Source organism: Aquirufa sp. (assembly GCF_044342065.1).
Classification (GTDB): Bacteria; Bacteroidota; Bacteroidia; order Cytophagales; family Spirosomataceae; genus Aquirufa.
On record NZ_JBIIQN010000005.1, the window covers coordinates 1 to 57,671 of the forward strand.

A 57,671-nucleotide genomic window follows, 5' to 3' on the forward strand; every position below is an offset into this window, starting at 1 on the left:
CACAAATTTGTAATTCTTCACATAAGTTATTCTTTTTCTTCTCATCAACTTCTGCTAAAAACAAGGCATTTGCCGACTTCAATAAAGTTAATGACGAATCTTTTGTTACAATTGAAGGAGGGTTTTTTGTGAGCAATAAATAACGAACGTAAATGGATTCATATTTAATGCCAACAGAATTCTCATAGGTAGCTATTCTTTCAATTGCTTTTTCAAATGTCCCCTTTTCAATAAACGCTTTGGCATTTTTCAAATGCCGCTCCTGAGCAATGCCAGAAAATGTAACCGAAACAAATACGATAAAAAATAAAATACCACTCCTCATTAACTTAAACGTTTAGTTAGCGTATTTAAAAATATTTTTAGCTGAAAAATCCATTTTAAAACTAACTATAATCTAATTTTAATCATAATTTAGTACAATAATATAAATCTTATGAAAGCGCTAATTCAATCATTTACCCTTGTAATTTCACTTATTTTCATTGCGTCATGTGGCGGCAAAAAAGGAGAAGACGGCCCGAAAACCAGTACTGCAGATTCCATTGCGACAGAACAAAAAGTTAACATTCCTGATTTCAATAAATACTTTGAGGGTTCTATCAACAACAAGTATCAAATTACCATGTCGTTAACGAAAACAAACAATATATTGAGTGGTAATTATGCATATGCCTCCACAGGCACGCCCATAAAAGTGTCAGGTACAATCGACGACAAGGGCACAATTACCTTGAATGAATACACTGACGCAGGTATGTTAATTGGAACATTCCATGGTAGATACCAGGAGACGGGCATTGTGGGTGATTGGAGTAAAGCGAATAGCTCTTCCTCGATGCCGTTTTACCTAACTGAAAAAGAAAAAGCCATTAGTGATGCCTCAGCCTCCGTTGTTGAAACTGAATTCTCAAATGATGACGGAAGCGGAACGAAAAAAATCTGTCTATTTAATAGTTTCAAAACCATTAGCACAGGGTATAATAATGAGCGGAATGGGAAAATGTATTGGACCTATGAGCTTTACCAAAATAAAAATGGCAATTACGTTAAAGTACAAAATAATGTGCTGTTTAATTTAGAACAAAAACAATTGCTGAAACTGATTAATGATCGAATTAAACGCGATTTTAATGTTTATTCAACTGAACCCGATACGAGGGATTGTTTTATCGGCTTTGGTAAAGTTCCTACATATAAAATGAATGATCTAGGTATCGATTTTACGGAGGATGAAATCCAATTTCACATTGAATTTGGATTACCTGAAGCCTGTGATGCAGTAGGAGGTACTGTTGTAACATTCAAAATTTCAGATATTATAAAATACCTTAATTAATCACAACGGTTAAACTGCGAGCGCCATGCGCTCCGATAACAAGGGACTGCTCAATATCTGCAGTCTTTGACGGACCTGATAAAAACAAACCAAAACCTGAATTTACCTTACCCAGTTCCGCATACGCCGCGTGCATGTGCGGAACTATTTTTTTAACATTGATGACTAAGTGTTGGCAAATGAATGGCGCCACCCGATGCGGCAATGATTCCTCAGTCAACCAAATTGCTCCATTCTCTGCAACGCCAAATTCTCCATCAATCTCCAAAACCTCTATCTCCGCTAAACTTAACCCATCCAACGTTTTGTCAAAGCGCCTACGACCGGGGAATATTTCTTCTAACTCCGCAGGAGTAACGACACGCGCACCCACAACAGCCAATGAAGCGCGAAAATCAAAATCTGCTGAAGCATCTTGAAAAGCCCCAGGATGATTTACAACTTCCAGCGGTTTAATTTTCCCTAAAATTTGATCTCTTGCGCTCATCGTTTCTTATACCATTCTTGGAAACTTTCCTTAGGTGCAACAGGCATCTCACGTTGTTTGTACCAAGGATTTAAACTTGAATTTAGGAGGCCTGAAAATCTACGCATTAGCGAACCACCGATTCGATATACCGCCGGATTTGACAAAAAGAATGCCATTAGTTTCATACCGATTGACTTCCCAACAGGCGCTAATCCTGCCGACATTAAATCCTGGCGCCAAAACCACAACTGCTCATGGATATTGATCTTTACCGGACAAACGTTCGTGCAAGAGCCACAAAGCGTACTTGCAAAAGGCAAATCTACATTGGCCTTTTTATCAATATTCGGCGCTAAAATAGACCCAATGGGTCCCGCAACTGGCTGATGATAGCTGTGTCCCCCGCTTCTACGATACACCGGACAGGTATTAAAACAAGCCGCACAGCGGATACATTTTAAAGAATTCTTGTATTTTGGATCGGCGAGCTGACGCGTCCGGCCATTATCCAATAAAACGATATGCATCTCCTGCCCTTCGCGTGGCTTATGGAAATGAGATGAATAAGTGGTGATTAATTGCCCGGTAGCACTGCGCGCAAGTAATCTTAAAAACACTGCTAAATCTGCTCGCTTCGGGATAATCTTTTCGATACCTGTACAAGCAATATGAACTTTGGCCAAATGTGCGCCCATATCCGCATTCCCCTCGTTCGTGCAAACCACAAATTCTCCTGTCTCGGCTACCGCAAAATTCACTCCCGTAATCGCCACCTCGGACGCCAAAAAGTGCCCTCGGAGATGTTGGCGAGCCGCTTCCGTTAAAAACTGTGGATCTTTATTGCCTTTGGGCGTTCCTAAATGTTGGTGAAAGGTCTCCCCCACATCCTCCTTCTTCAAGTGAATGGCAGGTAAAACGATATGGCTAGGTGCCTCGTTCCGAAATTGAACGATGCGTTCGCCTAGATCGGTATCTACTACATCGATGCCTTTGGATGCCAAATAATCGTTGAGGTGACATTCCTCGGTCAACATGGATTTACTTTTGACAATTGTTTTTGATCCTTGCGCGGCGATGATGCTGTGCACAATCGCATTGTGTTCAGCAGCATCCGCTGCCCAATGGACATGAATGCCGTTAGCTATCGCTTTGGCTTCAAAGGCCTGTAAATATTCGCCTAAATTCGCTAGCGTATGATCTTTGATTTGTGAGGCATGTTCACGCATGGCCTCCCACTCAGGTAAAACTTTCGAAGCCTTATCACGCTTTGCACGGACAAACCACAAAGTTTCATCATGCCAGTCGGTCCGCTCTGCGTCCAAAATAAATTTCTCCGAAGCTTCCGCGTGACTAAGCATGATTTAATATTTCTACGATGTGTTTCACTTGAACCTTAGAGCCTTGTCGGCGCAAAATCCCTTCCATGTGCATCAAACATGAAGTATCTGCACCCGTGATATATTCTACTGCATTCGCATCATGTTCTTTGATGCGATCCTGACCCATCTTTACCGAAACGGCTTCTTCCGATACACAAAACGTACCTCCGAATCCACAACACTCATCTTCCCTTTCTGGCATGACAACTTCAACCCCACTGACCATGGAAAGTAAATCCTGTAATTTCGAAAACGGCTTTTCATTGCGCTCCGACATCGAACTAAGGCGCAATCCACGTTGCCCATGGCAACTTAGATGCAATCCGACGCGATGAGGGAATTTCGCATGTAAACTTTTTACATTCAACACATCCGTCAAAAACTCACAAATTTCATAAACCGAATTCCGAATTTTCTCAGATGGATGATGTTCTTTCAAGTGCAATACGCAGGATCCTGATGGTCCTACGATGTAATCAAATCCTTCAAAATTATTGGTAAAATTAGTATCACAACCCTCCGTCGCAGATGCAAAACCCGAGTTGGCCATCGGTTGGCCACAACAGGTTTGGTCTTTCGGAACGATGACCTCGCAGCCGAGTTTCTCCAACAATTCCAAACTCGCCACCGCGACTTGCGGATAGAATTGGTCAATGTAACACGGAACAAACAGGGCAACGCGCATGCTAATATCGTTTCAATTGAATTAAATTCTTGGGAGTTTCCCCCTCATAAACCATCAATGCAGCACCTAAAGCGCTTGCTTGGGCTACTTCGGCGGCATAAACCTCAAGTTCAGGAAAGGCTCGCGCTAATAAACGCATGTACCATTCATTTTTACTAAAACCGCCATCCACCAGCAATTGTTTGACTGGTGCATCTTGCAGCAACAGGTTCAAACTAAAGATTTGTTGGCCCACCAAATCTACCATGAATTGGTCATACGCCGAAGCCAAATCTGGAAAATCATTTAAATCCCTCGAAGCAAAGGCTGATTCAAAAATGGACGAGCTCGCGCCGGTTAATGAAAAAACGCGATCCGAAAAGGTTAAATCCTTAAACGACCCTCCAAAATGCTTCTCCATGCGAGCCACCTGCTCCTCATGAAAATGTCCTCCAAATAAGCGAGAGGCCTTCACCGGTTTCCCGTTTGGCTGTAAATAACACAAGACGTCATTCGCTAATTCATCCGCATGTAGAGGTGATTCATTGAACGGATGCATGGCAATACACCAGGTACCGGTCGATAAAAGCACAAAATCCTCTGAAATACATCGTAAATAAGGCACTAATGCGGCGGAAGAATCATGCAGACCAAGACCGTAATGAATCCCGTCAATTTCCAGACTAGACTCGGTAGAAATAGAAGCTAGCTTATCTTCTATCGCCGAAACCCAAGGGTGGTATTGCCCTAAATCAAAATCCCATAGTGCCGTATGGCAACCAATGGACGTGATCTCAGAAACAAGACGACCTGTAAACAAAGAAGCTAAATAGTTCGGGAAATGTAAGGCCTTAAATACCTCCGACCAAAAAGGTCTAAACGTAGATTCGTAAACCTGCAGGCCTGAATTTAAATTTCCTAAAATGGGCGATGCTGTCCTGCGCGCAAACTCGTTCTCTCCTCCAAAATCCATATATGGAAATGGAGTAGACACAGGCTTTAAATAATTATACAAAGGCGCCACTGGATCACCTGCCCCATTGACATAGACAAAAGAAGCGCCATAAGCGGAGAAATTTAAGCCAATAAGCTCAAATTCGGGCATTTGGCAGAGCTCCGAAAAGGTAGAAACAATCCACTGCTGGAGCGCGGCTAAATCCTCACAAGCAAAGCCAGCTTCATCAACGATTTCGTCAAACGTCTGCTGTTTTTCAAACACAATTTCGAAAGTAGTTGACCAGAGAAAGACCTTTTTATTGGTCTTCCCAATGTCAAATACCGCGATTACTGGTGTTCTCAAACGCATCTTATAAACCCGTCGCTACTGTTTTTGCCCCACGTGATTTAATTAACTGTTCGCGCATTTTTTCCTGACGGAACAAGGCAATCGGATCCAACGCACCGCCTAATTCAAATCGCGCTTGAGCCACCAATGCGCGTACATCCGTCCGAAAAACTGCTTGTAAAATCTCTTGGCAACGCACCACATCATTCGCTTCACGTGCTGCTTCTAACGCTTTACGATCTACCAATAAAGCCTGCGCATAAGCGATTTGAATCGCCTCCACAGATTGCAATAAATCTTCTAACGGATCTTTTACGTTGTGTGAGGCGTCGATCATCCAACCTAAATCTTTGGCATGATTCATCCCTTTTGCGTCCATTCCATCCACTAATTCATTGAAGATCAAGAATAATTGATATGGTTTGATTGAACCTGCGGTTAAATCATCATCGCCGTATTTCGAATCGTTGAAGTGGAAACCTCCTAATTTACCTTCCAGCAAGAGAATCGAAACGATTTGCTCAATGTTGGCATTCGGTAAATGATGACCCAAATCCACCAAGGTCTTCGCCTGTGGACCTAATTTATTCACCATTGAATACGAGGCACCCCAGTCCCCTACTGTCGTAGAATAGAAGTTCGGTTCGTAGGCTTTATACTCTAAATACAAGGCCCAATCCGAAGGAAGAGCCGCATAAATCTCCCGCAAACTATCCACCGTACGCTCATACGCATGGCGAAAATTCAGTTGGCCCGGAAAACAAGAACCATCTGATAACCAGACGGTTAACGCCTTTGAACCTAGCTCCACCCCATGCTTGATCACCTCAATATTATGATCAATCGCTTGTTTCCGAGTTGCCGCAGAAACGTGTTGCAAGGATCCAAACTTATAGGAATGCGCTTGATCCGCTTGATCTTGAAAAGTATTAGAATTCACTGCATCGAAGGCCAAATCGTGTTGGGCTGCAAGTGTACGAATCGCTGCTGGATCTGTAGGGATATCCCATGGAATGTGCAATGAAATCGCTCCAGATGATTGATTTAAAGCATGCAATAAACCAACATCCGCGATTTTTTCTTCCAGATTACGCGGTTCGCCTCCGCCGGAGAACCGACCGAAACGTGTACCTCCTGTGCCTAGGGCCCAAGAAGGAATCGCGATTTGAAAATCCTTTAACTTCTGTAAAATCCCAGCTGGCAAATTCACCTCGGATTTCAAGAAATCTAGGCGGCGCTGGTGGCCAGCCAATAAAGCATCGTTGTGGTTCGAAATATTCATCTTCTTATCTTAAAAATCCTGCGGCTACACCACCATCTACATTCAAGGCATTTCCAGTTGACTTATTCAATAAGCCACCCACGAATGCAAAACATGCATTGGCAATATCATCCGGCAAAATAGATTCATTTAAAAGGGTACGTTTCGCATAATAAGCGGGCAATTCAGCGACCGTGATTCCGTAAGCTTTGGCACGACCTTCGGCCCAGCCACCTGCCCAAATATTCGAATCAGCGATCACTGCATCTGGGTTCACCGTATTGACACGAATGTGATCAGGTCCTAATTCAGCCGCTAATAATCGTGTCATGTGCGCCTGAGCAGCTTTTGCAGAACCATAACCCACGTTATTCGGTCCAGCCACGAAGGCATTCTTCGACACGATGTTCACAATATCGCCGCCTAAACCTTGCTTGCGCATGACAGCAATCGCCGCTTGCGAAACCAAGTATTGGCCTTTCACTAATATGTCATATAATTTATCCCAATCGCCTTGCGTGTGCTCCAAGATTCCCTTCGAAATCGAGATACCTGCATTGTTGACAATTAAATCTACCCCACCAAAATCCAAACAAGCCTGCTTCATCGCCGCTTCAATGGATTCCTGATTCGTCACATCAGCAATGACTGTTGAAACGACATCTTTCCCGAATAAGCCAATAAACTCCGCTTTGGCCTCCGCCAATCGTTCCGCATTCACGTCATTTAAAATTACGCAGGCACCTTCCTGAGCCATCTTTTTGGCAATGGCTTTTCCGATGCCTCCTCCTGATCCGGTCACAAAGGCTACGCGACCAGATAAAGCTTTTGGCTTCGGCATGCGTTGGAGTTTCGCCTCTTCCAACAACCAATATTCGATATCAAAAGCCTCCTGACGAGGCAAAGAAGTATAGGATGAAATCGCCTCCGCGCCACGCATGACGTTGATGGCATTGGTATAAAATTCCGCGGCTACACGCGCGGTTTGCTTGTCTTTGGCAAATGTAAACATTCCCACACCCGGGTATAAAATCACAACCGGATTCGGATCTCGCATCGCTGGAGAATTCGCATGCTTGCACGAATCGTAATACGCTGCATACATCTGACGGTAATCTTCAAACAAAGGAGTCAAAGCCTCCACTGAAACATCCGATCCCAGCACCAATGGCGAAATTTTCGTCCGCAAGAAGTGATCGGGACAAGAGGTCCCCAAGGGAGCCAGGCGATCTAAATCAGTTGAATTGATGAATTGCAACACGCGCTCATCGTCGGAGAAGTGTCCCACCATTTGCACATGCGATGAACAGAAACCACGTAAAACGGGTGCTAATGCAGCAGCCTTAGCGACGCGCTCTTCTGGGGAAAAAGATGACATGCGCGCTCCACCAAAAACGGTTGAAGTTTTCGATTCAATATATTCTGCACACTTTTCAATGACCTCTAGGGTATTCACGTAACATGCGTAGGACGTATCGCCCCAGGTAAATAATCCGTGTGAGCCCAACATGATGCCGCGCAATTGCACACCGCGGGAAGCTGCTTCGTCTAAACATGCCTTTAATTGTAAGCCAAGGTCGAAACCTGGACGTTGCCAACCAACCCAACCGATTAATCCGCCGAAAAGATCTTTGGTAATTTGCTCTCCATCCTTCGAAGCTGCAATCGCAATCGCCGCATCGGGATGTAAATGGTCAATATGTTTGAAAGGTAAAAAACCGTGTAAAGGCGTATCGATTGATGGTGCTTTGGACGACAAATCAAAAATACAATGATTGAATAATTCCACCATCTCATCTTCATGTTCCAAGCCACGGTATACGTTGGTTAAGGAACGAAGACGATCCACGTACAAAGCTGCGCAACCTGATTTTTTCAAAGTACCAATATCCCCTCCGGAACCTTTGATCCACATCACTTCCGTTTCAGAGCCCGTCAAAGGATCTTTATCTTGTAATTTCACCGAGGTATTTCCCCCGCCGTAATTCGTGATGCGCAAATCCGCTCCCAAAATGTTCGAGCGGTAAATGAATAGGTCAACTTCATTCCCTGCGAGTGCTGCTGCTTTAGCGTCGTCCCAGAGATACGATACGTGTTTGTACATGGTCATTAATTTTTCTTAAAACTACAGAGGTAAAAGCGTCTAACCGTCCTATCCTACCTAGGGATAGTTAAATTATTTTTTCCGGCTTTTAACGCGTATTTCTTTCCTTGCCAAACAAAGCTTCCGCTCACCGTTCCCGGTAAGGTAATCGATGCGCTGCCTGGCTTGTAAACAACTTGTATTTCTCCTTGCGGATGCGGCACAACGCCCTCCACTTCTTTGAGCTCACCTAAATGCGGTTCAATTTTTACTTTGGCAAAAGCAGGTGCATCCGAATCTACCCCTAACACAATGCGGAAAAATTCAATATTCGGACTTGAACCCCACGCATGGCAATCGGATCGGGACGTGGAAACATCAGAAGTTTCTGCCCATGTCGTCAATCCCATATCGATGTTTTCTTTCCAAATAGACAGCCATTTCAGGTAGTCATTTCCTTTCCCTGCTTTGGCCAAAGCCAGATGCAAGTAATACTTAAAATAGATGGTCGTCTCCGCCATATTTTTATCGGCTATCAATTTATCCGCCACACCAGAAGCCGGCATCCCTGCTAAAATCGCCAAGGAATTAGCATGCTGCGAATATTTATCATGCACCTCAGTATCTGCATATAAGCCTCGCGAGGCATCCCAGTATAGCGCACGCAAAACAGGTTTTAATACCTTCACCTTTGCCTCATAACGAGCTGCCATTTCCGGATATCCAAAATAACGTTCTAATTCCGCCGCATTCTGTAAGACCCAGATATATTGAAAATCAAGGACAGCTGAACGACCCGTAGGCCCCACCGGTGCAATCCCCCGCGGCCACGCATTCACCCAATCCGAAAAAGTCCAGTATGGAATCTTTTGTAAGGTTCCATCCGTGCCTTCGAAACGCGCAAAATAATCGAGGATACCACGCATGCCGGCCAACTTGTTTTTCAAGAACGATGGATCTTTTCCATAACGTAAATAATCATGCAACATCCCGATATACCACAAGGAGAACGTAGGAATTTGTTGGTGCAAATCAGTCGGATATCGACTCAGCGTAATCCCTTCCGCAATCCGCGAATGGTCCATGTGATCCAAAGCTTGACGTACCAAACGCTCATCTCCCGCATAATACATACTCACAAGCGCCTGAATCCGCGCATCACCGATGTACTGCAATTGTTCATAATAGGGACAATCCATATAGGTTTCCATCGCACACAATCGCGCGGTACGGAATCCAACATCAAGTAATTGAGGAATCAATGGATTATCTGTTTTCAAAGACGCTTTCGCTTGAAACGGAAATCCTGTGAAGACACTTTTGAAATCTTGTAAGATTATGGCCTCCGCCTCCGTCTTCACCGTTAAGCGCACATAACGAAACGTGCGATAAGTCATCGTTTCATAAGTATGCGCATTGCCGTCGGCAATTAGGCTGTCCTTGCGTCCCAGCCAATATTTATTTTCGATATCATTTCGATTACCCTTATGATTACTATTTTTAGTGGTAGTACTCAAAGGCTTCCTTTCATAAAGTCCCTCAGCATAAGTCAATCCAATTTTGGCATCCTTTCCACCAGTAAAAGTTAACTGCGGATACGCATTGGTTAAAACCCCTTGATCGATCCAAAGATCCACTGAGCTATTAGCTGGAACTGTCATCGATTTTCCATGAATCAAATCGCCATCCCCTTTGCGCATAGCAGCAAATCTTTGTGCAGTTAATTCCATGGCCGGAATGGAAGAAGGAGTTAACATCCAGCCGCGGGCATCGATAGAAGCCCCTTTCGTCAATCCAGGACCTAAAGATTTTGCGGAAATGAATGTTGACCAACCTTTCGCATATTCCTGTAATTCGCCAGCACCAGCCACATAATAGCCTGGAACACGTACGGCGAGTGGACTCACGCCCATATTTTTTGCTACCTTCCAATCCATGCTGGTATTAAACACGGCTTGACTTGACTCGTCGGCTTGCAGTATAAATCCTGTCGCATAAGAAATTTGGGCTTCTGACTTCCCTTTACCTTCATTCCAAACTAAGGCTTCGATCATGTTTTCTCCCGCCTTCAAAAAAGGTGCAATGTCAAGTGTCTCAAAATTCCAGAAATACAAATCCCCTCGTGCCGGGCCTGCGGATACCCACGTGCCATTGATATATAATTTATACCGATTATCTCCGGAAACGTGAATGATACATTTCGCTGGTTTTTCAGTCAGGGAAACCAATTTTTGAAATTTAAATACACCGTAGTCTTTTAAGCCTTGCAGTGAATAGACACTATTCGGATTTTCTGCATAGGTAATCCAAGCGGCCTTCCAAGGCTTATTCCAAAGTTCGGGTTTGATTTGTTGCCCATAGGCCAAAGGGCATGCTAGCAGCAAGAATAGGAGAAGTTTTTTCATAGGTTTAAAGTACATACGCGATACCTCACGTTTAAATTTGTAATGACGCGATACTTCGCGTTTAAGTCTGTAGAGACGCGATACTTCGCGTTTAAATTTGTAATGACGCGATACTTCGCGTTTAAGTCTGTAGAGACGCGATACTTCGCGTTTAAGTCTGTAGAGACGCGATACTTCGCGTCTTATTTTTAAACAAGACGCAAGGTATTGCGTCTCTACAAATAAAGAACATATACCCCGTCTAAAAAAAAGAGACGCATGGTATTGCGTCTCTACATGACTTTATTTCTTTTTCTTCGGCTGAGCCATGTCCATGTAGTCCACAACCAAACTACTCAAGGCTTTCACCCCTACTTGGAAATGGCCTTCGTCCAATTGGAAATCAGGTGTATGATGACCAGCCACTTCATCCGCCTTTTTATTATCTGGACGTGCACCTAAAAAGAAGAAGATTCCTGGAACCTTTTGTTGGAAGAATGAGAAATCTTCCGCACCCGTATGCGCTGGAATAATACGTACCCGATCTTTGCCATTCACACCTTGCAGGGTAGGCAACATTTTTTCTACCAATTCAAGATTATTATAAGTCACTGGATATCCTGTTCCGATCGTCACATCAGCCTTTCCCCCACCACTTTCCGCAATGTTGGTGGCAATATCATTGATTCGTTGGTGCACCAACTTACGTTGCTCCACCCCAAACGTACGAATTGTACCTATCATGTGCGATGACTCGGGAATAATGTTTTGGCGAATACCACTGTGAATAGCTCCCACCGTTACGATCGCGGGATCCTCCGTAATGTTCACTGAGCGGGATACAATGGTTTGTAATCCCATAATTATTTGAGACGAGATGACAATCGGATCAATACCCGTCCAAGGATTCGCGCCATGAGCTTGCTTACCTTTTACCTTAATGTCCAATTGGTCTACTGCCGCCATGGTTGCTCCCGGCTTGTATTCGATAACTCCATTATCTGAACCGGCGGCAATATGCAATCCAAAAATGACATCTACTTTAGGATTCTCCAAAACGCCTTCCTTCACCATCAATTCTGCACCTGAAAGAACCATTTCTCCGTTATCGTTGTAAACGCCTTCTTCAGCCGGCTGGAAAATAAACTTGACCGTTCCTGCTAAGTTGGCCTTTTCAGATGCTAAAATTTCAGCCACCGCCATCAAAATTGCCACGTGAGAATCATGACCACAGGCATGCATGACACCTGTTTTTTGGCCATTGAACTCAGTTATAACTTTTGATTTGAAAGGCAAATCAACGCGTTCTGTAACTGGCAATCCATCCATATCGGCACGTAAAGCAACGACTGGACCAGGCTTACCGCCTTTCAAAATACCCACCACACCCGTGCGAGCAACTTTTTCTTGGACTTCAATTCCCAAAGAACGTAAATGTGCAGCCACAATACCTGCTGTACGAACTTCTTGATTACCCAATTCTGGATGTTCGTGAAAGTCCCGACGCCAAGCAATGACCTTGTCTTTCAAGGCATCTGCTTTTTGGATAATACTTGGTTTTAATGATGATTGTGCAGAGACAAAAAATGGTCCTGCCAGTAAGGCGATGAGTGCTAGTTTTTTCATTTTAAAAATGTAGAGACGCGATACCTCGCGTCTCATTTTTAATAGACGCAAGTTATTGCGTCTCTGCTTTTTTCTAGACGCGAGGTATCGCGTCTCTACGATATTAAACGCAAAGTATTGCGTCTCGAATATTTATTTATAGCCCCAACCACGCATGATGGCAATATTTTCCTTCATGCAATCCAATGGCTTTAATCCTTGGTATGACTCTTGCTCAATGATAAAGTGCTTCGTTCCTCCTTCTTTGTCGCCTAATTTCACTAAAGCTTGTACATCTATTTGGCCTGAACCTTTACCTAAGATTGTCGACTCGAATTTTTCATGGCCCGCTTTTGAAGGAACTTCATCTTTCACGTGCATCGAAACAAAACGACCTGGGAATTTTTTCATTACGTCAGCAGGTACGCCGCCACCATTGATCATATTACCTATGTCTAATTGTTGGGCCACTAATTTTGGATCCGTATTATTCAACATGATATCGTATAATAACTCTCCATCCAGTTTCTCAGAGAATTCAAAATCATGGTTGTGGTAGCCAAAACGCATACCTGATTTATTACACAATTCACCCGACTTATTGAAAATATCCATATATTTCAATAAAAGATTTTTGTCCTTACGAATACCCATATCGATCGACGGACTAATCACAAGCTCTTGTCCCATGACCGCCGCATCTTCAACCGTGTATTTCCACAAATCAGTGAAATCATTTTTTGCATCATCCCAATGTGCCTTACCCATAACGGTATGACCTGATGGCATTTTCATACCCAAATCATCGAGGCGCTTTTTGAATTCTTTGGCTTCCCAACCATAAAACTTACGGTTAATGTAATTCGCATGCTCTACGTATTTGTAGCCCATTTCTGCCAATGCGGTTAAGGTACCTTGTGGATCCTTACGCATATCATCGCGAATGGAATACAACTGAATACCAACTAGTTTCTTGTATTTAACAGCAGCTAAACTCTGCAAGGCAGGAGAAGCAAATGCCAATGCGCCAAGACCAAAGGCCGAATTGCGCAAAAAGGTACGACGTGATGAATTCATATTTATTAGGTTTATTTAGTTCTCCAAGCTACTAATTCTATTTCTATTTTACAAAATTCATGTAACTTCGAGACATGATGCAACCACTTGCTGAACGCATGCGCCCCCGTACTTTGGATGACTACATTGGCCAAGAAAAGGTCATTGGAGCGCAAGCGCCCTTACGCAAAGCCATTGAAGCTGGCCATCTTCCCTCTTGTATTCTGTGGGGTCCTCCGGGAGTAGGCAAAACCACCCTGGCAACCTTACTAGCCAGCGCACTAAAACGGACAATTTATACCCTTTCGGCCGTTTCATCCGGTGTCAAGGATGTCCGGGAAACATTGGAATTAGCGAAAAAGAACCGGATGTTCGAAGCGCAATCGCCCATTTTGTTCATTGATGAAATTCACCGTTTTTCGAAGTCCCAACAAGATTCTTTGTTGAACGCTGTCGAAAAAGGCATCGTCACTTTGGTGGGCGCCACCACGGAAAACCCATCCTTTGAGGTTATTTCAGCCCTTTTGTCCCGTTGCCAAGTGTATGTTTTGGAGGCATTGGATGCGAAACATTTGCGCCAACTCATCGACAAAGCGATTAGTACAGATAAATTGTTTGCCAATAAAACCATCACGCTAACGGAAACGGATGCCTTATTTCATTTTTCAGGCGGTGATGGGCGAAAATTGCTCAACTTATTTGAGCTTTTAATCACGACAGAAGGAGGAAATTCGCTCGATATTACGAACGCCCTCGTGACCGAACGCCTACAAAAGAATCTGGCACAATACGATAAAGACGGTGAGCAACATTACGATATCATTTCCGCGTTCATTAAATCGATTCGTGGTTCCGATCCAGATGCAGCCGTTTACTGGCTCGCTCGTATGTTAACAGGAGGAGAATCGTTGGAGTTTATCGGTCGGCGCTTATTGATCCTTGCCTCCGAGGACATCGGTTTAGCCAACCCGAACGCATTATTATTAGCCCAATCGTGCTTCGATTCCATCCGGGTGATTGGAAATCCGGAATCGCGCATCATTCTTTCGCAAACGGTGATTTATTTGGCAACTTCACCCAAAAGTAATTCAGCGTACAATGCCATCAATAAGGCGATGGCCTATGTGGAACAAACAGGAGATTTACCCGTTCCGTTACATTTGCGCAATGCGCCAACACGCATGATGAAAGATTTGAACTATGGTGCGGACTACAAATATCCGCATGATTTTCCGGGGAATTGGGTGGAGCAGAATTACTTTCCAGAGGTGCCTAACCGACCCATTTTTTATAGTCCGTCGGAGCAGGATAAAATTAATCGTGGCACTCCATCAAAATAAGCGCCCCGCTTTCATAGGAAATTTTTACGATACCATCTTCGTGAGCTTCATTACTAGAGCTCGTTTGACTACCCAGGCTTAACACGGGATGATCTAAATCATACACCAAACCCGTAGATTTTACTTGGCGAGCCTCCCCATAAGGCATCAAGGAAATTGGCGTTTTTGCTGGATACCACTTCTCAAAAGTTGGTGGCAATAAATAGGACGTTGAATAATCATCAAAGAATACAATCTTCAACTGCCGACCGTACCGAACCATGGAATGAAAATTATTCAAAGTGTGATCCATCCGTTTGCCTGATGCCCAAACGACGTTGACTGCAGGATAACCTTCGGCCAACAAATATTCAAATGCTTTCTCTAAATCCGTTAAATTTTGATCGGGTGTATGTATTTTTTTCAAGGGGTAATTACTGAAATCTTCACCGTTCGTGTGGTCAAAGTCTCCTAACCAAACATCTACTTTAATCCCCAAAGAAATCACATGCTCCAATGCACCATCTAATACAATAACCATGGGTGACCATTCAAGCAATTGATCCAAAATATCCATCGAACACGCCTCCCCATTCGCAATGATAAGCGCGGGTTCTTGTTTGTCTCGAATGATGTGATGTGAAGACATATTAGGCTTTGAAATCGGATTTACCGCCCGACTTGGAGATCAATTTGGTTTCTTTAATGACGATGCCTTTGGATACGGATTTGCACATATCGTAGACTGTTAAGGCGGCAACTGAGGCGCCAACGAGTGCTTCCATTTCGACGCCGGTTTTGGCTTCAAGCCGACAAATACATGTGATCACAATTTGATCAGCCTGTACTTCCGTTTCGAATTTACAAGAGTCTAATCCTAAAGGATGACATAAGGGTATTAGATCAGAGGTTTTTTTGGCAGCCATCGTTCCGGCTATAACGGCCGTTTGAAGGATGCTTCCTTTTTTGTTTTGCCATCCGGCCGCTTCGAAATGTTGGATAATGTCTGCACCCAAATACACGATGGATTGCGCTTTCGCTTCGCGAACCGTTTCATTTTTTGCACTAACATCTACCATACCTGGAGTACCATCAGCTTGTAGGTGAGAAAAATCGGTTGACATATTCATTTCAAATTTAGCACACGAAAATACGGGAGATTTGGCAATTTTTAGCGAAATTTATCAAATACGTAAACCAACAAACATGATCAGCCCCATTGAAGCGATTGCTCTTTTAAAAAACATCACCATCCCATTCCGAACAGAAAAACTACCCCTGGCAAAAACATTGGGCATGAATTTGGCTGAAAAAATTGTGGCAGACCGTGATTTTCCACCCTTTGACCGCGTAATGATGGACGGAATAGCCGTCAAAGATATCACAGCACCTACTTGGAAAATAGAGGGTATTTTATTTGCAGGTGAACCCGTAAAAGCGATTAAAAAAATAGATGGCGCCATGCAAATCATGACGGGTGCTACAGCTCCTAAAGGCACGGAAGCCATCATAAAAATAGAAGATCTCAGCATCGAGAAAAAAATAGCCACCTACATTGGCAAAACACCATTGACGAAAGGACAATTTATTCATACACAAGGTATGGATGCACAAGAAGGATCCATTGTAGTTAAAAAAAGAACCAAAATTGGGCCGATTGAAATTGCCATCGCCGCGTCCGTAGGCAAGGCTCACATCGAAGTAGAATCGAAACCACACGTACATATTTTCTCCACAGGAGATGAAATCGTAGGTCTCCATGAAACCCCTGCCGCCCACCAAATTCGCAGCTCGAACGTCATGATGATGAAGTCGGTTTTATTATCCAAAGGCTTCAAAGCAAATTCGAGCCATTTACCCGATTCGGTTGAAAAAATTAAGGCCAACCTTGAAAAAGCCTTAGAATCCAATGATATCATTTTACTATCAGGGGGTGTTTCCGCGGGCAAAAAAGACTTTATTCCCGCTGCATTAACAGAGGTCGGCTTCCAGACAATTATTCATAAAATTACCCAAAAACCAGGTAAACCCTTGTTGGTAGCCACCCGCCCAGACGGCAAAGTGGTCTTTGCATTTCCAGGAAATCCGATTTCGACATTAACGTGTTTTTGGGTCTATTTCCTTCCCTGGGTTTCTGGCGATTTTCCTGAATATGCTGAAAAAGAAATCAAATTCTTGCCAAAACCCTTGGCAGATTTAGATCATTGGATCCCGGTTGAAAATGGAGAAACGGTAGCGCACAATGGTTCAGGAGATTTAGTCAGTTGGTCTAAAGCAGACGGTTTGGTATGGCAAAAAGCGGGGCAAAAAGACACACGGCTGCCCTTTATTCCACTTAAATAAACGCGTATGGAACTGAAGCTTCATCAATTCGACTTGCCGCTTAAGCATACTTTTACAATCACGCATGAATCTCGTGACGTCCAGCCCACCCTCATTGTGGAGTTGACTTGGCATGGAAAAAGCGGTTACGGTGAAGCAACAGAAACACCCTATTACGGTGTCACCATGGAAAAAATGGTGGCGCAGGTGGAAAGTATCCGACATCAGTTACCGCATGACATTCTTCCGCACCCCACAGATTTCTGGAAGATGCTATCCAAAACCTTATTAGATGAGCATCCCTTCGCCCTGTGTGCGCTTGATGTCGCTTATTGGGATTTATGGGGCAAAACGCACAACAAACCACTGTATGAAATTTGGGGATTAGCGACTTCTAAAAATCCAATTACAGATTATACGATTGGGATTGATACCGTTGAAAAAATGGTTGCTAAAATGCGTGAAATGCCATTCCCGCTCTATAAAATCAAACTAGGCACCGACGATGATTTAGAGATTGTCGAAGCCCTACGAAAAGAAACGGATGCTATTTTTCGGGTTGATGCCAATACCGCTTGGTCTCCAGAACAAACGATTTACTTTTCGCCAGAGTTACAGAGATTGGGTGTTGAATTTATTGAACAACCCTTGAAAGCCGACAATTGGGACGGAATGAAGAAAGTTTTCAAGGAATCTGTTTTGCCCATAATTGCTGATGAGTCGTGTATTTTGGAAGAAGATGTGGCCAAATGTGCTGGCTATTTTCATGGGGTCAACATCAAACTAATGAAATGCGGTGGGCTAACCCCTGCCCTGCGCATGATTAAAGAAGCTAAAAGTCTAGGTTTAAAGGTGATGGTGGGTTGTATGACCGAATCAACGATCGGTTGTTCAGCCATTGCTCAATTACTACCCTTGTTGGACTATGTCGACATGGACGGGTGTTTACTTGTTGACGACCAAATCTCCCGCGGCATCACCATTGATTTTGGAATAGTACACTACGCGCAAACAGCCGGAACAGGTGCAGAATTAATTCGAAAATAATGTCCTACCAAATCCACCAAAACAGTATCCCAGAGCGAATCGTTTCTTTCGAGGGCAAAGAGTACCGTTGGCTGGGAGGCACCAACTACCTAAATATCGGCACCCATCCCCTATTTCAAGAAAAATTACAGGAGGGGATTCGAATTTTTAGTCAAAATTGGGGCAGTTCCCGATTGAATAATTTCCGCATGGATGTGTGGGAAAATTTGGAAGCAGATTTAGCGAAACGCTTTCGCGTCGAAGCTGCAGCGCTATGCAGTTCAGGATTATTAGCCGGTCAAACAGCTATGCAATCTATTGCGCAAAAATACCCGGAGGCCAAGATATCGTTGGCACCAAAGACGCATCCGGCTTTGTGGCGCCATCCTCACCTACCAACTCCTGGGGAATTTTCTGCTTGGGAAAAAGAGGCTCAAATACTTTGCATGGATGGCATAGGTTCACCGTGGGTGGAAGAATTTTTGACGGGATTTGAACAACAGTTGTCTCCAAATCAAACATTGATCGTTGACGAATCGCATCGATTAGGAATTGTTTCAACACAGATACAAACGCCAGCGAATTTGATACAAACAAGTTCATTATCAAAAGCTTTTGGGATTCCTGCTGGTATTATTTTAGGTTCAAAAGATACTATAGAGACTATTAAAAAAGACCCCTTTTGGATTGGGGCATCGCCTGCAAATCCCGCTTATGTATATGCTTGCTTGCATGCACAAGAAGCTTATGATGAGCGCGTTATCTTATCTGCTGAACTAGCGAAAGCATTTACCAAAAATGCTACCCATGTACATCTTGTGCCAAATTATCCCGCATTCAGTTCTGATAATACGGCAATTTTTGACCATTTAAAATCCCATGGATTTTTATGTAATCAGTTCGCGTATCCTCATCCTCAGTCGGCACCGCTATGTAGAGCCATTCTTCCTTCATGTTTGAATATGCAGGATATTGAAGAACTAACTCAAGCCCTCAGCACCTATGAAAACGCTTAAAGGAATACTGCTAATTTCACTTCTTTCTAGTACATACATTCAGGCACAAGACCAGGTTATCGAACAGTTATTGAAGGCAAATCCAACCTATTTCAAACAGTTAACAGATAATCCCGCTAAATACCGCTTACAGATTTTGTACACGCAAATCGACCGGGATGTAGATAATAAGCCTAAATTCACCACGCATGCGTATCGGGTAGATGCGAATGAATATTTTTATCCGGCGAGTACGGTGAAATTGGCTGCTAGTGTATTGGCTTTGGAAAAAATCAATCAACTGAAGATTGATAAAAATACAACTTTTCAAACCTTGAAAAATCGGCCTACACAGCTCGAAGTTTTACAAGATACGAGCGCAGCGAATGGGTTGCCGAGCATTGCGCATTATATCAAAAAGATCCTTTTAGTTTCTGATAATGAAGCATATAATCGCTTGTATGAATTTTTGGGGCAAAAGAATTTCAATAAAATAATGGCTAATAAAGGATTTGAGGGTGTTCGATTTACGCATCGACTTCAGACAAGCATTCCTTTATTAGAAAATCAGTACACGAATCCGGTGCAGTTTGTTAATGATCAGGGGAAGGTAATTTGGCGTCAAAAAGAACAGTTTAACAAAAAGCAAATTCAATCTCCGAATCCCCTGCAAACCATACTCGGAAAGGGTGTAATGAATGATTCTGGGCGAATTAGCATGAATCCGGTAACATTTGGGTTTAAAAATGCATTTCCTTTACAGGCCCAACATGATTTCTTGAAACGATTAATGTTCCCTGCATCTTTCGTATCCAAAGATCGATTTAAATTAACTGATGAAGATTATCGCTTTCTATATCGATATATGTCGGAATACCCTACCGAGTCTAAAAAGCCAAGTTATTCTGCCGACAGTACCATCGGACCTGCCTATTGCAAGTTTATTTTATATGGTGGAGAAAAACATGCCCAGCTTAATCCGGATGTGCGAATTTTCAATAAAGTAGGTGATGCCTATGGATTCTTATTGGACAATGCCTATTTCGTAGATTTCAAGCATCAGGTAGAATTTATGGTCACGGCGACCATTTACTGCAACGAAGATGAAATATTCAATGATGATAAATACGAGTATGATACCATTGGCTTCCCATTCTTCAAACACTTGGGTGAGGTGATTTACCAACACGAGTTAAGTCGGCCAAAGAAAATTCTTCCTAATTTAGACTACTTGAAATTTAGCTATGCGGATTAACATCATTCTTTTTATTTTTTTTGCTCAAGTAGCTTGGGCTCAAAAAACCATCGGAATAATCAACGTTTCAGTTGGAAACATCCGAACTGAACCAAAAGAAAGTGCAGAAATGAGCACGCAAGCCTTTTTGGGCACACCTGTACAGATTCTAGAAAAAGCCGAAACCAAGAATTGGTATCGTATACAATTACCGGATCATTACCAGGGATGGATTGAAGGAAGTGCAATCATTCGCATGGATAGTGCCGCCTATCAAATCTATAAAAAATCGGGGACCGAAATGATAGTTCGGGTACCCTTTAGCAAGGTGTATCAATATCCGAGCGGCAAATCAGAAATTATTAGCGAATTAGTTCAGCATAACCGGCTAATTTCCACCAAGAAGAAAATTGGATTTTGGGAAATTAAAATGGCCGATGGAGTTCCTGGCTATGTTTCCATGAAAGATGTAGAAAACTATGAGGCGTGGAAAAGGGCGAACCCTGCTCCTACAGAAAACCGGATTCTTCAAGCGGCGCATCAATTAATGGGAATACCTTATTTATGGGGAGGCACTTCAATCAAAGGCATGGATTGTAGTGGATTTACCAAACTGGTTTTTCAGGCTAATGGGTGGATAATTCCACGCGATGCTAGCCAGCAGGCACGCGAAGGAATCATGGTGGATAGCTTACGTCAATGGGAAAATTTAAAAGTTGGGGATTTGCTATTTTTCGGAAGTAAAAAAACCGACGGAACAAACAAAGTCGTACACGTAGGAATTTGGGAGGGTAATAGTGCTTATATTCATGCGGCTGATCGCACACGTCGTGCGAGCATGGATCCACAATCAAAGGATTTTGATGCTTACAATTTAAATCGCTATTTGTTCACGAAAAGAATCGAATCACTTGCAAAGGAAGTTCAAAAATTAGATTAGGCTTTTGATTTTCGATAGGAATAAACCAATACAATACAGCCAAACAAAACCGCAGGAATCGAAAGGATTTGCCCCATATTCAGTGTCAAATTATTCTCAAATGAACTTTGATTCTCCTTCAGAAACTCGTAGAAAAATCGAAGCGTGAAGAGCACAATCATAAACGCTCCCGTCATCAATCCCTCCTGGCTAGCTTGCTTCTTTTTAGACCAGAACCACATTAATAAGGCGAATATAACTAAACAAGAAAGTGCCTCATACAGTTGAGAGGGATGGCGTGCCAACACTAAATTGGGATCACCATAGGGATTAAACTCCGTATCACGAAGAAATTTAAAACCCCAAGGCAATTCGGTTGGCTTCCCAATAATCTCTGAATTCATCAAGTTACCCATGCGAATAAAGAAACCAGCCAAGGCAACGGCAGGAACTATCCGATCCGTAATATGCAAATATGACATACCCGAATTCTTTTTTGAGTATAAATAAAAGGCAATAAACAAACCAATCGAAGCACCATGAGAGGCTAAACCAGAAAAAGGTGGCGTAATCATTTGAATGAAAAAACGCAAAGGATCTGCTTGCAGCAAAGGGAATTCATAGAAAAAATAATGTCCAGCGCGCGCTCCCACAATAGTTGCAATCATCGTATATAACAACAACTGATCAGCCTGCTCGGTTGGCTTGCCCTCTTTTTTAAAAATATACGTCACAAGCTGAAATCCAGCAAGAAAAGCAAGAGCAAAGAAGAATCCATACCATCGGATTGGAAAACCAAAAAGATCAACTATTACTGGATTCGGATCCCAAGAAATGAAAGCTATAAACATAGGTTTAGTGAATTAAACCCAAAATTAAGAGAAAAATTAACAATTACCTTGTAACCTTTCTCACCAAAACGTGGATTGATTTTTTAATCACTTTAGCCGGATACAAACGCTGAGGTAGACCTAAAGCAAACGTGCTTTGAGCAGAAAACAACAGAACTAACAAGGATAAAATGATTTGTCGATGATTTTTCATATCGCAAATATAAATACATTTATAGTACTATGCAATACAAGGTACTATTTATTTTATCAAAGAAATTATCATGCATTAGATGCCAGAAGGAATCAAAAGGTTGCTCGCCTACTAAAAAATGAAGAAAAACGCATTAGCTAATGTGCTTTAATCATATTCTGATTTCAGAAAAGGTTTGTTTGGACGAGCCTTTTCTGTTTATTTTGAGGCTATATGCAAGAAATCGAGCCATCCTTTCAGTGGGAATCTATTTACAATGCGGCACATGATCGCAAATCCCCTTTTTATGGCCGAACTTATTCACAAACTGAATACGAAAATGACATCTATGGGTATTACATTCATCCACTTTGGGATGAAATAGACTCTGAAACGCTTTATTGTAAAATTCTCTTTACTGATTATTCAAGTCAATATACCATCATCGAATTATTTGGTGAATGGAATGACACCTTACACAATGACATCATGTTATTGAAAAGGCAGGTTATCGACCATTTATTGGCTGCTGATATTAAACATTTCATACTGATAGGTGAAAATGTCTTTAATTTTCATGGAAGTTATGAAGATGATTATTATTCAGAATGGTTTGAAGAAATAGAAGAAGGTTGGATTGTTGGCCTACATTTCGCAACATTTATTCAGCAAGAATGGGCAAAATACCATGTTGATTATTACATTAATTTTGGAGGCAACCTACAAATACCCAACTGGCGAACCCTAAAACCTGATATGATTTTTGCCTATTTAACGCATATCATGAGCAAACGCTTAGGTCCTGCATAATTATTTTTAAATTCAGGTTACAAATTTATGGAGGAAAGCTTACCTTCGAAATATTAACATAGACCCATCATTTAATATGAAAAACTTTACACTATTCCTTTTACTCAGCATTTCATTTTTGAGCTTTGGCAAGAAACCGGATACACGTTATTTTGAAATGCGCATTTATTATTGTCACCCAGGACGTTTAGACGCTTTGTTGCAACGATTCACGAATCACACAACCAAGATTTTTGAAAAACACGGTATGACGAATGTGGGGTATTGGATACCAAATACTAACACCGAAAATGCACTGTATTATATTTTAGCGTACCCATCTAAAGCTGCGCGTGATTCTTCTTGGAAACATTTTAGCGCAGATCCCGCGTGGAAAGAGGTTGCCAAAAAATCTGAAGAAAGTGGAAAAATCGTAGCAAAAGTAGTTAGCAAATTCATGAATGCTACTGATTTTAGCCCTAAAATTAAACCTTCGGGAGGCGCAGTAGATCAAACATTTGAATTGCGTACCTATACGCAATTACCCGGCAGAAATCCAGCCATTTTATCGCGCTTTAAAAACCATACATTGAAGCTTTTCAAGAAACATGGTATCAATAGCGTTGCCTATTTTACTACGATTGAAAAAGACCCGAATGTTCAAAGCCAATTGGTTTATTTGGTTTCTCATCCATCTGAATCAGCTGCAAAAACGGCTTGGGAAGCTTTTGTAAATGACCCCAAATGGAAACAGGTTTCAGAAGATTCACAAAAAGATGGTAAAATCATCGAGAAATTAGAATCTATCTTTATGAGCCCAACGAGTTTCTCAACAATTCGATAAATGGTCGTATCTTTGGACGTGGTTATTCAAATGCCACGTCCAAAAATATGCAGTGGATAAAAAAAGGCTTGTTGTTTTGCCCAGATGGTAAATCAACTTGGAATCAACGGGGATATGCACATGTGGTTTGTGCGGATACATCCTTTGAGGACAAAATAAGACTCTACTATTCTGCACGCGACAATCAAGGTCGCTGTCAAGCTTCTTTCTTTGACCTTGATTCCAACAATCTTTCAAAGGTAATTTACGTGCACCCTGAACCCATTTTGGATTTAGGTGTTCCTGGAACTTTTGACGATTGTGGCATCATGCCCACTTGGTTTATGCAAAATGGGGAAGAAAAATGGCTTTATTACATCGGTTGGACCGTCCGAAATACCATACCCTATCACAATGCCTTAGGACTTGCCACATCCTTAGATGGCGTTCATTTTACGAAGAAATTTACTGGACCAATCATCAGTACCTCAGCCACTGAACCATATTTTAATGGATCGGCCTGTTTTTTATTTGATCAAGGGAAATACAAAGTTTGGTACCTAAATTGTACGCATTGGGTAGAGGATGAAGGGCTCATGGAACCATGCTACCACATCAAATATGCAGAGTCCTTGGACGGAATTCAATGGGAGCGAAAGGGCCAGGTGGCCATTGACTACCGTGATTCGGTAGAGGGTGGTATTTCCCGTCCATCCGTTATTGTTGAAAATGGTATTTATAAAATGTGGTTTTCTGCACGCGCAATCACGGATTATCGAACAAATCGTGATCGTTCCTACCGCATCTACTATGCAGAATCTACCGATGGAATTAACTGGAATCGCTTCGATGAACAAGTGGGTATTGATGTGAGTGAAAATCCAACTGATTGGGATTATGGTATGATTGAATACCCATTAGTGATCAATCACCAGGGTAATAAAATCATGTTCTATAATGGAAATCATTTTGGACAAACTGGCGTAGGTTATGCCGTAATGGAATAATGCAAATGGATTTTTCTCGCTACGACAAACATATTTTCCCTGGGTCACATACCCCCGAAAAACCCAAAGTAAGTATTTGCTTCATCACCTACAAGCACGAAGCCTATATACGAAAAAGCTTAGATGCTATTCTGGAGCAAAAAACCAATTTTGATTTTGAAATTATTATTGGGGAAGATCATTCACCGGATGGTACAGCGGAAATAGTTCGTGAATATGCACTAAAATATCCACAAAAAATTAAGGCCTACATAAGACCTGAAAATCTGGGTTCAAAAATCAATTACGTCCATTGTTTTCTTGATTGCAAAGGAGAATACATCGTGCACATAGAAGGAGATGACTATTGGACAGATGCATTAAAATTACAACGCCAAGTTGATTTTCTTGACCAAAATCCTGAAGCATCTGCCTGCTTCCACAATGCAGAAATCATCTATGAAGATGGTAGCAATCGTGCGCCTGTTTTAATTAATCCGATTGACCAAAAAAAGTGGGTGGAATCGGCCGACTTCCTCGTTGAGAAAGAAACGTGGTTTATGGCTACCGCAGCGGTCATGATGCGACGAAAATTTGCTCATCCCCTACCTGAATGGTTTTTACATTCCAAAAGTGGCGATATTCCGCTTTACGTCATTTTAGCTGAGCAAGGTCCCATTGGGTATTTACCCGAAGTAATGTCCGTATACCGGAAAAACGAAGGAGGAATCAGCATGACCGACCATATTTACTCGGACGCGTTCATTAAAAATAGAATTTTCATGTATGCGCAAATCAATGCACATACTCATTTCAAATACCAACATCTCATTAAACCCATTCTTCAGGCATATTACCTGATGCGAATGGATTGCCACGAGAATAAATCAAACTGGGGTAAAAAATCCTACTATTTTAGTCGGGCCACATTACTTCATCCCCCTCGGACTTCTAAAGCGTGGAAAAGCTATTTGAAAACAAATCTGCTTAGCCCTAAAACCCTTTTGGCCTATCTCAATTTTCGTTCCAAATTGAACCAATTCATTAAGCGATAAATTTGCATTTTTTGTTGATTTAAATGACCTTTACTCCAAAGCGTTATCGCCCAACCTGTATATACTATGAAAAAAACTTTCCTTGGACGATTGTCCATTTTAGGCTCCATATGCCTTGTTGGCTATTTAGGCATTTCATCCTTCCAAAAGAATGAACATCAACGCTGGGGGCAAGCCCTACTCGATTCATTAACTGAATCGCAAAAGCACGAAGCAGTTCATGCTTTGGAGGGTTTACAAATTGATCCAGATTTACAAATTACGACCTTCGCGACAGAGCCAATGGTAAAAAATCCGACCAATATGGACATCGATTCAAAGGGGCGCGTATGGATTACGGAGGCATTTAATTACCGACCAGCCATTGCGGGAAATCCTACGAATCCTGCCGGGGATCGTATCATCATTTTAGAAGATAGCAATGGAGACGGGAAAGCGGATAAAGAAAAAGTTTTTTATCAGTCACCGGAATTAAATGCACCATTGGGTATAGCCGTTTTGGATAGCATGGTGATTGTCGCACAAAGTCCATACATCTGGAAATTGTATGATGATAACCACGATGATAAAGCAGACCGAAAAGAAATCATGTTTCAGGGTATTGGAGGAGAGCAACATGACCACGGTGCACACGCATTTACTTTTGGGCCCGATGGAAAACTATATTTCAACTTAGGAAATGAAGGAAAACAACTATTGGATGCTCAAGGCAAACCCGTTTTAGATCAAGATGGGGATATTATTGGACCCAACAAATACAAACAAGGCATGGTTTTCCGCTGTAATTTGGATGGATCCAATGTAGAATGCCTTGGTCAAAATTTCCGGAATAATTTTGAAGTTGCTGTAGACTCCTATGGCGCATTATGGCAATCCGATAATGATGACGATGGAAATAAAGGCGTTCGTATCAATGCCGTGTTTGAACATGGAAATTATGGCTACACGGATGAAATGACAGGTGAAAGCTGGTATGTAAAACGCACCAACATGGAAACCGAAATTCCACTTCAACACTGGCATTTAAATGACCCTGGAGTTGTTCCTAATTTACTACAAACAGGTTCAGGATCACCTACCGGAATTTTGGTTTATGAAGGGCAATTATTACCTGCTAAATTCCAAAATCATATTATCCATGCCGATGCAGGACCGAATGTAGTACGTGCATATCCCACAAAAACACAGGGCGCAGGATACTCAGCGAGCATCATTAACCTAGTAGAGGGCGTTAAGGATCAATGGTTCCGACCAGCAGATGTAACGGTCGCACCGGATGGATCCATTTTTATTGCCGACTGGTATGATCCAGGCGTAGGGGGACATCAAGCGGGAGATCAAAACAAAGGACGCATCTACCGAATAGCACCCAAAAACACGCCATATCTGATTAAAAAATTACATCTTGATTCGCCAATTGGAGCCATTACGGCATTATTCAACCCCAATTTGGCGACTCGGTATTTAGGCTATAAAGCCTTACAAGGCTTTGGAAAAAAAGCGCATAAAGACCTTGCTGACATTTATGAAAGTGAAAGTAATCCACGCTTGAAAGCCCGATTATTTTGGATACTAGCTCAAGGACCAGATGGATTAGCTTACATCGATAAGGCACTTAAACAGTCGTCCCCGGAATGGCGCATGATGGGCATTCGTGCAGCAAAAGTGCGCCCATTTGATTCATGGAAGTCATTAGCACATCGCACAGTAAATGATTCCGACTTTCAAGTGAAAAGAGAATTAGCTATTGCCTTGCATCACCTAAAAAATACCGAGGCAGATGATATTTGGGCTCAATTAGCAAGCCAGCATACCGGAACAGATCGCTGGTATTTAGAGGCCTTAGGTATTGGCGCTGATCGATTATGGGATTCCCGACTAAGTGCCTATCTAGCATTAAAACCGGCAGATTCCCCTGCTTTTCGTGACCTCATATTCCGTGCACGCACACCACTAGCAAATCAATATGTATTCCAATTTCTAAAAGAAGGCAAATCATTAGCAGAAAAATTACGCTATTTCAGGACGTTGGATTTTTTACCAGGTGAAGAAAAATCAGCCTTATTGGTACAATTAATCAATGACCAATTAAAAAGTGACGCAGAAGCATCACTCGTAGCCATCCGTCATATTTCACCAGACTATATTCAAAATAATGTCGTAGCCAGAAAAACGGTAATCAAATTATTGCCCAAAAATGATGTGGATGAATACACTAAACTCATTGAAAAGTACAGTCTAACGGAAATGAAACCTGACCTCATGAAAATTATTTTAAGTAATAAAGGAGGGCGCCAAGCAGCAAAAGCTATTTACTCGCTTGAGGGAGGAAGTGAATTTATCAAAAAAAGCTTTGCACAAGGAAATACCGCGACAAAACGTTCCATTATCGAAGCGATTCGCTGGGTAGGAAATAAGGAAACCGTCGCACTGTTAAATCAAACCTTACTAAATACCAAACTTGATTTAATTGTTCGTAAAGATGCAGCCAAAGGTATCGGAAACTCATATCCTGCGGGTGAAGACTTTGTGCTTCAAGCATTGAAGCAAAAACAAATTCCTGAAACACTCATCCCGTCCGTTGTAGAATCTGTTAGCAGAGCCTGGCGAAAAGGCGTTCGTTTAGAAGCAAATACGTATTTAACTGGTGTACAAAGTGCTAACAAAACAAAGCACCCGGCATTAAATGAGTTGGTCAATTTAAAAGGCGTCGCTCAAAATGGGATAAAGGTATTTGTAGAGCAATGTGCCATGTGCCATCAAATTAACAATGAAGGGATCGACTTTGGTCCAAAATTATCGGAAATCGGTTCAAAGTTGTCAAAAGAAGGCATGTACCTTTCCATTCTACATCCAAATGCAGGAATTGGGTTTGGTTATGAGACCTTTGAAATAACAACGAAAAAAGGGGATGTCTATCAGGGAGTTGTTACCTCAAAAAATGAAACGGATATCATCTTAAAATTGCCTGGCGGAAGCACACAAAATTTCAAAACGTCAGCTTTGAAGTCCGTTAAGCAACTTGATAATTCAATGATGCCAGATGGCTTAGCGGATGGCATGTCGACCACCGAATTAACCGATTTAGTGACCTATTTAAGCACTTTAAAAAAGAAATAACTATGAATCGTCGTTCATTTAGCCAATTAATGACTGCAGGAGTTTTAGGCAGCCAAGCAATCAAAGGCAATACAGTTGCTGACAATACGTTTAGTTTAAAATATGCCCCACACTTTGGGATGTTTGAACAACATGCCGGGAAAGATTACATCGACCAAGTAAAATTCATGCATGAAATGGGATTTCGAGCTTTGGAAGATAACGAAATGATGGACAAACCTGTTGCCGTACAAGAGAAGATTGGAGCAACTTTGGGCAATTTAGGAATGGAAATGGGGGTATTTGTCATTAAGTTTCCGGGATTTTTTGATAAATCACACATGACATCAGGAGACAAGAGCTGGTCAGATTTATTTTTGAAATCGTGCAAAGAAGCTGTAGAAACTGCCAAACGTGTCAATGCTAAATGGGCAACCGTCGTACCAGGAAATTTTACCCGTAATTTACCTCTCGGGATACAAACTGGGAACGTTATCGAGGTACTAAAAAGAGGTGCAGAGATATTAGAACCCCATAAATTAACGATGGTACTGGAGCCATTGAGTGATAATCCAGATTTATTCTTACGTTATTCAGATCAGACGTATATGATTTGTAAGGGAGTAGGCAGTCCATCTTGTAAGATTCTTTTTGATATGTACCACATGCAAAGAAACGAAGGGAATATGATTAAGAACATGGATTTATGTTGGTCTGAAATCGGCTATTTTCAAATTGGCGATAATCCAGGACGAAAAGAACCGGGGACGGGCGAAGTCAATTATGCCAATATTTTCGAACACCTACGCATCAAAAAATACGACGGTATTTTGGGTATGGAACATGGGAATTTCAAGCCAGGCAAAGCGGGCGAACAAGCATTAATTGCCGCATATCGAAAAGCTGACCAATTGTAAATTTGGATAATTAATTAAATATTTAGATATTAGCCTAATTATTTAAAAGATATGGAAGCAGCATTCAAAGCAATCAATGATGTTACACGAAGAGAGATCCTTCAGTTTCTGATTCAAGGACCGCAAAATGCCGGACAAATTGCCAAACAGTTTGACATGACCAAGCCAAGTATTTCGCATCATTTGGATTTGTTAAAACAGGCACAATTGATTGATGCGGTTAAAAAGGGTCAGTTTATTCATTATAGTTTAAATAAAAAGGGGTTTGAAAGTATCCACCAATGGTTTCAAGCGTTTGCCCAACATTTTGAATTTCCAAAACCTAAAATCCGATTGTAATTGTCGGTTTACTATTTTTAAAATAAATTCGTAAAAAAAATCAATTCGCATGAGCGCTAACTTGCCATCTTCGTATTCTTTCATTGCTAGTCAAACACCGCGTGATTTTATCGGTTTAGGTGTTATAACATTACCCAAGCGGAATTTATTCCAATCAATTTCCGACTTCTTTGCTGAGAAATCAGGCAAAAAGCGAATTTCATTTTTCTTATTAGGAGCCCACGAAATAAAAGTTGTCCATTACCAAGGTTCAGAGATTATTGGCTCTAGCGACATACCCAAAAATTTAATTGAATCCATCGAAATACATGCATCCAAAACACCGGATGCTTTGGTCCTTATTTCAAACATTAGCTTAGTTGAATGTATTTCTGTAAATGAGAAAGGAACAAAAAAATTAAAGAATCATCAATTCAATTTGATGCCCGCGCTTTTAGGTGAAAATACAAGCCCCGTGAACAACATAAACGATATCGTTTGGGCGCAAGAGAGTCGGCATACAATCGTAGAAACCTTAAAGGCTTGGAATACGGCTATACAGGAAAACAACTAGTCATTAGCGGCTTTTTCTACATCGAGCTCCAGCAAATCCTTGGATTTGAAGGCTACAACCGTGACCAGAAACAAGGTTAAACCTGCGCCAAATAAGACAGATGGGATTGTACCTAAAAATTTCGCTGCAACCCCTGATTCAAAGGCCCCCATTTCATTGGATGTACTTACGAAGACGCCATTGACGGAGGAAACCCGTCCTCGCATCTCATCTGGAGTAAATATTCGTAAAACTGTTTGGCGAATTATTACACTTACCGAGTCGAAGGCCCCAGTAAAAAATAGAGCCGTTACAGACAACCAAAAGTTTGTCGATAAGCCAAATACTAGAGTAGCCAATCCAAAACCTGCAATAGCCAGTAACAAATTCCGCCAAGCATTTTTCAAAGGGGGAAAATAAACGAGCATTAGCATTGTTACCACCGCACCTACGGATGGAGCAGCACGCAAAATTCCAAGTCCCTCCGCTCCTACCTTCAAAATATCTTCGGCAAAGATGGGTAAAATCGCAATGACACCGCCGAACAAAACCGAAAACAAATCCAATGAAATCGCGTAAAGAATAATTTTCGTCTTAAATACATATTCAATTCCCTCACGTAAGCTTTGCCATATCGACTCATGTACGACCGTTTTGGGAGGCACAGGCCTATTCTTAATCAAAAAAATACACACCATAACGGCCACCAACAAAGCAATGACAATCATTAATGACCCCGATAATCCTGCATAAGCATAAAGAAAACCGGCAACCCCAGGACCCAAAATAGACCCCAATTGCCAAAAGGAGCTATTCCACGTCGCTGCGTTTGCAAAGACCTCTTTAGGTACCAAAAAAGGATTCAAAGACGATGCCGCGGGACTAAAAAAACCTTTAGCAAGCCCTATTAAAAAAATCACAAAATAGATCAAATAAATATGAAAATCGGCTTGCCCTGAATTCAACTTCGTTGCTGCATACAACAATAAAACTGACCCCAAAATGATCAGCGTTAATGAGCCCTGCATAATTTTTTTCTTGTCTCGATTATCAGCAAAATGCCCCCCAAACAATACCAAAGAAATGTAGGGAACCGCTTCAGCTAAACCAATTAATCCCAAAGCCAATGGATTGTGCGTCAAATGATAGATCTCATAAGCCAGAATAACTTCCTGAATGAGCAAAGCCATTGTAAACAGGGTATTTCCCGTTACATAGGCCCTAAACTCAGGATAACGAAGCGCCTGATACGCGTCTTTGGTCTTCAATAATGACATAAAATATAAATCAGTGGACTCGCAAAAGCTAAATCGCCAAGGTAACGCATTTGCATTTGAGCCCTAAAGTAATAAATCCAAACATGAATCCCCCAAATAATAAACATGACGGATAAAATAAACAGGTTGGCACCCAACAATCCTAATACTGGTAATATGCCTAATATTACCCACATAAGTACAATCCAAAAATGCCATTTACCTCCATCCGCAAGCAAAGTAAACAACCAAAGATTTTGTAAAGCCAACAAAAAAACTACCAATCCCATGGTGATCAATTCGCTAGAAAATCCAAAACGCGCTGCAGTGGGCAGAAAAATACCCACACTGAAAATACTGGCCGTTAATGCTTCCTTTAAGCCCCATATACGATCTAAAACCCGCTGCACCCAGGCAAACCAATATCCCAACAAGACAATTACCATCCCTAATCCTGAAAAGATCAATGCATTATCCACCAAGGTTAATAGATATAAATTCAAAAGAAATAAGCCAATCATAACGAGTATAAGTGGTGAGGCGTATCGGGCATGAAAAGCATGCAATGCATCTCGACTAGCCGATGTTCGATTATCGATTTGTCGGTCGATGCCATAAATCAAATATACCGATATACCTAGTAGAGCGCTGATTTCCCAACTGGGCCAATGACGCATAAAAAAATGATAAAACATCATGTGCATCGAAATGACGCTTAATACCACATCCAAACTCAAGAAATGGAGCGTATTAAAAAAGCGCATCTTTATGACTTAAAATAATTAGCGCATCACCTACTTGAATTTTACCCAAAGAAATCGGGACAATTTGTTGGCCAAAATAAACCTTATTTTCTTTCTGCCTAAAACTAGCCAAGGCCTTTAAAACGCCACCTCTGTCCACTTCTCCACTGCTTGGCTCCACATTGACCAACTGGCAGCGAGCACAAGGCTTTGCACCAGAAAATCGCACAGATTCAATAGCAAACTCAGCCCAGGAATCTTCCTCGAAGGCATGACTGCCAGAAACAATGATATTTGCACGAAAACGTAAACGATCAAAACGTTGACCCAATACCTTTTCCACCTCCAAATAAGATGCCTCAGAAGCCAATAATATAGGAAGAGAATCAGCAAAAGAACTTTGATTGGAACCCTGTGTCTGGTATTTTTCACTAATTAACCGAGGTGCCTCCTCCACTTGCATCACTAAGCGGACAGACTCGGCAAGCAATTCCGAAAACCACTCAGACCACCCCTCGCCTACTTCCCGCACCTGTAAAGCATCTTCCCATAGTTCAACCTCAAGGAAATCAAGCAATTCAGGTGAACTGGCTAATACTTTTGATTTTGCCGTAATCCGATCAAAAACGTCAAAACCCAAGTCGTGAATTCTAATTTGAAACCGAGTCAAATCAGGCCGAGTGCGCTGGGTGATAAATTTTCCTTGATCATCGACCAACATAAAACGGCGATCTCCTTTAAATCCAGCGGATTCAACATCGACTTGATCAACCGAAATCGGTCCCAAAGATTTGATCGGAAATAGAAATAAGTGTTGGACTTGAACTCGAGTCATGCTGCAAATTAGCTAATTCAAGTTAAATTACCCTATATGGTCTTATCAGGGTTCCCTTTCATAATGTGCTCCAAAATCCCTATGTTTGTTTCTTATTATAAAAAACCTATTCAATATGAAATCATTTGGCCTAATTAGTTTATTCATACTAACTAGTCTTACAAGTAATGCGCAAGATTTGTTACGGTTGGAAGATGCCATCCAACAAGGTTTACAAAATCAATATTCGATACAAATTTTAAAGAAAAGAGAACTTCAAGCGGCAAATGATAACAGCTTAGGAAATGCGGGTTTTTTACCTACCTTGACTGGAACCGCCAATAAAAACTATACTGTATCAGGGCTAGATCAAGAATTTTTTGGGGGATTACGCCCACCACTTATTCAATCTGGTGTGCGCTCAAACAGTGCCAATGCGGGCATTGCGATGGCTTGGACCTTATATGATGGCCAGGGAATGTTTATTTTACGTGATCGCTTCAAGGAATTGCAAAAGTTAGGTGCACAACAAACCGAAACTTCCATAGAAAATTTAATCGCGCAAATCAGTATTCTGTATTACGACATCATTCGTCAAGATTTACGCGTTAATAACTTTCGCAAAGGATTAGAAATATCAAACGACCGACTGAAGTTAGCCAAAGATCGCTATGAAGTAGGTCAAGGATCCAAAGTTGACTATTACTCTGCTCAGGTAGATTATAATGAGGATAAGGCCTTGTTGCTTGCGCAAGAACAATCCTTTTTAAATACAAAAATCAGTTTAAATACCTTGCTCATCCGTCCACATTTAACCACTTTCCAAACATTACCTGTGATCGATTTATTGCCTAAATTGAATCTAAGTGAACTGAAAGACATGGCATTGAAACAGAATCCAACATTAATGTTAGCGTTGGTGTCAAAAAAAATCACGGATTTGGATACGAAGAGTTTAAAATCCCAACAAACCCCGCAGGTAGATTTATTAGCAGGATATTCGGTAACCAACGTGAATAATGGTGCAGGTTTTGGTGTTCAAAGGGGCTCGAGTGATGTTTTCAATTATGGGCTTCGCGCAACGATTAATATTTTCGATGGATACAATCAGAAACGTCGTATACAAAATGCAAAAATCGCCTCTGAAATTGCACAATTACAAATTGAGGATACAAAAAACCAATTAGTGGCCGCACTGGAGAGATCCTATACAGCTTATGAGAATGCGTTAAATTTGATTACTTTAGAATCAGAAAATTATACCATAGCGAAACAAAACATCGATATTGCTTTTGATCGTTTCAAAATTGGTATTGCAACCTCATATGAATTACGTGAAGTGCAACGGAATGCGGTGGCTGCAGAAACGCGTCTAATTGAAGCAAAATATGCTGCCAAGTCAGCGGAAATTGAATTAATTCGATTAAGCGGAAACCTCCTGTAAGCCTTGCTCTTCATTAAGTTGCTGCTGATAAAGGTCAAAGTAAAGTCCTTTTTTTCGCATTAATTGAGCGTGCTTACCTTGCTCCACTATTTCACCTGCTTGCAAGACAAATACCCGGTTGGCAAGTTTAGCTGACGAAACCCGATGTGAAATAATCAAACTCGTTTTATCCTGCATAATCTTTTTCAAATGGGTCAGGATTTTATGTTCTGTATGGGTATCTACAGCTGAAAGGCAATCATCTAAAATCAATAAACTCGGATTTTTAGCTAAGGCACGTGCCAAGGAAACCCGCTGTTTTTGACCTCCTGAGAGGGTTACCCCTCGTTCGCCCAAAAGGGTTTCAAATTGATTGGGGAAATCGATAATATTATCATAGACGTCGGCATATCGAGCTGCTTGATACATTTGCTCATCGGTTAAATCATCTTGACCAAATCGAATATTTTCGGCAATGGAGGTTGAGAATAAAAATACATCTTGCGGGACAAATCCTAAATGTTTCCGAACAAATTCAATATCCCAATCTCTTAATGGAATATCATCCAAAAGAATTTCACCAGAACTAGGATCGTAAAAACGTGCCATTAATTGAGAAATCGTACTCTTTCCTGAACCTGTTGTGCCTAAAAGGGCAACGGATTCACCTGCATTAATTTCCAAATTAATATTCTTTAATACTGCTCGGTCTGTCCCTGGATAAGCAAATGAAACTTGGTTAAAAGTCCATTTACCTAAAATCGCTTGTTTAATTTGCAAACCTGGCAACAACTCTGATTTGATTTCCAGAAACTCATTGATTCTTTTTTGAGAAGCCGCAGCACGTTGAATCTGAGAACTAGTCCATCCCAGTGCCGTTACTGGCCAGGTCAACATAAATACATACATAATGAACTCGGTTATATTTCCCAAAGTCATCCGGCCAGCCATAACCTCATTCGAACCAACATACACGACCAAAAGTGTACTAAATCCCACTAGCAAAGAAATCAATGGCGTAAACAAAGAGTCAATCTTAACTAAATCCAATGACTTTCTCCGGTAATTTGCAGAAGCCTCTGTAAATGCTTCCAAGGATTGATTCTCCCTAACAAAAGATTTTAAAACGCGAATACCCGAAAAGGCCTCTTGCACAAAAGTGGAAATGGTAGATAAACCCGCTTGTATTTCCTCCGACTTTTTAATAATCAACGAGTTGACATAATAAATACTAAATGACAAAATAGGCAGAGGAAGAAGTACATACCACATCAGCGTAGTACTTACCTGATGCATGTAATAGATAACGAGCGTGAACACCGTAATTAAGTTCAGTCCATACATCATGCTAGGTCCTACGTACATACGAACTTTACTCACATCTTCTGAAATACGAGCCATCAAATCACCGGTATTTTGTTTTCGATAAAAAGAAAGGGGCAAGGTTTGGTAGTGAGAATAAATCTCTTGCTTCATTTCATATTCAATGTGACGCGACATTACAATGAGCGTTTGGCGGACCAAAAACAAAAAAACACCCTTAATAAAAGCCATTAAGACAATCAGCGCGCCATAATAAAACAACGTACTAGCAAATACTTCGTAGAAAGCTGTCTGCAGTGAAAAACCCTTGAATAAAAAATAAATGTCGATGGTCTCAGTTACTAAATCAAGTGCAAAACGAACCAATTGAGCCGGAACAACCCCAAAAAAATTGGAACAAAATGTAAATACGATTCCCATGAAGAGAAGCCATTTATATTTCCAAAAATATTGATTGAGGTGACTTAGTGAGCCCATGTATTGAATAAGTTGGCACAAAGATAGGACCTTTCTAAATTAAAATTTGTAATTTTGTGTTTTACAAATCAAGAACGCTCTTTATTTTTCGGATGGTTAATAGAAGACTACTACGGGTCAAAGCATTTCAACAAATGTATGCCTTTTGGACGCAGGAACGCGCGCAGCATCAATTAGCCTTTGATGGCTTGCAAACTATTTTTCTACCCGATTTATCATTAATGGTTGCCAAAGAAGAGCAGGCACCTCGATTAGAGGGACTTAGGAAGTTGGCCGAAATACAATTAAACGAATTTTTTCAAGGTATTCCCACAGAGGAAAGTATTCCAGCAGAAGCGCTTGAGGCTGCTCAATCTGTGTATCGAGTTTATCAAAATAATGTAGCGAAAATTGCCCAAGACATGCGAAAAAACATGGTCGTAGAGGTTGAGTCGATTTACAAACAATATTTAAAATTACTATTCTACTTACAGAATCTTCCGAATATAGGTCAATGGGACGAGCAACGTCGTTTATTAGAAAGCCCTATTAAAACTTCACAAATAGCTCACAATAGAGTATTAGCTATTCTTCCCAAATGGAAAGATTTGCAAAATGCATTTGCAGAAAACAACATCGGCTGGAGTGAAGATGAAGAAAGCTTACTCAAGAAATTATTCATTGAGGGCATACTCCCAGACGAAAGCTTCGTGGCATATTTACCTATTGCTGGCAAAGATGTTGTGCAAGACCTTGAAATAGTAAAATACATCCTTAAAAATTATCTGTTAAAACATCCAATCATGACGGAATTTTTCGAGGAAAAAGATTTAAATTGGCATGTTAATAAGGATGTGGTAAAAAGCTTAAGTACAAAAACCTTCAAGGTTGAGTCTTTGGAAGAGTTAAGTTTACAAGCATTAGCATTACAGTGGGACGAGGACAAACAATTCTTTGAAGAATTATTTGACTATTGTGTAAAAGAAGATAAGCAGTTGACGGAATGGGTCAATGACCAAACGAAAAACTGGGATTCAGAACGTTTGGCAACATCGGATTTAATTATTTTAAAAATGGCAGTAGCCGAAATGATTAAATTCGCTAGCATCCCCGTAAAAGTTAGCATAAACGAATACATTGAAGTAGCTAAAAACTATTCTACACCTAAATCTGGACCATTTATTAATGGTATATTGGATGTGGTTTCGATGAAGCTAACGAGTGAAAAAATAATACAAAAATCAGGTCGAGGATTAATCGACATAGCCAGTAAATAATTATGAGTAGATCATCTAAATCATTTTGGGCATTTGTGGTCGGAGCGGCTACTGGAGCAGTTCTAGGAATTCTTTATGCCCCAGATAAGGGAGAAAATACCCGAAGTAAATTGTATTTTCAATTGAATAAGTACCGTGAACAATTGAAGCAATTAATCAATGACATCGTTGATGGAAAAGAAATTCCTGAAACGATGGCTAAATCAGAAGGCAAGAAAGTTGTCAATGACACAAAAGTTAAAGCGGAAAAATTGTTGGAGGACGTTGAAAAAATGATGAGCCAAATCAAAGCAAAATAAGCATGTTTCGGTTATTGATTTGTTTGGGGGTTATCTTGTTGTTTTTGGAATGTACCAACAAACAAAAAAAGACCATGAATGATGCTGAAAGTAGCATTCCTGTTGCTTTGCGCCCATCCATGGATAAACAACCAAAAATGGTTTTTGACCAGCCTTTGGTTTATTTGGGTCGAATTACAGAAGGGGATAGCGTTTCCTATACTTTTCATTTCCGCAACAAGGGAAATTTGCCCTTGCAAATAACCTCTGTTAATGCCTCGTGTGGTTGTACTACACCAAAATGGAGTAAAGAACTCGTCCAACCGGGCAAAAAAGGCTTTATCAAAGTAACCTTTGATTCCCATGGAAAAGAAGGAAAAGTGCAAAAAACGATTACCGCTTATGCGAATACACTACCAGCCGACAACATGGTTGCGTTTAAAATAGAAGTTTTACCTCAAAAAAAATAGTCTTATGTTATTATTAGAAGCTAATCCACAAATCATGCAAATCGTCCTTTTTGGAGGTATTTTTGTGGTGTTTTATTTTTTCATGATTCGTCCCCAACAAAAAAAGGCGAAGGAAGCACAAAAATTCATTAGTGAATTAAAAACAGGAGACAAGGTCGTGACCATCGGTGGTGCACATGGTTCGGTTGTTTCCATTCGTGAGAAAACCATTGTTGTTGAAGTTGATTCAAGCAAAGGAGTACGGATGGTGTTTGAAAAATCAGCAATCTCGAAAGATGCTTCTTCACGTTTAACGGAGGAATAAGATGATTGAAAATAGCCTGAAACCCTTTATCGGCATTACAGGCGGAATAGGATCCGGCAAATCAACGATTTGTCGGATTTTTTCCATCTTAGGAATTCCTGTTTTTGAAGCAGATATGCAAGCGAGGCAAATTTGCGATCAAGATCAAGAAGTAAAAGATGCTATTTTAGATGAATTTGGCTCAAAGGCTTACTTGCCAGATGGAACTTACAATCGCCCTTGGATGAAAGGCTTACTCCAAAAGTATCCGGGTGATATTCAAAAACTAAATGCGATCATTCACCCTGCTGTCCGTAAAGCGGCTATAACTTGGCTGGAGGCAGCTCCGGATGCTCCATTCTACCTGTATGAATCTGCACTCATTACGCCGCGGAATAAACCAGAATTACTCCAAAAGCTCATCGCGGTTGCTTGCCCGTTGGATGAAAGGCTTCAACACATTCAAAAAAGAAACCAATCTTCCTACATGCAAACCATGCAGATGATTGACCTACAACCTCAACCTGAACAGTACGTACGTGGGGCTGACTTTGTTGTTCAAAACAGCAAAAAAGACCGCTTATGGCCACAAATTGAAACGATTATGAAAACACTCAGCTGCATCCTTTTATGCTTGTTTTTGAGCTTCCAAAGCCAAGGACAAATTAAGGCAATGACATTCAACATCCGCCTAGATACCGAATCAGATGGACAGGATCAATGGAAATTCCGCGCAAAACATTGTGCAGAATTGATTCAATACCATCAAGCCGATATAATCGGAATGCAAGAAGCATTCATACACCAAATTACCGATTTTGCAAAGGCATTACCTGGTTATGCGTGGTTCGGCAAAGGCAGAGACGATGGAAAAGAAGAAGGTGAGTTCTCCCCGCTTTTTTATAATACAGCAAAATTTAAACTGATTCGGGAAAAGACCTTTTGGCTTTCTGATTCATGTGAAAAAGTAGGATTTGGCTGGGATGCAGCCTGCCGCCGCGTGGTGACTTGGGGTGAATTCAAAGAAATTAAATCCGGAAAAAAATTCTTTGTATTCAATACGCACTTTGACCATTTGGGAAAAATTGCTCGGCGGGAAAGTGCTAAATTGGTATTGGCTAAAGTAGCCGAAATTGCAGGTAAATCGTCAGCCATCATTACGGGCGATTTCAATGCAACCCCCGATGACGAACCCATTCAAATCATTTTAGACAAGACTAACCCGAATCGCCTTACAGATAGTGAAACCATCAGTACAGGAGGCCACTATGGGCCATATAGCTCATTCAATGGCTTTAAAAAAGAACAAGAAGGTAGACACATCGACTATATTTTTGTTAAAAATGGTGTAAAATGTAGTCAACATGCTACCCACTCGGAGACTTGGGCAGGGAGATTCCCAACAGATCATTTTCCGGTAAGTGCCATCTTGCATTTACCCAACTAGCTTATTGGAATTTGACCGTCTAAAACTTAACTTGCAGTATGGAAAATTTCATAGTTTCAGCACGAAAATACCGGCCTACCCAATTTGATTCGGTCGTGGGACAAAGTCACATTACCACTACGCTTAAGAATGCCATTAAGTCAAATCATTTGGCTCAGGCATTTTTATTCTGTGGCCCTCGTGGCGTGGGAAAAACTACCTGCGCGCGTATTTTAGCTAAGACTATCAACTGTGAAAGTATAGGCGCGGATGGTGAAGCCTGTGGCACTTGTCCATCATGTCAATCTTTCCAAGACAATACTTCCCTAACGATTCATGAATTAGATGCTGCGTCAAATAATTCAGTAGACGATATTCGTAACTTGATTGATCAAGTTCGGTATCCTCCTCAACGTGGTCGTTACAAAATCTACATCATTGACGAGGTTCATATGCTTTCAGCAGCTGCATTCAATGCCTTCTTAAAGACATTGGAGGAGCCTCCGTCCTATGCCATTTTTATTCTGGCAACAACGGAGAAGCATAAAATTCTACCTACCATACTTTCTCGTTGTCAAATATTCGATTTCAATCGAATTCAATGGAAAGATATGGCTAAGCATTTAGCCGGTATCGCAGAGAAAGAAAATATTCAGGCTGAACCTTCGGCATTGGAATTAATCGCGATTAAAGCTGATGGCGGTTTGCGTGACGCACTTTCCATGTTTGATTTGAATGTCACTTTCTCAACTGATAATGCCTTGCGCCATCAAGATGTATTGGAGAATCTGCACATATTGGATAGTGATTATTATGTGGCTTTAACCAATCACTTAATTCAACAGAACCATGTAGCAACCTTGGTGCTTCTGGATGAAATCATGCGCAAAGGATTTGATGGGCAGCAATTTATCAGTGGTTTTATGGAACACCTGAGAAATTTACTTTTTGCTAAAGATCCACAAACGTTGGCATTGATGGAGATTTCAGAAGAATCTCGTACCAAATTTAAGGAGCAAGCAGAACGAACAAGCACCTCTTTCTTGCTTTCAGCTATGAACATATGTTCTACATGCGAGAGTAATTACAAATTGGCAAAAAATGCCCGCCTACATTTGGAACTTTGTTTATTGAAGATAAATTATTTGCCATCGGTATACCAACTGGCCTTGGAGGGCGGTACCGGAAAAAAGTCTGAGCCCCAAGCGAAGAGCGAAGGGGCTAACAACCAAACTCTTGCAACTGCCCCAGCAAAGGAACCTACTAAATCTGACGTAAGTACAGAAGCCACCAACCCCGTTGAAGTGCTACCGGTAGTGGAAAGTCATGATATCCCCATAGCGGAGGAAATTGAACAGCCATTACCTACGACTAAACCCGTCGCACAAATGCCTGCTTTAGGTTTATCTGGCTTGCGTTCCAGCAAAAGTGTGATTAAAAACAAGGGGAAAGAAGACGAAGAAAAAGAGGAACAATCGGCCCCAGGAGGTTTGATTAATCAAGATTTTGACCTGACGAAATTCTTAGAGGTTTGGAATGAAATTGCGCAAAAATACAAGGATGGCAATTTGATCAACAAGTTTGTTATGATGGATCGCCCAATTGAATTAATTGAAACAGTTGCGCATGTGAAGGTCGAAAATGAAGTACAGGTTCAGCATTTCAATGAGCAATTGCGGATGGAGGTGTTAGGAATTTTACGTGAACGTCTAAGTAATTATACTGTAGACATCGTCTTAGACCTCACAGAACAAGAAAATGATGAAAAAAAGTTATTATATACGCAATCAGACAAATTCGATTTTTTGGTCCAAAAGCATCCACTACTGGGCGAACTAAAACAAAAATTGGGTTTGGATCACGAATTTTAACCTAGCGAATTTGACCATTACCCTGAATAACCCATTTTTCCGTTACCAATTTTTCTAAGGCAAAAGGCCCACGTGCATGTAATTTCTGTGTTGAGATTCCTATTTCAGCACCTAAATCAAAAACTCCGCCATCTGTAAATCGAGTAGAAGCATTCCAATAAACCGCGGCGGCATCAACGGCCTCTAAGAACAAGGAGGCCTCACTTGAATCCTCGGTTACAATGGCTTCCGAATGTCGGGAGGAAAATTGATCAATGTGATTTAATGCCTCAGCAAGATTATCTACAACCTTCATCGAACAGGCAAAATCGAGAAACTCCCGACCAAAATCAGCTTCAGCAGCACGCAACAAAAAAGGATAATCAATTTTTTCCAATGCCAAAAACGCATCTGAATCAGCAAAAATCTGAACTTGATATTTTTTAAAATCAGTGGCAATTTTTTGGACAAAATCAGGTAAATGACTGCGGTGAATAATCACGGTATCCAATGAATTACAAACTGAAGGTCTTGAAACTTTAGCATTCACGACAATTGGTACAGCCATGTTAAGGTTCGCACCAGCGGCCACGTAAGTATGACAAACACCTGCACCCGTTTCAATCGTAGGAACTAATGACTCTCGTCGGACGCGCTGAATCAATGCATCTGAACCTCTCGGAATGATAACATCAACGAATTTAGTTGCCTGCAATAAAGTGGTCACATGCGCACGATCGGTAGGCAATAAACGAACGAGCTCAGTTGATAAACCGTGTGCTTGCAATGCTTGGTGAATGAGCCCTACCAATACCTGATTAGTAAACCAAGCATCTGTCCCACCACGCAATACTGCTGCATTACCCGAACGAATGCAAAGGGCCGCGACATCGATAGTTACGTTAGGACGTGACTCATAAATTACACCCACTACACCCAAAGGCACCGCAATCTTTTGTAAATGCAACCCATTTGAAAGTACTTTGTCCAACAATATTTGACCAGAAGGATCAGGCAAAGCTGCTACATCATGTAAACTCGATGCTAAAGATCTTATGCGCTCTTCAGTCAACTGTAGTCGATCACGCATGGGATTTTGTAGATCCATTTGCGCTAAATCCTTCTCATTCTCGAGTAATATAGCGGCATAATTTTGAATTAATAGATCAGATAAGGTATTTAGGACCGCAATTTTTACAACAGATTTAGCCTGCGCTAAACTTGTACTAGCTTTGCGAGTGGCGGCTAAAAAAGGAAGGATATCGTCGACTTTTTGAGACATTTTACTAAGTTAGGAATTGTAGACCTTAGTCCAAACTTTTAATGAACGGGAAACGGCAAAGGGCATTTTGTCCATCCCCCACATATAGGACATAACGTCCTGAAACCAAGGTTGACACATCAAGCGTAAGTTTAGTTTGGCCTTTGAGATAGCGCCCCATGTTATTCTGCATCACAGAACGGCCCGACATGTCAAAAATCTGAACCCTCAAATTCGCATCCTGAAGCAAAGGAAAATCCAAATTTATAAGTTGATTTGCTGGATTGGGATACAGTCTTAAGGAAATCGGGGCCTCTACATTATCAAGAACCAGACTGGCATTTAAATTACCTATCGCAGCATCTAACCATGTAATTCGCGCAGTAATCCAATTTTTCATCCAATTAAGCTCATCGTTGGCATTCGCACCCACGTAATAATTAGGCCAAACTTTTTTATTGTATAATGGGAAACGACTAAAATTACGTTGCATGGGTTCCTTCAATGCAAGAGTGGTGGAATCCATGAATTTAAATAAGGTCTGAGGGCTTAAGCTTGTTTTCCGTAAACTGGTCCATCGACTTTTAACAGCGTTTACAAAAACAGAATCGCGCATCAATTTTCCCCACCAAAAAGGTGTCTGGAAATAATCAGGTGTTCCGTCCTGTAATTCCAATTTATTATACATCCAGCCTTGAGGCAAATAGCCATCATAATAATCGGCATTCCCAAATGACAAATTAAAGTCCCATGCGGGGCCCATGGTTAATTTCCCACCCTTGGAATCTTTATCCTTATAAAAATACGTACTCAAACGAAAGCCATCTACATTGCGAGACAATTCATTTAATATAAAAAAATTGACGAACGAGGGCATGTTCATCATGGATCGGTAGGTAGTGCTAGCCTTCAGTGGATTCTCTTCCTGCAGACTTTTCTCAAAAGCATTAACGTAATTTCTAATATATGTGAACTGCTGCGTCGTTATGTTTTCAATTTTAGGATATTCAATTTGGAATAAACCTTTATTATTCCCCCTGCCAGAAACATAGGCACTGTTCCAACTGCGTGATGGGGAACCGCTCGTCTTATCTATTTTTACTAAATATCCACCCGTTACCTCATCCCCTGCATTATCTGTCGGTGTTAAATCTGCTATATCCAATCGGCCTCTACTCTGTTTAATTTTCTCCATCAGGATATAAATCCCTTGATAAGCATCATTCAGGATGACCTCAACATAGCGTGTATTCGAATTCTTCAAACCTAAATCACCCGCTAGTTTCTGAGAAACAACATCTCGCAAAAAAGTTCGATCATTATAGGATGCATTTAATACCCAATCTGATTCAGCTGTCATCTCGCCTATGGGTAAATTCATAGCTTTCTTTGCCAATGAATCGGTCCAAATTTCAAATCCATAGGGCTTCTTAACTAAGCCCGGGAGGAAATACCAATCCCCCTGCGATGAACTACCGCGGAATTCAATTCCAGCCCAAAAGATAAATGCGGGCTTATCAGTCAATCGATTCATTTGACCTTTTCCTCGATCAAATAATGTAAACTTGGCCAGAATTTTAGGTTCATCCACAATTGTGGCACCCTTGGTATTGATTTGCAAAATAGGCAAATTTGATACCGTAAGACTTTGGGCGTAGGCTTGTACTTGAAAAAATAATAAAACAATCAGGGATCTAAAAGTCATGCCCAAGGGTTAAATAGGTTATAGGAGATCTGATTTCATCATTTTCAATTCCGTAGGCATAATCTAATTTGATGAAATACCCGATAAGATTAGCTCTTACTCCAACACCATAACCGAATAAAAATGGATTTCTAAAATCCGTTACTGTCGCTTGAAATGGATTTGTATTTCCACCGTAGACATTGGTATTAAATCCGTTCGTTCTTGAAAAAGGATTTGATCCGGTCCAAGCACTTCCCATGTCAAAGAACCCAACAATCTGAAATGTATTTAATAACTGCGATTTGGAATAACCGGAACCAACTAATGATTTCAATGGCACGCGAAGCTCCGTATTTAGCAATAAATGACTGTTACCCGAGAGCTTATTCATTCTAAATCCACGCATGGATGTCGCAAAATCACTCATAAATACATCTCGATTTGCAATGCCGGCTGTACCTAATGGATTCGCCTTGTTTCTTTCTTCCCGATCAATGAATAACCAATTATCCATTCCACCTAAAATGGTTTGAGTGGCTAACTCACCCATGGCATGTGATGCGGATAAGCGCGTGGCCAACAGAAAACTATTTGAAATTTTCAGGTAATGTCTTGCATCTAAATTAAAACGCGTAAAAGATTGTTGCAACGTATTTTGATGTTCCACACCCGCATACATGCGGAAACCTGTTTGTAAATTTTCAGCCCAAAATACCGTATTGTCGAATGTATAAGATAAACGACCTCCCAAATAAGCCGACACATCTTCAGGCGTGCTCAAGTTAAATTGATCAATGGACCGATTGGAGGTAAACATCCCAGAAAAACTAAGCTTACTTTGTAAATTAAGGGGATAAACCGATTTCAACTCAACTCGATTATAGCGTATTTTTTGGGAGAGAACTTCCGTTTGTTGATCTAAAATTTTCCGATCTACTCGCAGTGTCCAATCAATCTTATTAGCTAGGTATGCATATTCACCCCAGAGATCTACATTTTTAATATTTGCAGATAAATAGGCCCCTACCTTGAATAAATGATTTTCCATTAAATCATTCATTTTTAAATCCAAACTATAACCCAAGCCACGAATAGGGTCAATTTTAAAACTTCCTTCAGACCCATTGATGACAAAAGAATTATGATAATCCAATGGCCCCAGCAGTCGGTTAGCATCTTTGCGTAATCTTAGGGCCTGCTGACGATCAATCCTTGATTTTCGAATGTCAGCTGACCGCTTACTTTCGTCATTGGACACAACAGGCGCTAGGGCCTGAGATGTATCTGGCAACATAGGATACCATAAATAGGCAGGTAAGGCTGTTACTTGTTTTGCGGAATATATTTGCAACTGGTCTTGCAGAACCAAGCGATTTTTCACCACCATTACATCATTTTCCCACCGATAACTAGACCAATCCCCTGATTTAACAATTGTTTGATACAGTTTTTGATCAGAAGTATGGTAAGATACCAATTCATGACTGAATGGACTTTCGTTTAAGAAATAGATGAGCGAGTCGGAAATGGGCCGAACATGACGAATTTGGCCTTTATGCTGAAACAGCGCTTTGGGGTTCGAGGGATCCTCAGCACGCCAATGCATCATGGTCAACATTCCTTTTTCTTTGAGATAAGTACTATCAGCAATTCGATCCGTCAAATAAACAATATCACCATCCTTCCCCCACCAATGCGCCTCAGACTCTTGATTCGCATCCTGAGTGATGGAGGTTAAGCGATTTCTACGAAGATCATAAATTCCAACATCCACTTGACCTTGCTTAAATGATCTTACCAACATCTGTTGGCCGCTCGCACTCAATTCAAAATCCAAAAATCGTAGTTCACCTAAATTCTTTTTAGTTGACAAACGTAGATTTTGCTTGTTCAACTGGTACGTATTTAGGAAGTTTTTTCCTTCTTGATGATACAAGACATATAAATCCTGTTTTCTTGACCATTGAATGATTGGCCTGACACCTCCCGCAAGGCGTAACGGATCTTTCAATCCTGTTTTGAATAATTCCTTACTTACCTGAGTTTTCATGGACTTGACCAGCAGGCGGTAACGCCCAGCATCATCCATGATATAAGCCAACCAGTTTCCATCCGGACTTAACTGAAAATCGCGCAACTGTTCGCCTTTCGTTACATCGATAGAAAACAGCATTTTTTTAGCAACGTCTTGAACGTTCACTTCATATTGCTTGGCATCACTAACATAAAACTCAAACCACTCTTTCAAAAACTTTGAAATCGGTTTTCGAAGTGTACTGGATATACTTGATTGTTCATTTCGAATGATTCGCGTCAAATTAACAATATTACCTATTTGACTTGCACCATACGTTTTAGCAATATATGACCATATCGATTGCCCAATATACTCCGCTTCCAAGCCCCGGGCTAAAACGGGTTTTCGAACTTTATTTGCCACAACCACCTGGTACATATATTGACTCATTGCAGCGGTTTCGCCTGTAGCAATATAAGCTGCAAGACCAGATTCAAACCATTCTGGTACTGATAAAAGCAAAGAATTTTGCAAGACATCTTTTATGCTACCTCCATAAAGAATATCATGTATGTAAACATGCGCCAATTGTTTTAGCAGATTTTCTTTATACGATTGAAATTGAGTTTCAAATGCGATTTCGATTCTAAACTTGGCCCTATTTTCATCAGCGGCTTCCTGAGCATCTGCATAACTGATCCCGCTATTCGACTGCGCAAGCTCACTGCCTGAAGGATAAACAAATATTTGGGTTTTTTGATAAGGCGTGTAGGAAAGAAGACTGCTAACCCGTTGAAAATCGCTGTCCAAAATTTGAAGCGTAGTGCGTGCTAAAACTTCGTTCTTGCCAAAATAATAGACTTCAAAATTCTGATTAGCCAGGTATTTCCAAGCAAACTTTTGATATTGAATGCGTGTCTTCTCCCAAGATCGTTGGCTTGGAAAAAACTCCTGCGCTTGCACATGCGTCACAAACACCAGAGAATAAATACTTAAAAGAAGAAATCGAAAAAAACGCATCTAACACGATTTTACACAAAGTCAAATTTAAGGATTTATACCGAAAATAAATGCGAATATCGACGAATTGAAACTTCGAAATCAAGTTCTTTCTCTCCTCGTATTTCTTGAATAAAAGCTTTTGCAAAATACGGGCTAATGGAAACACTTTTTGAACCAAATCCATTAAAAATCCCTAGCGGTTTTTCTGGCAAAAAGCCAACGAAAGGTCTTCGGTCTTGTGTTGCAGGACGAATGCCCACAAAAGTATCTAAAAATTCAAATTTACTTACGCCCATACTGGTTAATTTCCCAATCAACTCCTCTCGCGATGAATCCGTTGGCGTTTGACTGAATTCATCCCATCGATAGGTTGCTCCGACTTTAAAGTGGCCATCCGCTAAAGGGAGGACAAATCCATTCTTATTAAGAATGTGTTCGCTTGATGGCTCATCCGATTTGAAACGAATTAATTCTCCTTTGGCTGGCAAAAAAGGAAGCTTCGCCCACAAGGGGTTATGTACAGCATGAAAACCCTCACAAAAAATTACTTTTTCAAAATTGACAAAATCTTGTTCCTGATAGGTTCTTAAAAAATAAATTCCATGACTTTCAAAATAACTTTTTGATCGACGCAGCAAAGTGGCTACATCAACCCAACCGGCTTGACTGACCCAAACACCTTGATCAGTCCAATCCAAAAATTCGTGATTTATTTGATCTTTCCTTTCTTCTAGCCAGCCTTTCATCTCATCGTTGGCATACGGACGAAAAAGGGGCATCGGGTGAAAAAAAGATGTATTCAAGTGCTTTTCAAGCCGAGTATAAAATTCAAATAAATAGGGGAATAAATCATCGGCCAACCAGGTTTTCTCAAGTTTTCTACCAGTAACCGGATTGAATATTCCGCCTGCCGCATACGATGAATTAAAATGCAATGGAGAATCCCAAATCTGAAAAGGGATTTGAGCCTCATGGAAATGATGTGCTAGTATGGTACCAGCAAGCCCTTGGCCAACAATTAAATAAGGCTTATTTATTTTCACGTTTTACGCGTTCAACTTGCGCTAAGACAAAATCTACCTGTTCATCCATACTACGAAAAGATGTATCTAAATCAATTGAATCATCAGCACGTTTCAAAGGTCCCTCTTCCCGATTAGAATCTATTTCATCTCGCATGCGAAGATTCTCAATTATATCTTCTAGCGGCAAATCTTCTCCTTTTTGAAGGAGTTCCAACTTTCTTCTTTGAGCCCGAATATGTGGCTGAGCTGTCATAAATATCTTCACTTCAGCATTTGGAAAAACGACAGTACCTATATCACGCCCATCCATTACCAAACCTTTCTTTTTTCCCATTTTTTGTTGCTGAGCCACCATAGCGCGTCGTACAATCGTAATCGCAGCCACTTGGCTAACCAATTCAGAAATGTACATCTTGCGAATTTCTACCTCCACGTTCTCACCATTCAGAATCGTATCAGACGCCTGCCTCTGTTGATTGAACTGAAAGGAAATATCGACATGCTCCAAGGCATCTGCCACAGCTTCTAAATTCGTAATATCGACCTGATTGCGATGAAAATACAAGGCAACTGCCCGATACATAGCACCCGTATCGACAAATGCATAATGCAAAATAGCCGCCACTCGTTTAGCCGTCGTACTTTTTCCACATGAAGAAAAGCCATCCAAGGCTACGATAATTTTAGACATGTATCTCGTTTAAAAATTGGTTTATAACCAAAAAGGTTTGCTCGGAAGCTTCATAACAACCTTGATGAGCTACGCCAGGCAAAATTACAAATTTATGTTGGTCTTTTCCTTCCAACAAGCCCACAATGCTTGAGGGGGGAATCAATGGATCTATTTCACCTAAAACAAACAGAAAAGGAATTGAAGTATACCGAATAAATTCTTGAAAATCTTGTCGATCTTTCATGGCACGTGTCGCAGCTACTAATCCCATAACATCTATGTTTTGATATCGAAAAATGAGCTGGTCAATCAAGTCACGCTTTATTTTTACAAAGTCAGGTGCAAAAAGATTAGCTACAAAGGACCGAATAAAGATTTCAGATCCATGTTCTTGCAGGAAATCAACAGTCTTAAGCCTTTGTGTTTTTTTTTCTAGCGAATCCGGTAATGGTGTCGAATGGAGCATAACAATCGCTTTCGTACGCTGCGGAAATTGTTGGGCTATTTCCAACGCGATATATCCCCCCATGGAATGTCCAATACAAATGAATGGGATGTTCGTAGGAATCTCTGAAACAATTTTACTTGCATAGGAAGCAATACTGTGGCAGTTTGACCAACAAGCAAAATTTGGCACATGGATTTCATAATCAGCAAATTTTTCAGGAAAAAAATCCTGCCATATGCGAGCGTCTTCACCAAAACCATGCAAAAAAACCAACAAGGGTCTCATGCTAATAGGTAACCAAAAGTCCAACAATTGTGAATAACAGCCCAATAAATGCTGCGAGTCCTCCTACAAAACCTAATCCAAAAACAGCAAGTACAACCCCAATGGCCAACAAACTCAAACCAATTTTCAATTGAGGTGCCCAATTTTGAGGTCCATGAACCTGAGCGTTTTTCTTATTAAATGAAGCCTTTATACTTTTCTGGATTTTCGGTGTCGAATCCATAATACGGTCGACGTGTTCTTGCGTTGATTCTTTGGGGTTCTTAGATGAAGCCAACACTTTTTTTATTGTAAATACTTCCTCCACGCTCTTTTGCTCGCCTTGAATGGGGGATGTTTGATTGGCTTGACGGGTTGGCATTAATTCAGTCACCACCATCTGTTTCTCTTCTTCCAACACCTTTTTAGTGACATCTGAAGTCGAGGGACTTGGCGCAAATGACGCAACTGTTTTCTTTACGCAGGAAAAAGCGAAAAATGAAATAAAACAAAATAAAAGGATCCGGTTCATAATTAAGCAACAACTTTCATTTGGTGAAATACGGTTCTTTCAAACTTCGATTTGGCATATGTCAAATCAATTGTAAATTCTGTTAACTCGGATTGTGATGGAATTTCAAACATGGCATCGGTCATGATGGCTTCCATGATGGAACGCAATCCGCGAGCACCCAATTTATACTGCATCGCCTGTTCAACAATATAACGCAAAGCATCAGCTGAAAAATGCAAAGCAACCCCTTCCATCGAGAACAATTTTTCATATTGTTTTACCAAGGCATTCTTGGGTTCTGTCAAAATTGACAACAAGGCTTTTGCATCCAGTGGATTCAAAAACGTAACTACCGGTAAACGTCCCAATAATTCAGGAATTAAACCGAATGATTTTAAGTCTTGTGCAGAAACGTATTTCATGATTTGGTCTTTCTCCAAAGATTCGTGAAACGAATCATCTCCTGAAAAACCAATCGGGCGCGCGTTTAAACGCTTTGAAATATGGCGATCAATGCCATCAAAAGCTCCTCCGCAGATAAACAAAATATTTTCTGTGTTCACCGCAATCATTTTCTGATCCGGATGTTTACGTCCACCTTGCGGCGGTACGTTAACAATTGAACCTTCTAATAATTTCAAAAGAGCTTGTTGGACCCCTTCACCTGACACATCCCGCGTTATAGATGGATTATCGGACTTACGAGCAATTTTATCAATCTCATCAATGAATACGATACCACATTCGGCTTTTTCTACATCGTAATTAGCTGCTTGAAGCAAACGCGTCAAAATCGTTTCCACATCCTCCCCCACATATCCTGCTTCCGTAATCACTGTCGCATCCGCGATACAAAATGGTACTTGCAATTTTTGAGCAAGGGTTTTGGCTAAATAGGTTTTTCCTGTTCCAGTCTCCCCTACCATTAATATGTTGGATTTTTCAATCTTCACATCATCCGCTAAAACCGGTTGCATCAGACGCTTATAATGATTGTAAACGGCCACTGAAAGATGGCGTTTGGCCTCTTCTTGACCAATCACATATTCGTCTAAATAGGCCTTTAAGTCTTTGGGCTTAACTAATTCAAATTGATGCTTCGAGGGAGATGAAACCGAAGGTGTAGTTAACTCCTCTTTGATTACTTCGTACCCTTGCTGAATGCAACTATTACAGATGTGACCTTCAATTCCAGAAAGCAACATCCCTTCATTGCTCTCAATCGTCGATTTAGTTCGTCCACAGAATGAACAACTTACTTTTTTATTACTTGCCATGAATTAGACAGTACGGGTTAAAATCTCATCAATCAGACCATACTCTTTCGCTTCGGCCGCTTTCATCCAATAATCCCGATCAGAATCACGCTCAATTTCTTCGAACGTTTTACCTGAATGCTTGGCTAAAATTTCATACAATTCTTGACGAATTTTTACGATTTCACGTGCTGTAATTTCGATATCACGTGATTGACCCTGAGCGCCACCTGAAGGCTGGTGAATCATTACACGTGCATGCTCCAATGCCGAACGCTTTCCAGCTGCACCACCTGCCAACAAGACAGCACCCATAGATGCCGCTAAAGACGTACATACCGTTGCTACTTCCGGACGGATGTAATTCATGGTATCATAAATCCCTAAACCAGCATAAACAGATCCGCCAGGGCTATTGATATACATGACAATGTCTTTTTTAGCATCTGTAGATTCCATGAACAATAACTGAGCAACGATAATATTGGCCATGTAATCATCTACAGGAACTCCCATAAAGATGATACGGTCCATGATTAATCGGGAGAATACATCAATTTGAGCAAAGCGCATCGGGCGCTCCTCAATGATGTATTGCGTCATATCTTCAATCTGGTGAAGAGGACGATCACCGATGTGATTCATGTATTGGTCAACAGCTAAGCCATTTAGTCCACGGTGATGAACGGCGTATTTACGAAACTCTTCACCTGATAATTCCTTTGGATACATATAATTCAATGTTTAAAAATCAAAATTAAAATATTTTGGCATTAAATACGCAAAACACAAATGTACGAACCTTAGTTCATAGAAAACCCCGCAATTAGCGGGGTTTTGCAAAATAATGTGACAGAGGGTAAATTAAAGCGCTGCAGCGATTGCTTTAAATTTCTCTACATCAATTTTTGTCGTTTTATTGGGGATGTTTTCTACAATGGCAGTCGCAACTTTATCAGAGAATGCTTGATTGTATAAATTCATAAAGTTATCTCCTTTCGACTTATCGCTTAAATAACCCATCGCAATTTTCTCAATCATCTCCTCAATACCCGGCTGGTCTGAAGATAAATAACCACCAAACTGTTGGCGTACCATATCTTTTGCCTTTTCAACAACCTCTGGATAATCAACCTTTACCTCGAATTTCTCCGCAATTTCATTTTTGATTAAGTTCCAACGAATATCACGTTTAACATTATCAAAATCTTGATCAATTTGCTCTGGCGTAAATTTACCTTCATTGATGCGGATCAACCATGTACGTAAAAATGCCTCAGGCAAATCAATTTTCACGGTTTCTAAAATTGCCTTTTCTGCATCGATACGCAATAAATACTTTGCTTCACGGGCATAATTCTCACTGACAATGATTTCAACTTCTGCACGGAAAGATTTCTCATCCGTTGCTTTTCCCGGTCCTAAAACCTTATCAAAAAATGCCACATTCATTTCAGCAGGCACTTGACGCGTGATATCTTCAACCACAAAAGAAACTTCACCTTTTAATTCAGCTACTTCCTCTTCTTTCTTACCTGTCGCTAATGCCAATGCTTTGGCGTCAACAAACACCTTGTCAATAGCAAATTTTAAGGTATCGTCTTTCTTAGCACCTATGAATACTTTCTTAGACTTATCTTGAATCGCATGCATGGGAATAGCTGATTTCTCAACCCAGTCACCTTGTGTGAATGTCCCAAAAATTAAATCGCGATCCTCAACTGATTCAGGATGCGTTTGCTCACCGAATTGCTTTTTCAGGTTTTCAATCGTTTCATCGATTTCTTTCTTGTCGGCCTTAATCTCATACGACTGAATCGCTTTCATTTTAGCTAAATCAACCGTGAAATCACCGTGAAAACCTAAATCATAATGAAAAGTAAATTCAGTATCTTTTTCCCAGTCGATCGCATCTGCCTCTTCTACAGCTGGCAAAGGCTCTCCTACTAAGTTCAATTTATTTTCTTTGATATAATCACTAACGGCATGACCTAATTCGTGATTAATTTCATCCACCAAGGCAGACTGACCATACAATTTCTTGATTAAAGTTGCCGGAACCATGCCTGGACGAAAACCTTTGATTGATGCCTTTTTGCGGTAGTCTTTCAATTTAGCTTCAACCTTCTCTTTGTAATCAGCCTCAGTTACAACTACGGTCAAACGACCTTGTAAATCACTTGCTTTATTGAGTGAAATGTTCATATGGAATTATTTGTTTATTCAATTAAAAAAAGCCCTCAAAAACCTAACGGTGTTGAGGGCTTGCCTTGGTACGGGTGGAGGGACTCGAACCCCCATGCCTCGCGGCGCCAGATCCTAAGTCTGGTATGTCTACCAATTCCACCACACCCGCGTAATTTGGACTGCAAAGGTAGGAAGCAAAATGTATTTTTCCAATAGGGTTTTCAAAATAATCAACGATTTATATGTAATTTCAAAGCGTAAACCACAGAAATGGAAACTGAATCACATCAACAAACTCCTAAATGGACGAATTGGTATATTTCGCTCGGAATATTCCTCATAGGTCTTATCATGTTCTTCATTGGTTTCAGTTACCTATATAAATAGCCGATGACACTTATTGATTGGATTGTATTAGTAAGTACCATTGGGGGAATCGTCATGTACGGTATTTACCGTGGAAAGCAGACCAAACATTCATTGCAAGGTTTCTTACTGGCCGACCGTGAATTACCTTGGTACCATGTATTGCTTTCAGTAATGGCTACCCAAGCATCAGCCATTACTTTTTTATCTGCACCGGGTCAGGCGTATACGGATGGAATGCGCTTTGTGCAATTCTATTTAGGTTTACCTATTGCCATGATTGTTTTGTCTGTAACCTTTATACCGAATTATTACCGTCTCAAAGTATATACAGCTTATCAGTTTTTAGAACAGCGCTTTGATTCCAAAACAAGAGTCTTAACCAGTTTATTATTCTTGATTCCTCGGGCATTATCCACCGGGGTAACGATAGCGGCACCATCCATCATTTTGTCAACTTTATTGGGGTGGAATTTATCTTGGACGAATGCGTTAACGGCAACACTGGTTACAACGTATTGTATGATGGGCGGATCGAAGGCCATTTCCTATACCCAAATGTTACAGATGTCCGTGGTTTTAGCCGGCATGTTTCTTGCGGCAGTACTAATTATCCACCAGTTACCTGAAGAAATCGGGGTGCATGAATCCTTGCTAATCGCAGGAAAAATGGACAAAATCAATTTGATTGATTGGAAATTTGACATCAACAATCGCTATAATATTTGGTCAGGAATTATTGGGGGTTTTTTCCTTCAGTTATCCTATTTCGGAACGGACCAAAGCCAAGTTGGCAGGTATCTTTCTGGGCAGTCTGCCACGGCAAGTAAGAAAGGGCTATTGCTCAATGGCTTCCTAAAAATTCCGATGCAATTTTTGATTCTACTCGTGGGGATATTTGTGTACATCTTTTATCAGTTCCAAGAGGCTCCTATATTTTTCAATAAAAATTCAGAGCGATTATGGAGTCAGCAAGCGAATTACAAACAGGTAAATGCGGAACATCGAAATGTATTTGAGGCAAAAAAACAACAAGAGGTTGCTTTGGTTCAGGCCATTAAAACCAATGACGTAGCTAGGACACAGCAATTACAATCTTCCATTCAAGACTTGCAGCTGAAGCAAAAAGAATTGCGTTCAAAAGCTGTTGACGAAATCAAAAAAACACATTCAGATTTTGAAGAACAAGATACCAATTATGTTTTCTTGCGATTTATCACAGATCATTTGCCCATTGGGATAGTAGGCTTTCTAATCGCTATGATATTGTTGGCTTCCATGGGATCGATGGCATCAGCTTTTGGGTCACTTACATCAACGAGTATGGTGGATATTTACCAGCGTTTTTTTCATACGGAGGGTTCCAATCAGCATTATTGGTGGGTATCTAAATTGATTACACTCGGCTGGGGAATTCTTTGTTTGATTGTCGCTCAATTTGCTGTTAACATGGGAAGTTTAATTGAGGTAGTTAACATACTGGGATCCTGGTTTTATGGAACGATTTTGGGTGTGTTTTTATGTGCCTTTTATTTACCTAGAACCTCTGGAAATCAGGTATTTTGGGCTGCACTTGTGGCTGAAGCCATTGTGATTTATGCCTGGTACATTGATTTGATGGCATTTTTATGGCTGAATGTCCTTGGATGCTTATTGGTCATGGCCTTTGCAGGGATTTCAAGCCTAATCAGTCCTTCAACAAAGACAAGTTAAACTTTACCGGAATAACGGGTTTTTCGTCAAATGAACGTTGTTTTTGTATGGAGTCGATGACCGCTAGACCTTTTGTTACTTTCCCAAAAACCACATACTGTTTGTAAAAACGCGCGGCTTGCTCGGTATTCGTGATGATGAAAAACTCGGTGGGTGACGATGATTTTTTAGGATTCCCTTCATCGTAGCGTGCCATCGCGATGGTTCCGCGTTCGGGTTTCAAATGATCTGGGTATTCCGCTGGAACGAGGTAAGCCAAGCGATCACGAAATTCTCCCCCACCCTGCATACCTATTTCATAGACATTGCGATAGAAATAGCGATCTTTGAAATAACCCATTTTAACAAGGCGAACAAAATTAAGGCGATGAAGGGGCGTTTCTTCGGCTAGGGTAATTTCAAAATTTCCGAGTCGGGTTTCGCCTTGAATTTTGGTTTCTGGATATTGCGCGGCTTGGGCACGCAGATCCTTTTCCACTTGGGATGGATCTACATGGTAATTGGGTTTACAGGCCATACAAAAAATGAACAAAAAAAGATACCGCATACGTTAGCTTTGGCAAACCTTGGAGGATTGCCAAAGCTAGGCGGAAATTAGGACAAAAAAAAGGGAGCCGAGGCTCCCTTTTGAAATTTACCAAGTAATTGATTAAGCGTGATTAGCTTTCTTTCCGAAGAAATAAAGGCCTGCAAAAGCTACGATTAAGATACCTGGGAAAAGCAACATATTAGATAGGGTTGCTTGGCCAGCTGCTA

At 40.9% G+C, this 57,671-nt stretch carries 53 protein-coding genes and 1 tRNA gene (1 of these 54 running past the window's edge); 23 read left to right on the top strand and 31 right to left on the bottom strand.

All coding sequences use genetic code 11. From position 1 onward, the window contains the following. A partial coding sequence (locus ACIQZ2_RS03180) for a hypothetical protein (RefSeq protein WP_395767394.1) occupies window positions 1-325 on the bottom strand: 325 nt, incomplete at its 3' end. Window positions 326-436: 111 nt separating this feature from the next. Here ACIQZ2_RS03180 and ACIQZ2_RS03185 point away from each other — a divergent pair. Continuing rightward, a complete protein-coding gene (locus ACIQZ2_RS03185) occupies window positions 437-1,339 on the top strand; it encodes a hypothetical protein (RefSeq protein ID WP_395767395.1) in 903 nt (300 codons plus the stop codon). On the opposite strand, the gene ACIQZ2_RS03190 is transcribed toward ACIQZ2_RS03185, so the two are convergent. From ACIQZ2_RS03190 to ACIQZ2_RS03230, 9 genes are all read right to left on the bottom strand, one after another. After that, window positions 1,332-1,826: a lactate utilization protein C gene (locus tag ACIQZ2_RS03190; protein ID WP_395767396.1), complete on the bottom strand. Its 495-nt coding sequence runs from the start codon at window positions 1,824-1,826 to the stop codon at window positions 1,332-1,334. The genes ACIQZ2_RS03185 and ACIQZ2_RS03190 overlap by 8 nt on opposite strands. After that, window positions 1,823-3,166 carry a lactate utilization protein B gene (locus tag ACIQZ2_RS03195; protein WP_395767397.1) on the bottom strand — a complete coding sequence of 448 codons (1,344 nt, stop codon included), beginning with the start codon at window positions 3,164-3,166 and terminating at the stop codon, window positions 1,823-1,825. The genes ACIQZ2_RS03190 and ACIQZ2_RS03195 overlap by 4 nt, the downstream gene beginning before the upstream one ends. Then, window positions 3,159-3,872: a (Fe-S)-binding protein gene (locus ACIQZ2_RS03200; protein WP_395767398.1), complete on the bottom strand. Its 714-nt coding sequence runs from the start codon at window positions 3,870-3,872 to the stop codon at window positions 3,159-3,161. The genes ACIQZ2_RS03195 and ACIQZ2_RS03200 overlap by 8 nt, the downstream gene beginning before the upstream one ends. Window position 3,873: 1 nt before the next feature. Then, entirely contained in the window at window positions 3,874-5,157 is a 1,284-nt protein-coding gene (locus tag ACIQZ2_RS03205; RefSeq protein WP_395767399.1) for an FGGY-family carbohydrate kinase, read from the bottom strand. A 1-nt stretch (window position 5,158) separates the two neighbouring features. Continuing rightward, window positions 5,159-6,418, bottom strand: coding sequence for a TIM barrel protein (locus ACIQZ2_RS03210; protein WP_395767400.1), 1,260 nt, complete (start codon window positions 6,416-6,418; stop codon window positions 5,159-5,161). 4 nt (window positions 6,419-6,422) lie between these two features. Continuing rightward, window positions 6,423-8,501, bottom strand: a complete 2,079-nt coding sequence (locus tag ACIQZ2_RS03215) for a bifunctional aldolase/short-chain dehydrogenase (protein WP_395767401.1) — start codon at window positions 8,499-8,501, stop codon at window positions 6,423-6,425. A gap of 53 nt (window positions 8,502-8,554) precedes the next feature. After that, window positions 8,555-10,885 (bottom strand): alpha-rhamnosidase, encoded by a 2,331-nt coding sequence (locus ACIQZ2_RS03220; RefSeq protein ID WP_395767402.1) that lies wholly within the window; start codon window positions 10,883-10,885, stop codon window positions 8,555-8,557. Window positions 10,886-11,167: 282 nt separating this feature from the next. Continuing rightward, window positions 11,168-12,490 (bottom strand): amidohydrolase, encoded by a 1,323-nt coding sequence (locus ACIQZ2_RS03225; RefSeq protein WP_395767403.1) that lies wholly within the window; start codon window positions 12,488-12,490, stop codon window positions 11,168-11,170. A 132-nt stretch (window positions 12,491-12,622) separates the two neighbouring features. Beyond that, on the bottom strand, window positions 12,623-13,546 hold the full coding sequence (locus ACIQZ2_RS03230; RefSeq protein ID WP_395767404.1) for a sugar phosphate isomerase/epimerase family protein: 924 nt from the start codon (window positions 13,544-13,546) through the stop codon (window positions 12,623-12,625). A gap of 74 nt (window positions 13,547-13,620) precedes the next feature. Between ACIQZ2_RS03230 and ACIQZ2_RS03235 the strand changes: the two genes are divergently transcribed. Beyond that, window positions 13,621-14,865: a replication-associated recombination protein A gene (locus ACIQZ2_RS03235; protein WP_395767405.1), complete on the top strand. Its 1,245-nt coding sequence runs from the start codon at window positions 13,621-13,623 to the stop codon at window positions 14,863-14,865. On the opposite strand, the gene ACIQZ2_RS03240 is transcribed toward ACIQZ2_RS03235, so the two are convergent. Together ACIQZ2_RS03240 and moaC are read right to left on the bottom strand one after the other, a co-directional pair. Beyond that, window positions 14,840-15,493 carry a thiamine diphosphokinase gene (locus ACIQZ2_RS03240; RefSeq protein ID WP_395767406.1) on the bottom strand — a complete coding sequence of 218 codons (654 nt, stop codon included), beginning with the start codon at window positions 15,491-15,493 and terminating at the stop codon, window positions 14,840-14,842. The two genes, ACIQZ2_RS03235 and ACIQZ2_RS03240, sit on opposite strands and share 26 nt — an antisense overlap. Before the next feature lies 1 nt (window position 15,494). Next, entirely contained in the window at window positions 15,495-15,968 is a 474-nt protein-coding gene (moaC, locus tag ACIQZ2_RS03245; RefSeq protein ID WP_395767407.1) for a cyclic pyranopterin monophosphate synthase MoaC, read from the bottom strand. 82 nt (window positions 15,969-16,050) lie between these two features. Between moaC and ACIQZ2_RS03250 the strand changes: the two genes are divergently transcribed. Genes ACIQZ2_RS03250 through ACIQZ2_RS03270 form a run of 5 tightly spaced genes read left to right on the top strand, consistent with a single transcriptional unit; the run spans window position 16,051 to window position 21,361 of the window. After that, on the top strand, window positions 16,051-17,187 hold the full coding sequence (locus tag ACIQZ2_RS03250) for a molybdopterin molybdotransferase MoeA (protein WP_395767408.1): 1,137 nt from the start codon (window positions 16,051-16,053) through the stop codon (window positions 17,185-17,187). 6 nt (window positions 17,188-17,193) lie between these two features. Beyond that, the gene (locus ACIQZ2_RS03255) at window positions 17,194-18,213 is read left to right on the top strand and encodes a dipeptide epimerase (RefSeq protein WP_395767409.1); all 1,020 of its coding nucleotides are present in this window, start codon (window positions 17,194-17,196) and stop codon (window positions 18,211-18,213) included. Further along, window positions 18,213-19,208, top strand: a complete 996-nt coding sequence (locus tag ACIQZ2_RS03260) for a hypothetical protein (protein WP_395767410.1) — start codon at window positions 18,213-18,215, stop codon at window positions 19,206-19,208. The genes ACIQZ2_RS03255 and ACIQZ2_RS03260 overlap by 1 nt, the downstream gene beginning before the upstream one ends. Then, window positions 19,195-20,442: a serine hydrolase gene (locus ACIQZ2_RS03265; RefSeq protein ID WP_395767411.1), complete on the top strand. Its 1,248-nt coding sequence runs from the start codon at window positions 19,195-19,197 to the stop codon at window positions 20,440-20,442. The genes ACIQZ2_RS03260 and ACIQZ2_RS03265 overlap by 14 nt, the downstream gene beginning before the upstream one ends. Continuing rightward, window positions 20,432-21,361: an NlpC/P60 family protein gene (locus ACIQZ2_RS03270; RefSeq protein ID WP_395767412.1), complete on the top strand. Its 930-nt coding sequence runs from the start codon at window positions 20,432-20,434 to the stop codon at window positions 21,359-21,361. The genes ACIQZ2_RS03265 and ACIQZ2_RS03270 overlap by 11 nt, the downstream gene beginning before the upstream one ends. Here ACIQZ2_RS03270 and lgt read toward each other — a convergent pair. Beyond that, entirely contained in the window at window positions 21,358-22,191 is an 834-nt protein-coding gene (gene lgt, locus ACIQZ2_RS03275) for a prolipoprotein diacylglyceryl transferase (RefSeq protein ID WP_395767413.1), read from the bottom strand. The genes ACIQZ2_RS03270 and lgt overlap by 4 nt on opposite strands. A 43-nt stretch (window positions 22,192-22,234) precedes the next feature. Then, entirely contained in the window at window positions 22,235-22,384 is a 150-nt protein-coding gene (locus ACIQZ2_RS03280; protein ID WP_395767414.1) for a hypothetical protein, read from the bottom strand. Between the two features lie 213 nt (window positions 22,385-22,597). Between ACIQZ2_RS03280 and ACIQZ2_RS03285 the strand changes: the two genes are divergently transcribed. The 8 genes from ACIQZ2_RS03285 (at window position 22,598) to ACIQZ2_RS03320 (ending at window position 30,924) form a co-directional block, all read left to right on the top strand. Beyond that, window positions 22,598-23,173 (top strand): hypothetical protein, encoded by a 576-nt coding sequence (locus ACIQZ2_RS03285; RefSeq protein ID WP_395767415.1) that lies wholly within the window; start codon window positions 22,598-22,600, stop codon window positions 23,171-23,173. A 76-nt stretch (window positions 23,174-23,249) separates the two neighbouring features. Continuing rightward, entirely contained in the window at window positions 23,250-23,996 is a 747-nt protein-coding gene (locus tag ACIQZ2_RS03290; protein ID WP_395767416.1) for an NIPSNAP family protein, read from the top strand. 47 nt (window positions 23,997-24,043) lie between these two features. Continuing rightward, window positions 24,044-24,982, top strand: a complete 939-nt coding sequence (locus tag ACIQZ2_RS03295) for a hypothetical protein (protein WP_395767417.1) — start codon at window positions 24,044-24,046, stop codon at window positions 24,980-24,982. 5 nt (window positions 24,983-24,987) lie between these two features. Further along, complete coding sequence (locus ACIQZ2_RS03300) at window positions 24,988-26,016, top strand: glycosyltransferase family 2 protein (protein ID WP_395767418.1); 1,029 nt, start codon at window positions 24,988-24,990, stop codon at window positions 26,014-26,016. A 66-nt stretch (window positions 26,017-26,082) separates the two neighbouring features. Continuing rightward, window positions 26,083-29,136, top strand: coding sequence for a PVC-type heme-binding CxxCH protein (locus ACIQZ2_RS03305; RefSeq protein ID WP_395767419.1), 3,054 nt, complete (start codon window positions 26,083-26,085; stop codon window positions 29,134-29,136). 2 nt (window positions 29,137-29,138) lie between these two features. Then, window positions 29,139-30,032 carry a hydroxypyruvate isomerase family protein gene (locus tag ACIQZ2_RS03310; protein ID WP_395767420.1) on the top strand — a complete coding sequence of 298 codons (894 nt, stop codon included), beginning with the start codon at window positions 29,139-29,141 and terminating at the stop codon, window positions 30,030-30,032. Between the two features lie 51 nt (window positions 30,033-30,083). Beyond that, complete coding sequence (locus ACIQZ2_RS03315) at window positions 30,084-30,371, top strand: autorepressor SdpR family transcription factor (protein ID WP_395767421.1); 288 nt, start codon at window positions 30,084-30,086, stop codon at window positions 30,369-30,371. Window positions 30,372-30,420: 49 nt separating this feature from the next. Further along, a complete protein-coding gene (locus ACIQZ2_RS03320) occupies window positions 30,421-30,924 on the top strand; it encodes a hypothetical protein (protein WP_395767422.1) in 504 nt (167 codons plus the stop codon). On the opposite strand, the gene ACIQZ2_RS03325 is transcribed toward ACIQZ2_RS03320, so the two are convergent. The 3 genes from ACIQZ2_RS03325 to ACIQZ2_RS03335 are packed head-to-tail and all read right to left on the bottom strand — an operon-like array spanning window position 30,921 to window position 33,737. Next, complete coding sequence (locus ACIQZ2_RS03325) at window positions 30,921-32,180, bottom strand: MFS transporter (protein ID WP_395767423.1); 1,260 nt, start codon at window positions 32,178-32,180, stop codon at window positions 30,921-30,923. The genes ACIQZ2_RS03320 and ACIQZ2_RS03325 overlap by 4 nt on opposite strands. Continuing rightward, window positions 32,168-32,923, bottom strand: a complete 756-nt coding sequence (locus ACIQZ2_RS03330) for a hypothetical protein (protein WP_395767424.1) — start codon at window positions 32,921-32,923, stop codon at window positions 32,168-32,170. Before ACIQZ2_RS03330 ends, ACIQZ2_RS03325 begins: the two co-directional genes overlap by 13 nt. Continuing rightward, window positions 32,910-33,737 carry an MOSC domain-containing protein gene (locus tag ACIQZ2_RS03335; RefSeq protein ID WP_395767425.1) on the bottom strand — a complete coding sequence of 276 codons (828 nt, stop codon included), beginning with the start codon at window positions 33,735-33,737 and terminating at the stop codon, window positions 32,910-32,912. Before ACIQZ2_RS03335 ends, ACIQZ2_RS03330 begins: the two co-directional genes overlap by 14 nt. A 115-nt stretch (window positions 33,738-33,852) precedes the next feature. Here ACIQZ2_RS03335 and ACIQZ2_RS03340 point away from each other — a divergent pair, with 115 nt between their 5' ends. Then, complete coding sequence (locus ACIQZ2_RS03340) at window positions 33,853-35,160, top strand: TolC family protein (RefSeq protein ID WP_395767426.1); 1,308 nt, start codon at window positions 33,853-33,855, stop codon at window positions 35,158-35,160. Here the strand turns inward: ACIQZ2_RS03340 and ACIQZ2_RS03345 are convergent. Next, the gene (locus ACIQZ2_RS03345; protein ID WP_395767427.1) at window positions 35,140-36,939 is read right to left on the bottom strand and encodes an ABC transporter ATP-binding protein; all 1,800 of its coding nucleotides are present in this window, start codon (window positions 36,937-36,939) and stop codon (window positions 35,140-35,142) included. The genes ACIQZ2_RS03340 and ACIQZ2_RS03345 overlap by 21 nt on opposite strands. Window positions 36,940-37,031: 92 nt before the next feature. Between ACIQZ2_RS03345 and nusB the strand changes: the two genes are divergently transcribed. Genes nusB through ACIQZ2_RS03375 form a run of 6 tightly spaced genes read left to right on the top strand, consistent with a single transcriptional unit; the run spans window position 37,032 to window position 42,523 of the window. Further along, on the top strand, window positions 37,032-38,195 hold the full coding sequence (nusB, locus tag ACIQZ2_RS03350; RefSeq protein WP_395767428.1) for a transcription antitermination factor NusB: 1,164 nt from the start codon (window positions 37,032-37,034) through the stop codon (window positions 38,193-38,195). Between the two features lie 2 nt (window positions 38,196-38,197). Further along, window positions 38,198-38,494: a YtxH domain-containing protein gene (locus tag ACIQZ2_RS03355; RefSeq protein WP_395767429.1), complete on the top strand. Its 297-nt coding sequence runs from the start codon at window positions 38,198-38,200 to the stop codon at window positions 38,492-38,494. A gap of 2 nt (window positions 38,495-38,496) precedes the next feature. Continuing rightward, a complete protein-coding gene (locus ACIQZ2_RS03360) occupies window positions 38,497-38,943 on the top strand; it encodes a DUF1573 domain-containing protein (RefSeq protein ID WP_395767430.1) in 447 nt (148 codons plus the stop codon). A 4-nt stretch (window positions 38,944-38,947) separates the two neighbouring features. Next, window positions 38,948-39,247 (top strand): preprotein translocase subunit YajC, encoded by a 300-nt coding sequence (gene yajC, locus ACIQZ2_RS03365; RefSeq protein WP_315575838.1) that lies wholly within the window; start codon window positions 38,948-38,950, stop codon window positions 39,245-39,247. 1 nt (window position 39,248) lies between these two features. Then, window positions 39,249-40,673, top strand: a complete 1,425-nt coding sequence (coaE, locus tag ACIQZ2_RS03370; RefSeq protein WP_395767431.1) for a dephospho-CoA kinase — start codon at window positions 39,249-39,251, stop codon at window positions 40,671-40,673. Between the two features lie 38 nt (window positions 40,674-40,711). Then, on the top strand, window positions 40,712-42,523 hold the full coding sequence (locus ACIQZ2_RS03375) for a DNA polymerase III subunit gamma/tau (protein ID WP_395767432.1): 1,812 nt from the start codon (window positions 40,712-40,714) through the stop codon (window positions 42,521-42,523). Between the two features lies 1 nt (window position 42,524). Here the strand turns inward: ACIQZ2_RS03375 and ACIQZ2_RS03380 are convergent, their stop codons facing one another. The 11 genes from ACIQZ2_RS03380 to ACIQZ2_RS03430 form a co-directional block, all read right to left on the bottom strand. Further along, window positions 42,525-43,784 carry a glutamate-5-semialdehyde dehydrogenase gene (locus ACIQZ2_RS03380; protein ID WP_395767433.1) on the bottom strand — a complete coding sequence of 420 codons (1,260 nt, stop codon included), beginning with the start codon at window positions 43,782-43,784 and terminating at the stop codon, window positions 42,525-42,527. Window positions 43,785-43,809: 25 nt separating this feature from the next. Beyond that, window positions 43,810-45,468, bottom strand: a complete 1,659-nt coding sequence (locus ACIQZ2_RS03385) for a CotH kinase family protein (protein ID WP_395767434.1) — start codon at window positions 45,466-45,468, stop codon at window positions 43,810-43,812. Next, window positions 45,458-48,487, bottom strand: a complete 3,030-nt coding sequence (locus ACIQZ2_RS03390) for a hypothetical protein (RefSeq protein ID WP_395767435.1) — start codon at window positions 48,485-48,487, stop codon at window positions 45,458-45,460. The genes ACIQZ2_RS03385 and ACIQZ2_RS03390 overlap by 11 nt, the downstream gene beginning before the upstream one ends. A 35-nt stretch (window positions 48,488-48,522) precedes the next feature. Beyond that, entirely contained in the window at window positions 48,523-49,512 is a 990-nt protein-coding gene (locus ACIQZ2_RS03395) for an NAD(P)/FAD-dependent oxidoreductase (protein ID WP_395767436.1), read from the bottom strand. Next, window positions 49,499-50,185, bottom strand: coding sequence for a (d)CMP kinase (cmk, locus tag ACIQZ2_RS03400; protein ID WP_395767437.1), 687 nt, complete (start codon window positions 50,183-50,185; stop codon window positions 49,499-49,501). The genes ACIQZ2_RS03395 and cmk overlap by 14 nt, the downstream gene beginning before the upstream one ends. After that, window positions 50,178-50,900 (bottom strand): alpha/beta fold hydrolase, encoded by a 723-nt coding sequence (locus ACIQZ2_RS03405; RefSeq protein WP_395767438.1) that lies wholly within the window; start codon window positions 50,898-50,900, stop codon window positions 50,178-50,180. The genes cmk and ACIQZ2_RS03405 overlap by 8 nt, the downstream gene beginning before the upstream one ends. 1 nt (window position 50,901) lies before the next feature. Continuing rightward, a complete protein-coding gene (locus tag ACIQZ2_RS03410) occupies window positions 50,902-51,411 on the bottom strand; it encodes a hypothetical protein (RefSeq protein ID WP_395767439.1) in 510 nt (169 codons plus the stop codon). A gap of 2 nt (window positions 51,412-51,413) precedes the next feature. Further along, window positions 51,414-52,670 carry an ATP-dependent Clp protease ATP-binding subunit ClpX gene (clpX, locus tag ACIQZ2_RS03415; RefSeq protein ID WP_395767440.1) on the bottom strand — a complete coding sequence of 419 codons (1,257 nt, stop codon included), beginning with the start codon at window positions 52,668-52,670 and terminating at the stop codon, window positions 51,414-51,416. Window positions 52,671-52,673: 3 nt separating this feature from the next. Next, the gene (locus tag ACIQZ2_RS03420; protein WP_315575857.1) at window positions 52,674-53,381 is read right to left on the bottom strand and encodes an ATP-dependent Clp protease proteolytic subunit; all 708 of its coding nucleotides are present in this window, start codon (window positions 53,379-53,381) and stop codon (window positions 52,674-52,676) included. Window positions 53,382-53,513: 132 nt separating this feature from the next. Continuing rightward, window positions 53,514-54,854: a trigger factor gene (locus tag ACIQZ2_RS03425; RefSeq protein WP_395767441.1), complete on the bottom strand. Its 1,341-nt coding sequence runs from the start codon at window positions 54,852-54,854 to the stop codon at window positions 53,514-53,516. Window positions 54,855-54,920: 66 nt separating this feature from the next. After that, window positions 54,921-55,005: transfer RNA gene (locus ACIQZ2_RS03430), tRNA-Leu, on the bottom strand. Window positions 55,006-55,226: 221 nt separating this feature from the next. Here ACIQZ2_RS03430 and ACIQZ2_RS03435 point away from each other — a divergent pair. Beyond that, a complete protein-coding gene (locus ACIQZ2_RS03435; protein ID WP_395767442.1) occupies window positions 55,227-56,915 on the top strand; it encodes a sodium:solute symporter in 1,689 nt (562 codons plus the stop codon). Here the strand turns inward: ACIQZ2_RS03435 and ACIQZ2_RS03440 are convergent. Both ACIQZ2_RS03440 and ACIQZ2_RS03445 read right to left on the bottom strand, forming a co-directional pair. Next, the gene (locus tag ACIQZ2_RS03440) at window positions 56,890-57,432 is read right to left on the bottom strand and encodes a peptidylprolyl isomerase (RefSeq protein ID WP_395767443.1); all 543 of its coding nucleotides are present in this window, start codon (window positions 57,430-57,432) and stop codon (window positions 56,890-56,892) included. The two genes, ACIQZ2_RS03435 and ACIQZ2_RS03440, sit on opposite strands and share 26 nt — an antisense overlap. 132 nt (window positions 57,433-57,564) lie before the next feature. Then, a protein-coding gene (locus ACIQZ2_RS03445; protein ID WP_395767444.1) for an MFS transporter crosses the window boundary here: on the bottom strand, window positions 57,565-57,671 show its 3' end. Its footprint extends 1,102 nt past the window's final position; only the last 107 of its 1,209 coding nucleotides appear in the window; the start codon falls outside the window, past its right edge; it ends in the stop codon at window positions 57,565-57,567.

Bases quoted from the DNA above. Each gene is read 5' to 3' on its own strand.
- ACIQZ2_RS03185 (WP_395767395.1), top strand. From the start codon at position 437: ATGAAAGCGCTAATTCAATCATTTACCCTTGTAATTTCACTTATTTTC.
- ACIQZ2_RS03190 (WP_395767396.1), bottom strand. From the start codon at position 1,826: ATGAGCGCAAGAGATCAAATTTTAGGGAAAATTAAACCGCTGGAAGTT.
- ACIQZ2_RS03195 (WP_395767397.1), bottom strand. From the start codon at position 3,166: ATGCTTAGTCACGCGGAAGCTTCGGAGAAATTTATTTTGGACGCAGAG.
- ACIQZ2_RS03200 (WP_395767398.1), bottom strand. From the start codon at position 3,872: ATGCGCGTTGCCCTGTTTGTTCCGTGTTACATTGACCAATTCTATCCG.
- ACIQZ2_RS03205 (WP_395767399.1), bottom strand. From the start codon at position 5,157: ATGCGTTTGAGAACACCAGTAATCGCGGTATTTGACATTGGGAAGACC.
- ACIQZ2_RS03210 (WP_395767400.1), bottom strand. From the start codon at position 6,418: ATGAATATTTCGAACCACAACGATGCTTTATTGGCTGGCCACCAGCGC.
- ACIQZ2_RS03215 (WP_395767401.1), bottom strand. From the start codon at position 8,501: ATGTACAAACACGTATCGTATCTCTGGGACGACGCTAAAGCAGCAGCA.
- ACIQZ2_RS03220 (WP_395767402.1), bottom strand. From the start codon at position 10,885: ATGAAAAAACTTCTCCTATTCTTGCTGCTAGCATGCCCTTTGGCCTAT.
- ACIQZ2_RS03225 (WP_395767403.1), bottom strand. From the start codon at position 12,490: ATGAAAAAACTAGCACTCATCGCCTTACTGGCAGGACCATTTTTTGTC.
- ACIQZ2_RS03230 (WP_395767404.1), bottom strand. From the start codon at position 13,546: ATGAATTCATCACGTCGTACCTTTTTGCGCAATTCGGCCTTTGGTCTT.
- ACIQZ2_RS03235 (WP_395767405.1), top strand. From the start codon at position 13,621: ATGATGCAACCACTTGCTGAACGCATGCGCCCCCGTACTTTGGATGAC.
- ACIQZ2_RS03240 (WP_395767406.1), bottom strand. From the start codon at position 15,493: ATGTCTTCACATCACATCATTCGAGACAAACAAGAACCCGCGCTTATC.
- moaC (WP_395767407.1), bottom strand. From the start codon at position 15,968: ATGTCAACCGATTTTTCTCACCTACAAGCTGATGGTACTCCAGGTATG.
- ACIQZ2_RS03250 (WP_395767408.1), top strand. From the start codon at position 16,051: ATGATCAGCCCCATTGAAGCGATTGCTCTTTTAAAAAACATCACCATC.
- ACIQZ2_RS03255 (WP_395767409.1), top strand. From the start codon at position 17,194: ATGGAACTGAAGCTTCATCAATTCGACTTGCCGCTTAAGCATACTTTT.
- ACIQZ2_RS03260 (WP_395767410.1), top strand. From the start codon at position 18,213: ATGTCCTACCAAATCCACCAAAACAGTATCCCAGAGCGAATCGTTTCT.
- ACIQZ2_RS03265 (WP_395767411.1), top strand. From the start codon at position 19,195: ATGAAAACGCTTAAAGGAATACTGCTAATTTCACTTCTTTCTAGTACA.
- ACIQZ2_RS03270 (WP_395767412.1), top strand. From the start codon at position 20,432: ATGCGGATTAACATCATTCTTTTTATTTTTTTTGCTCAAGTAGCTTGG.
- lgt (WP_395767413.1), bottom strand. From the start codon at position 22,191: ATGTTTATAGCTTTCATTTCTTGGGATCCGAATCCAGTAATAGTTGAT.
- ACIQZ2_RS03280 (WP_395767414.1), bottom strand. From the start codon at position 22,384: ATGAAAAATCATCGACAAATCATTTTATCCTTGTTAGTTCTGTTGTTT.
- ACIQZ2_RS03285 (WP_395767415.1), top strand. From the start codon at position 22,598: ATGCAAGAAATCGAGCCATCCTTTCAGTGGGAATCTATTTACAATGCG.
- ACIQZ2_RS03290 (WP_395767416.1), top strand. From the start codon at position 23,250: ATGAAAAACTTTACACTATTCCTTTTACTCAGCATTTCATTTTTGAGC.
- ACIQZ2_RS03295 (WP_395767417.1), top strand. From the start codon at position 24,044: ATGCAGTGGATAAAAAAAGGCTTGTTGTTTTGCCCAGATGGTAAATCA.
- ACIQZ2_RS03300 (WP_395767418.1), top strand. From the start codon at position 24,988: ATGGATTTTTCTCGCTACGACAAACATATTTTCCCTGGGTCACATACC.
- ACIQZ2_RS03305 (WP_395767419.1), top strand. From the start codon at position 26,083: ATGAAAAAAACTTTCCTTGGACGATTGTCCATTTTAGGCTCCATATGC.
- ACIQZ2_RS03310 (WP_395767420.1), top strand. From the start codon at position 29,139: ATGAATCGTCGTTCATTTAGCCAATTAATGACTGCAGGAGTTTTAGGC.
- ACIQZ2_RS03315 (WP_395767421.1), top strand. From the start codon at position 30,084: ATGGAAGCAGCATTCAAAGCAATCAATGATGTTACACGAAGAGAGATC.
- ACIQZ2_RS03320 (WP_395767422.1), top strand. From the start codon at position 30,421: ATGAGCGCTAACTTGCCATCTTCGTATTCTTTCATTGCTAGTCAAACA.
- ACIQZ2_RS03325 (WP_395767423.1), bottom strand. From the start codon at position 32,180: ATGTCATTATTGAAGACCAAAGACGCGTATCAGGCGCTTCGTTATCCT.
- ACIQZ2_RS03330 (WP_395767424.1), bottom strand. From the start codon at position 32,923: ATGCGCTTTTTTAATACGCTCCATTTCTTGAGTTTGGATGTGGTATTA.
- ACIQZ2_RS03335 (WP_395767425.1), bottom strand. From the start codon at position 33,737: ATGACTCGAGTTCAAGTCCAACACTTATTTCTATTTCCGATCAAATCT.
- ACIQZ2_RS03340 (WP_395767426.1), top strand. From the start codon at position 33,853: ATGAAATCATTTGGCCTAATTAGTTTATTCATACTAACTAGTCTTACA.
- ACIQZ2_RS03345 (WP_395767427.1), bottom strand. From the start codon at position 36,939: ATGGGCTCACTAAGTCACCTCAATCAATATTTTTGGAAATATAAATGG.
- nusB (WP_395767428.1), top strand. From the start codon at position 37,032: ATGGTTAATAGAAGACTACTACGGGTCAAAGCATTTCAACAAATGTAT.
- ACIQZ2_RS03355 (WP_395767429.1), top strand. From the start codon at position 38,198: ATGAGTAGATCATCTAAATCATTTTGGGCATTTGTGGTCGGAGCGGCT.
- ACIQZ2_RS03360 (WP_395767430.1), top strand. From the start codon at position 38,497: ATGTTTCGGTTATTGATTTGTTTGGGGGTTATCTTGTTGTTTTTGGAA.
- yajC (WP_315575838.1), top strand. From the start codon at position 38,948: ATGTTATTATTAGAAGCTAATCCACAAATCATGCAAATCGTCCTTTTT.
- coaE (WP_395767431.1), top strand. From the start codon at position 39,249: ATGATTGAAAATAGCCTGAAACCCTTTATCGGCATTACAGGCGGAATA.
- ACIQZ2_RS03375 (WP_395767432.1), top strand. From the start codon at position 40,712: ATGGAAAATTTCATAGTTTCAGCACGAAAATACCGGCCTACCCAATTT.
- ACIQZ2_RS03380 (WP_395767433.1), bottom strand. From the start codon at position 43,784: ATGTCTCAAAAAGTCGACGATATCCTTCCTTTTTTAGCCGCCACTCGC.
- ACIQZ2_RS03385 (WP_395767434.1), bottom strand. From the start codon at position 45,468: ATGACTTTTAGATCCCTGATTGTTTTATTATTTTTTCAAGTACAAGCC.
- ACIQZ2_RS03390 (WP_395767435.1), bottom strand. From the start codon at position 48,487: ATGCGTTTTTTTCGATTTCTTCTTTTAAGTATTTATTCTCTGGTGTTT.
- cmk (WP_395767437.1), bottom strand. From the start codon at position 50,185: ATGTCTAAAATTATCGTAGCCTTGGATGGCTTTTCTTCATGTGGAAAA.
- ACIQZ2_RS03405 (WP_395767438.1), bottom strand. From the start codon at position 50,900: ATGAGACCCTTGTTGGTTTTTTTGCATGGTTTTGGTGAAGACGCTCGC.
- ACIQZ2_RS03410 (WP_395767439.1), bottom strand. From the start codon at position 51,411: ATGAACCGGATCCTTTTATTTTGTTTTATTTCATTTTTCGCTTTTTCC.
- clpX (WP_395767440.1), bottom strand. From the start codon at position 52,670: ATGGCAAGTAATAAAAAAGTAAGTTGTTCATTCTGTGGACGAACTAAA.
- ACIQZ2_RS03420 (WP_315575857.1), bottom strand. From the start codon at position 53,381: ATGTATCCAAAGGAATTATCAGGTGAAGAGTTTCGTAAATACGCCGTT.
- ACIQZ2_RS03425 (WP_395767441.1), bottom strand. From the start codon at position 54,854: ATGAACATTTCACTCAATAAAGCAAGTGATTTACAAGGTCGTTTGACC.
- ACIQZ2_RS03435 (WP_395767442.1), top strand. From the start codon at position 55,227: ATGACACTTATTGATTGGATTGTATTAGTAAGTACCATTGGGGGAATC.
- ACIQZ2_RS03440 (WP_395767443.1), bottom strand. From the start codon at position 57,432: ATGGCCTGTAAACCCAATTACCATGTAGATCCATCCCAAGTGGAAAAG.